The sequence below is a fragment of the Streptomyces sp. NPDC001194 genome, assembly GCF_042896985.1.
In the GTDB taxonomy this organism is placed as follows: Bacteria; Actinomycetota; Actinomycetes; order Streptomycetales; family Streptomycetaceae; genus Streptomyces.
The window spans coordinates 170256-227926 of sequence record NZ_JBIAXU010000010.1; the positions used below are offsets into that span (position 1 = coordinate 170256).

The following is a 57671-nucleotide window of genomic DNA, read 5'->3' on the forward strand; positions in this document are numbered from 1 at the left end:
GGTGCGCGTACGCCCCGTGGAAGAGGCCGACCAGCGGGCGGGGGTCGGGACGCCACGGCGCGTAGTACCGCTCCCGGCTGCCCTGCGGACCCTCCTCGAACAGGTCGAAGAGGTGCAGCAGCGCCGCGAACTTGTTGTGCTGCATCTCGTGCGCCATCGTCACCGCGAGGACGGTGCCGCTCGGCGGCAGCGACAGCGCCATGGAGCCGAAGGTCTCGGCGCTGCTGCCGCTGACGATGCCCCGGGCCGGGGCGCGCAGGGGCACCAGGAGCCAGGGACCGGCGGCCAGTTCCGCGTAGGGCTGCGGGTGGTCGGCGCGCAGCAGCGCGCAGGCCGCCTCCGCCCGCGCCGCCCAGCGGTGCGCCTCGTCGGCGCCGGGGTGGGCCGCGTGCCCCGCGGCCGTCGGGAAGGACGGCGGATCGAGGGAGTCGAGGGAGAGGGTGGCGCCCGTGTCCAGGGCGGCCAGCAGCCGCGCCCCCCGCCAGCGGTCGCCTCCGGGGCGGTACGGATCGCCCGCCACCGGTACCGGGGCCTGCGGGACCGGGGCGTCCGGGACGGCGATGGAGGCCCGGCCCTCGCTTCCCACGCGCAGCTCGACGTGGTTCCCGGGTCGGGCGCCGGGGAAGTGGGCCCGGCCGAGCGAGGGCAGCGGCACCCAGGGGCCCGGCCCCGCCAGCGGCCATCGCGCGCGGGCGGGGACCCGGGCGCGGACCGCCGCCGCGGCGGCGAGCGCCGTGAGCAGGTGCACGGGGGCATCGGCGCCCTCGGGCCGCCGCGTCAGGTGGGCGAGCAGGTCGACGAGTGCGGGACCCGCGGCCGGGTGCGTCAGGACGGCCGTCGCGGCGGCGGGGTCCGCCCGGTGGACGGTCTCCAGCAACTCCCAGGCGCCCTGCACCTTCCGGGCGGCCGCGCCGCCGGCCTCCCGGGCGGCGGCGCGGATCGCGTACAGGCAGGCGAGACGCCGGCTGTGCTCGGCGCGGGCGAGCAGGCGCATCGCCTCCGCTCCGCCGCCGCCGGCGGCGATCGCGTCGAACAGTTCGCCGGGCAGACGGTGCGGCGACGGGGTCATACGGCCTCCGCCGGCAGCGGACGGCGGGCGGAGGCCAGGCCCCGCACGTCCCCGGCCAGCCGTTCGCGCACCCGCCCGATCAGGGCCGTCAGGTCGGCGCAGTACACGCTCGGGTTGGCGAAGCCGGTGTCGTGGCGGTAGCGGTTCGCGTAGTGGCCGCCGCCGCACACGGTGTGCAGCGGGCAGGCGCGGCAGGAGGCGCACAGCCCGTCGGCGCCCCACTGGCGGGCCGCGACCCCGGGATGGCGCAGCAGTTCGTCCAGGGTGTGGCGCCACACGTCGAGTCCGGTGCGCGCCGCTCCCCGGTACGCGGTGCGCAGGGTGTCGTCCTGGGCGAGGGAGCCGTCCGTCTCCACCACCGCGTAGCGCACCGGGGCGAGCCCGAGGGCCTCCGTCTGCGGGGCGGCGCCGAGCAGGAGCGCCATGAGGTCGTCCAGGAGGCGGACGCCGGTCTCGCGCACCGGGGCGTCGTACCAGCGCTCGAAGACGGACCACAGCCAGTCGGCGTACGGGGTGCGGCGTCCGGCGGGATCCACGCCGGGCGGCGGGGTGTGCCAGTTGCCGAGCGGCAGCAGGAAGTCGACGGCGGGCGGGCGGTGGACGAGCAGTTCCTCGTACGTCCGCACGGGGTCGTTGCGCAGGTCGATCGTGCACAGCAGCGCGGCGAACAGCGGCCGGTGGCGGTCGCTGCCGAGCAGGTCCAGCGCGGCCTGGACCCGGGCGTGGCTGCCGCGGCCGTCGGCGCTGCGGCGGTGCCGGTCGTGGGCGGCGCGCCCGCCGTCGGTGCTCACCCCGATCCGCAGGCCCAACTCGGCGCAGAGGTCGAGCCGTTCCTCGGTCAGCCGCACGCCGTTGGTCTGCAGGGCCAGGTGGAGCCGCACGCCCGCGCCGAGGGTGGCGCGCAGCACCCCGGCGGTGCGGGCGAGCGCCTCGTCTCCGGCGAGGAGGGGTTCACCGCCGTGCAGGACGACGCCGGCCTCCGTCAGTCCGTGCGCGGCCAGGTGCTCGGCGATCCGCTCGGCCGTACGCGTGACGGTGGCCGGCGCCATGGCGCGCGGCTGCTGACGCCAACTCTGGTCGTGCGAGCGGTACATGTAGCAGTAGTCGCAGGCGAGGTCGCAGCGGCTGTGGACCTTGAGGACGAAGGAGTGGAACGGGTGCGGAACCCAGCCGGCCGCCTCGCGGGCCAGCACGTCGGCGGCGCCCGGCCAGGGCGGCCGGCCCGGGCGCAGTGACGGTCGACTCATCCGCTCCCCCCCGAAAGCGTGCGCCGATCGGTCGCGCATCGGTACGTGCGCACTCCGTTCGTCCAGTATTCGGTTGGGGTGCGCCGACCGTCAACATCACGAACGAGCCAACGGGTGGCACGGGGGGCGGAGTTGGCGCAGTTCCGGCGCGTTCGGCGGTTGCCCCGGGGCGGAGGGGCGGCGCTACCCTGGAAAGGACACCGGTTCGCCGGTCCGCAGCGACCTCCGGGAGTGGACATCGTGACCGATGACGCCGAGGGCGCCGTCCCGGCGGCCCCCGCGGGACCCGATGCGGAGTCCGTCGTCCTGGACATCGCCGGGCTCTCGCCCGAGGAAGTCGCCGCCCTCCCCGACTCGGTGCTGGGCGCTCTTCTGCGCCGGGTGCGCGACACGGCGGGCGATCCCTTCGTCACCGGGTTCTCGGAGAGCCTGTGACCGCTCGCGGCCGGGTGCGGCCGAGCGCGGGCCGGGGCGTGCGGGTCCTCCGGACGCCACGGGCGTCCGGAGGGGAACGAGGCGCGACGGCCCCTATACTTGCACCCCTGCATGCCCGTTATGTCCATCGTCATTCGCTGTCACCTCGCCGAGTGGAGAGGTCATGCCAGACGCCAACCCCCAGCGCCACACGGGTTCGTTCGCCGTCTTCTACACCACGTCCGAGAACCTCGGGCTGAGCACCACCCTGCGCAACGCGGCGGACATCCTCGCCGAGGGCAATCGCAGCGTGCTGCTCGTGGACGGCCGTCCCGGCGCCCCGGGGGACGGGGCCGCGGTGCCCGCACCGGAGGCCGGGCAGGTCGCCGCGGTGGGGCGGGCGGCCCCGCGCGAACTCACCGCCCTCTTCGACGATCCCGTCGCGACGCGCTACGACCACGTCCTGATCGAGGCGCCCGTCCCGGCGGCTCCCGGCGACGAGGCGCCGGGCAGGCTCGTGGAGTTCGCCGACGCGCTCGTGATGTGCTTCGCCCTCACGGCCTGGTCCATCGACGGCGCCGCCGCCCTCGCCGAGGAGCTCGTGGGCCGCCGCGCGGACCGGCCCGTACGGCTGCTCACCCTCGGGCTCAAGAGCGACATCGGGGTGCACGACCGGCTGCGCGAGGGGCGCGAGCGGGTGCGCCGCAAGTTCTCGGCGCTCGCCCAGGCCCGCGGCGCGGGCGAGTACCCCTTCCTGGAGATCCCGTACAACCCCCTGTACCTGGACAGCCGAAGCCTCGCCGTCGAGACGGAGGACGCGGGCAGTGTCGTGGGCCTGCGCCCGTCCTACGCGCAGCTCGCCGACTGGCTCCGCGCCCGCCGCGAGGCCCGGCTCACCGACGCCACCGTCGTCCACTCCGGGCGCCACGTCGCCTGGGCGGCCTGGCTGCGGGACCGGCTGGGCGAACGCGGCGTCCGCAGCGAACTGCGCAGGGTCGACACCTACACGGGAGAGCGTCCCGAGACCGGTACGGCGCTGCTCTTCCTCTCCCCGGGCGACGCCGACGACGCCCTCCTCGCCCAGATCGGCGCGCTCTCCCACACCGACGTGCGCATCGTCCTGGTCGACGAGCCCTTCCCGAACGCCGAGGCCGCGCACCACGAGCGCATCGACCTGCGCGACACCACCGAGGACGAGGCGCTGCGGATCCTCTACTCCGCCCTCGGCCTGGGCCCCGGGCAGCCCGGCGAGGGCGCCGCCGGCGCCCGCTTCCCCCGGCTTCCCGAGATCACCAACGTCACCGCGCGCCGGGGCGGCTTCACCGACCGCGACGACCTGCTCTCCACCGTGGACGAGCAGTTGCGGGAGGCCGGCCGCGACGGCGCGGCCCTGGTGCTGCACGGCCCCAGCGGCTGGGGCAAGAGCGAGACCGCCCGCGAGCTGTGCCATCGCCACGGCCCCGGGTACGACGTGGTGTGGTGGGTGCGCTCCTGGGACCAGCAGCGCCTGCGCAGGAGCCTGGTGCGGCTCGCGGGACGCCTCGGCACGGCCGAGGACCGGCTCGCGGCCGTGGCCGCCGAAGGGGACATCTCCCCGCTCCTCAACCGCCTCTCGCGCCCCGACACCGAGACCAGCTGGCTGATCGTCTACGACGGGGCGACGGACCCCGCCGAACTGAACGGGCTGCTCCCGATCCCGCACGAGCGGGGCCATGTCCTGATCACCAGTCGCGTCTCCCCGGCGCGGGAGGACCCCGGGGCCCCCGGGGACACGCGCCCGCCGTTCCTGGCGTCCTGCGCCATGCCGGCCATGACCCGGGCGGAGAGCGGCGACCTGCTGGGCGAACGGCTGCCGGATCTCACCGCGGAACAGGCCCAACAGGTCGCCGGCATCGTCGACTTCATCCCGCTCCCCCTGCAGCTGGCCGCCAGCTGTCTCGCCGAGCGCGCCGCCTCCCACCGGCGCGAGGACCACATGACGCCGGAAGCGGCCGCCCGCGCGGCCGTCGCGGACCTCCTCGCCGAGTACCGGGCCGGCAAGACCGGACTCATCGGCGAGAGCGCGACCGGAGCGGTGTCCTCCCTCGCCGTCATGGTGCGCGTCGCCCGGCAGTTCGCCCGGTTCACTCCGGGCGCCGCCGCCTGGCGCACCGAGCGTCCCGCCGCCGACGCACTGGACTGGCTCCTCCAGGCCGCCTCCCTGCTCACCGGGCGCGGCATGGGCCTGGAGCTGCTGCGTTCGCGCCGCATCCTGTCCGAGCTGGCCCGCGACGACTCCGCCGGACCGGTGGCCCCCGAGGGCGACGAAGGCGTCCGTCACCCCGACCAGGTCCAGCTGCCCGACGAGCACATGGTGAGCGTGGCCCTCTGGGCGCTCGCCCAGGTCGGCCTGCTCAACGTCGAGTTCGACCGCAGGGACCAGCCCCTCACCCAGCACCACGCGCTGCGCGACCTGATCCGCGACGGCATGCTGCCGCAGGCCCGGGAGCGCATCGAGTCCGTCCTGCGCGGCGTGCTGGCCGAGTACGTGCGGCAGGACGAGGACCTGCCCCCCGACTGGGCGCGCGAGGTGTACTCGCTCAGGCTGTGGGAGGACGACCGGCCCCGCGTACGCCGCTCGCTGCTGCGGCACCTGCAGGCGCTCGGCGCACGCGCCGAGAGCACCGACCTCGCCCGCCTCCTCGACATCGCCGGCAAGGCCCGCGAGGCGTGGCGGGTCGAGGGCGACGAGCCCCCGCCCGAGTACCTGCGCCTGCTCAACCTCACCGCCCGCGCCCACCGTCTCGCCGGCGCGTACGACGAGTCCCGCGTGCTCTCCCGGGAGGCCCTGCGCGGCCACCGCAGGCTCCTCGGCCTCGTCCACCCCCGCACCCTGCTCTCGGCCGACTCGCACGCCGCGACCCTGCGGGCCCTCGGCCGGTTCCAGGACGCCCTGACGGAGCTCAGGCCCTCCGTGGAGGGGCTCACCCTGCTGCTCGGGCGGCAGCACCCCGCCACCATCCAGGTCGAGCACAACCTGGCCCTCAACGAGGCGCTCACGGGGCGCGTCGCCGCCGCGCTCGGCCGGGTCCAGGAGCGCTTCCGCTACCAGCAGGCCGTCAAGGGCAAGGGCGACCCGGCCGCCTGGTCCGAGGCCGACCTGCTCGCCTACCTGTACCGGGCGATGGGGCGTGACGGCGAGGCCCGGGACCTGTTGCGGCAGCGGCTGCGCCGACACGGCGACGTCTGGGACGGGGCGCGGCTGAGGACGGAGGTCGGCCTCGCCGTCAGCGAGCGCCGCCTCGCCGACGGATTCCCCGCCGTCAAGGACCCGCGGTACGGGTACGAGATGGCCCACGAGCGCGACCTGCGCGCCCTCAAGCTGTACGTCAGCCGGTTCGGCGCCGACCGGATCGACACCCTGCGCTGCCAGTTCAGCTACGCGGCGGACCTGCACGCGCTCGGCAAGGCGGACGAGGCGGAACTGCAGGCGCGGCTGTGCGGTGCCTCGCTGGCGGAACGGTTCGGCGTGACGCACCCGTACACGGCGCTCAGCGACGTCCGCCACGGTGTCTACCTGCGGGCGACGGGAGATCTGACGTCCGCGGAGGCGGCCGGCCGTCACGCCCTCACCCGTCTCGCCTTCAAGCTCGGCCAGGCGCACCCGTGGGTCGCCGCCGCCGAGAACTCCCTCGCCGCCACCCTCGCCGCGGCGGGCCATGCGCAGGAGGCCGCCGAACTCGCCGGCAGCGCCCTGACCCGACTCCGGGACCTGGGCGTCGCCCACCGCCCGGACGGCCGGCGCGTGAAGGCGCACCACGCCCGTCTGACCACGCCGGGCGACCCGCGACCGGTCCCGCAGTCGGGCTTCGACATCGATCTGGAGCTGCCGGGGCTGTAGGACTTCGACGGGAGCTGTAGCAATCTGTAGGTACCGGTAGGACCCCGAGGCCCCCAGTCATCCACCGAAAGGCGACGTGCTCGTGGCAGCCCCCGCACCGCATGGCACCCAGACGCTGACGGAGCACCACTGGGCTCCCGAACGGCACGGCCGGATAACCTCGTTGTGCGACGAGGCGGTCGCCTCGACCCCGGGGATCAGGTCGCTGTCCCACTTCGGCAACGGCATCCTCGACTTCGTCGTGTGCCGCGCCGACCGGCGCCCGCTCGGCGCCGTGATCGGCGACCTAGGCGACGAACGGGACGAGGAGTCGCTGCCCGGAAGCCGCCTGCTGCTCTCCACCCAGGACATCGGCGTGCTCCTGCAGCCGCTCGGCACCGGAGAGCTGATGCGCACCGTCGTCGCCAACGGCGAGGGGTGCCTGTGGGGCGGGCGCGTCAAGCCCGGCGAGTACCTGGCCGCGGTCACCGACACGGCCGACGGCGCCGACGCCATGGACGCGTCCATGAACGCCCTGGTCACCCGGATCCGTACGGAGGTGCACCGGCTCTCCGACGAACTGCCCGGCGGGGACCCGGCGGCCAAGCCGGGTCTCTCCGCCGTCGACGGCGGACGCACTCCGCTGCGCGTCGACTTCGGTACGGCCGCCACGCCCGACCCCGCCTACGAGGAGCGGCTGCGCGCCCTGTGGCTCGGCCATGTGAACACCACCGACCTGCAGTACGCCGCCTACTACCGCGACTGGACCCTGGTGTGCGCGGGCGACGTCTTCGAATCGGACGACCTCGGACCGAAGTTCCTGAGCGTCAGCGTCCGCACCCGGCGCACCGCCTACCGCGAGCTGTCCAGGAGCCTGCGCGGCCACCTGATACGCCTCTCCGACGCACTCGGCCTCGTCACCCCGGTGCGGGCGGGCCGTCCGGCCGTGGAGCGGCTGGTCCTGGACGTGCAGGAGGGCGCGATCTACCTCGTCTGGACCTCGGCCCGCGAGTTCCTCGTCGGCGTCACCCTCGACCAGACCCAGGTCGCCAACGCCGACGCGCAGCTGCAGCGGCTCGCGGGCGCGGTGCGGGGGGTCACGGCGCCGCCGCGCTGAGCGTGCCCCACACCTCCTCCGCGAGCACCTCGACCGTACGGGCCGCCGTCAGCGGGTGAGGGGGGCCGGGGTTGCCCAGCAGGTGCACCGGAAGGATCTCGACCGCGCTCTCGTACTCCCGGCAGATCCTGCGCAGTTCGCCCCACTGGCGCTCGGTCGGCGCACCGGATGCGGCGGCCCGGTGCCAGGCGGCCACCGCGCCGCGGAAGTTCTCGGTCAGCGTGCGGACCAGCGTGGCGCAGCCGAGCACGCCGAGCTCCGCCGACGTCGCCGTGGTACGGCGTTTCACGGCCGTGCCGGCGACGCGCCGGGTGACCGTGTCGAGCACCGCGAGCGCCTCCTGGAACCGGCGCCGTACCGGTCCCGGCAGATCGGGGGCGGCCGGCTCCGGCGCGGACCGGCCGTCGACGAGCACCGGCGCCGCCGCTCCCGGCGACGGGGCGCCCCGCTCGTCGGCGGCGGCCGGCAGGGCGCGCGGCCGGGGCTCCGGCGTCCACGAGGCCACCGCCCGGCGCAGCTCGGCGAGTTCGGCGGTCTGCTGCTCCAGGTCCCGGCGCATCCGCTCGCCGAGCTGGACCAGACCCTCCTCGCGGCGCCCGTCCGCGAGCCGCCCGTCCAGCTTCCGCAGCGCCTTGTCCGCCCTCTCGGCGAAGCCGCCCTGCCGGTACACCAGCGGCCGGGACCCGATCGAGCGCCCGAGACGGTCCTGCATGGCCTGCGAGACGTGGCCGTTGACCACGAGCAGCACCTCGCACCGCCCCGGACGCACCGCACTGCGCAGCCCGTGCACCTGGGCGGCGATCCGTTCGGCGTCGTCGGCGACGAGGACGGAGCGGGTGAGGATCACCGCGAGGTAGGCGTTCGGCGCGGGCGAGAGCCAGTGCAGCACCTCCTCACGCCCTCCCGGCGGAGCCGACAGCCGGGCCGGGACCGGATCGCGCGAGGCGATCCGCCACTGGCCGATGTCCAGGGCCTTGCGCACGTCCGTCTCGACCTGGCGCCGGGCGACCCCCTCGTGCAGATCGCGCACCGCCTGAAGCACCCTGGCGGCCGGCACGTCCCGTACCGCGCCCGCGCCGCCGCCGAGCCGGTCCCGGTCCTCGGCGAGCTGCCAGGCCTGCCGGCAGGTCTTGAGGACCTCGCGGGGCACCCCGTCCGTCAGCTCGTGCAGCAGCCGCAGGGCCTCCGCGTCGAACGGGCCCGCCGACCCGTCGGGCGCCACGCCGCGGGGCGCGCCGCCGCCGTCCCGGCCGGCGTGGACGTACGCGGCGACCAGGTCGCCGGTGAGCCGTTCGTCGAATCCGCTCGGCCACAGCTGCACCAGCCGCTCGTGCACGCTCTGCCGCAGCTCCCCCAGCCCGCTCGGCGAGACGCAGAAGACCAGCAGGCCGCCGCGGCTCGCGTAGATGTTGACGAGCCGTTCGAAGGCGTCCATGAACGTGCGCCGGTGCTCGTCGCGCCACTCGAGCACCTTCTCCAGGGAGTCGATCAGGAGCGCGTACGGCTTGCCGACCCGGCCGTGCAGGACGGCCTGCACCGCCAGCGTGTCGAACACCCGGTCGATGCCCGCGGGGTCCTCGTGGCCGCCCTGCCCCGCCGCGGGCCCGATGGCCTCGGTGATGCCGCGCTCCCGCAGCGGCTCGGCGGGCTCGCCGCCGTTCAGCCAGTCCCACACCATCCTGTTGAACGACGGATCCTGGAGCAGTGCCAGCGCGGTGGCGAAGCGGCGGTGCTCGGTGACCTCGCCCAGCGTGCGGCGCAGGTCCGCGTGGATCACCTCGGGGTCGTAGCGCAGTGCCGACACCACCTTGTCCGGGTCGAGACTGCCGCCCCGCAGCCCCGCCGCGATCTCGCCGAGCGCGCCCAGCCGCGCGTCGCTGCCCTGGGTGTCGACGCGGTTGGCCGTCGCGTACGCGTAGTAGTTGCGGACCAGTTCCTCGAAGGCGCGCTTCCCCTGGGGGGTGTCACCGGGGCCGCGCAGCCGGTCGCGGTACATCCGCCCCATGTCCTGCACCGGCTCGTCCATGATCCACATGGCCAGGGGGTCCGGCAGCCGGCTCAGATCGGCGTACACCTTGCGCAGCGCATGGCTCTTGCCCAGACCGAACTCACCCACCAGGGCGATCACCCGGCCGCGCCGGCCCCCGGTCGGCCGGCTGCCGAGGTAGTCGTCGACCAGCCGGGTGAGCTCGACGGTGGTCGGCGTCCCGATCGTCGCGTTGCCCGAGTCCGCCGCCTCGACGGGCACGTTTCCCAGATCGGCCGCTGGACCGAGGCGCACGACCGGACTCAGGGGGAAGGGGTTGCTGTGCCAGATGTCTCCACTGTCTGGGGCCACGGCGGGCACTCCTCGTGTTTCCGGTGACGGCGATCCGAGCGGCGGGCGGACGGGGGCGTGGGAGCGGGGTCAGGGGCTCGCCGGCGGGGCGGAGCCGTCGGGCGGCGCATGGTCGGGCGGGGAGCCCTCGGGCGGGGAGTCGTGGGCGAGCGCCCCGAGCAGCTCCTCCCTGGCCTCGCGTCTGAGCCGCTCCGCGTGGTGGCTCAGCTCGCGCGCCGTGATCCGGACCGGTTCGCCCGCGCGTATCTGGTGTTCGGCCGCGGCGTGGTAGACCATCCGCAGCTCCCGTACGTCGGCGGGCTCCCAGCCGGTCAGGAGCGTCGCGTCCGGGTCGGGGTGGCCCGAACGGGCGGCCTGGCCGAACGCCACCCTGTCCTCCCCCTTCAGGTGGCCGAGCTCCAGGTGCGTGACCGCGGGATGCCTGCCCACCTCCTTGACCACCTCCTTGGCCCGGCCGGTCCCCCCGTGGCTGATCTCGACGAAGAGGACGATCCGGCTCCGCGCATGCTTCAGGCAGGTCAGGAGGAACTCGCTGCGCACGCCCGGGTCCTTCCAGGCGATGTGCGGCACGATGACGAAGAGCAGCGCGTCCTGCTGTTCCAGGAGCTCGCTGATCGCTTCGAACGCCTCGCCCGGGGGCCATTTGGAGATGCCCGTGTCGACGTGGGCGAGCTTCGTGCGCAGTTCGCCGACGACCTGCTTGACGATGCCGGCGTTGATGGCCGGAACGGTGGCGAACCGGCCGTTGTCGTCGAGGCTGATGACGTCGCCGATGTTGTCGTAGCCGGCCGTCATCGCGACGACCTGGTTCAGCGGCGGGTCCGGGTCCATCCGTTCGATGTGCTTCTGCGCCTCGTGGACGCACCGGTGGATCAGGGTGGTCTTGCCCATGCCGATCGGGCCGGTCACCACCACCAGAGAGCCGTAGTCCACCCCGCCGTCGACCACGTCCGGAAGCCTCTCCAGCCACGTCCGGAAGGCGTCCACCTGCGCCTTGGCGTGATCCACGTCCACCCACTGCTCGCAGTGGCTCGTCTCGCTCCAGGGCACCAGCGGGTAGTCGACCCGGGGCGGGGACTCGGCGTTGCGCAGGGCCTGCTTCTTCTTCGGTACGCGCACGCTGTACGGATTGTGCTGCGGAGGCACCGTCATGCGGCCGCTCCCGGGGTCGTGCGAGCCAGGCGCTCGCGTGCGGTACGCCATCTCCAGTGGATCCTGCGCCTGTTGAGGTCCGACACGGCGCTCAGCTTACGGTCCACCGACTGCCGCGCCTCCTGCGCCCTCCGGGCGCGCGCGTCGGTTCCCAGCCGCCGGTCGCCGTCGAACTCGGGCAGCGGCCGGGCCAGCGGCAGTTCGTCCGCCAGCCGATGGGCCCGTACCCGCCGCGCGCCGGGCGCGGTGACCTGGGCGAGGGCCGCGCCCAGCGCCTCGCGCGCGGCCAGCACCGCGGTGTGGTCCGCCGCCGGATTGTCCTCGTACTCCCTGAGGTACTCCCGGGCGGCCGCCCGGAAGGAGGTCCGCCCGCTCTCCAACTGCTGCTTGAGTGAACGGTGTTCGACGGAGATGCGCTCCCAGGCCTGTCCGCCGAGCGTGAGCAGGGCGCCCACCGCGAGGAGGGGGAGGGAGGTGAGGAAGGTCTTGAACCATCCGTCCTCCCCCTTCTTCTCCTCGGCCGCGGCTCCCGGCGCATCGGACGCGGCTCCCATCAGCGCCGAACAGGCCCGGGCGAAGTCGTCCTGACGGCGCACGGACCACGCCTGCGGCGTCATGCGCCCGACGGAGGCCGTGGGCATCACGGAGTCCGTGGCCGTGACGGAGACCGGGGCGGACGCCGCGGGCTCCAGGAGTCCCAGGCGTGCGGCGGCCGTGAGGAGCTCCGCCCGGTGCGCGGCGTCGAGGCAGTACACGAGCTGTACGTCGCGCTCCTTGGACCCGGCGGGCGCGGCGAACGCCGGGGCGGCCGCCGGCAGCACGAGGACCACGGCGGCCGTCCCGAGCACCGTCCGGCCGTGACGCGTTCTCCGCCTCATGCGCACCCTCCCCCTCCGGCCGCGCCCCGCGCCGGTTCCTCGACTCGTTCCCCCCGGGCTCGTCCCCCCGGGCCCCGCCCGGTCGCCGCCACCGCCCCGGCGTCCGTCAGGCGGGCGACCGCCCCTTGGTCAACGGCTCCCGCGCGGCCCTCTGCGGGGGACGTCCCTCCTCCGCGTCGGGTTCCGGCCCGCCCCGGCGCCGCCACGGCCGCGGCGGACGGGCGAGCAGCGCCTGTGAGGTGCCGTGGAGCAGGTTGACGACCAGCACCGCGGGGCCGACGATCGATACCGTGCCGGGGAAGTCGCGCTCCAGGGCGAGGGCGATCAGGACGGCCGTGATGCCGTTCTGCTGCCCCAGTCCGAGCCCGATCCGGTCCCGCCGCTCCAGTCCCCGTACGAACAGGGGCATCACGCCCAGGGCGACCACCGCTTGCGCGCCGAACGCGGCCGCGCCGAGGAGCAGTCCGGGCAGCAGCGCCACGCCCTGGGCCAGGAACAGGCCGAGTGCCAGGAACGCCGCCGGATAGGCCACGGCGACGGCCCGGTCGACGACCTTGTCGAACGCCCCCGTGCGGACGACCAGCCCGGCCAGCGCCACCGCGAGCATCAGCATGCCGGACGCGGCGACCGCGACCATCGCCATCACCAGTGCTCCCGTGAGGACCGCACCGGCGCGCCGGCCCCGCGGTGTGCCCGCGAGCGCCGTGGCCGCCGCCCCCGAACCCGCGAGCGCACGCAGCGCCCTGCGCCCGGCCCACCACAGCAGCAGCACCGCGGCGAGCAGCGCGGCGTTGAGGACCAGGCCCCTCACGTAGCCGCCGGTCCCGCCGCCCGCGACGGCCGGTGCGCCCTCGTGGCCCGCGGCCGTGTAGGCGTAGGCCGCGACGTACAGCGTCAGCAGCACCGTCATCGGATCGTCGAACGAGGCCCAGGCCGAGAGCAGCGAGCGGGCGCGCGGCGACATGCGGTCGCCCTTGGCGAGCGCCGCGACGGACAGCGGATCGATCTGGGCCACCGCGATGCCGAGCACCAGGTAGTCGGGCCGGTCGAACGCCAGCACCATCACGCCCGCGATGAGGGACGCCTTCAGGACGACGCCGAGCGTCACGGCCGCCACCACCGCGGACAGGTCCGAGCGCAGCGCCCCGAGATCGATCGAGTACGTGGATCCGTACAGGCCGACGGCGAGCAGGAGCCCCGTGCCGTAGAGGTAGCCGCCGCTGCCGAGCAGCGCCGCCGGCTCCGTGAACAGCCCGATCGTCACGCCGACCAGCAGCGCGGCGATCCCGCCGGCCACGACCGCCGGGATCGGTTCCGGCAGCCGCCATGGCCGGACACGTCCACCTCTCGTCACAGCCCCTCCCCCTCCCGGCCCGCGAACGTCGCCCTGCACCCCCATGCGTCGGCGCCGCGGAGCCAGGTAAATCGTAGGGGGCGCGGGCGGCGAATCGAAAGCCGGACTACCGTCTCCTGTACGGGAGTTGACTGTTCGACCCGAATGGACGACACGAGATGGCGCGCCTCGACCGCTTCTGCGCGGTCCTGCCGGGAAGATGCCCGTTCCGGGCCGCCGCCGAACACCCGCTACCGGGACCGGGCGCGCAGGGCGTCCACTTTTTCGTCAAGGGCGGCCAGCGCGGCTTTGAGGGCCGCGATGTCGGCCTTGTCCGCCGACTGCTCCGGTTCCGCCAGCTGGACCACCAGGGCGCCGCCCGGCTCCAGGGTGACCTCCGTGGTCTCCGTGACGTCGTCGCCGCCCTGGTGGCGGACGGCCGCGTCCAGGTCCGCCCGGCGCAGGCCGTTGCGGCGGATCACCGGGGCGAGCCAGTGTCCGTCGCGGGCCAGGGTGGTGGGGCTGCCCTCCAGGAGGCGTCCCAGCCATTCGTAGCGGGCGGCCGCCCGGACGACCACGTTGTTGACCGCCAGCAGCACGGCTGCCCCGAAGGCCGCCCCGAGGACCGAGTCGTCCGGGCCGATCACGGCGTTCTGCACCACGTTGGCCAGCAGCAGCATGACCACCAGGTCGAACGTGCTGAGTTGGGCGAGCTGGCGCTTGCCGACGATCCGGAGCAGCAGGAGGATCAGTACGTAGACCCCGATGGTGCGGAGCGCCTTCTCCGGATAGGGGATGTCGCTGTGCAGGAACGGCGTGAGGGCGTCTTGGGCGGCTTGCACCCCGTCCACGCTGGCACATCCGCCGCGGCCGGTGTCAGCGACCCGCCGTGTTCGAGTGGAGCAGGACCTCGGCCGCGGTCAGTCCGCTCTCCCCGCCCCAGGTGAAGGTCAGGCCGCGCTCCTGCGCGGCCTCGGTCAGCCCGCTGCCCAGGACCTCCGTGGCCAGGGCCAGGGCCTGGATCCCGTCCACCCCGTGGATCTCGTACGTGGTCTCGGACAGGCCCTCGAGCCGGCACGGGCAGATCCAGTCCCCGGCCGGGTCGGGATCGGGGTACGGGGCGCCCAGCTGGAGGGTGACCGGGAAGGTCTCGCCCTCCCGCGTCACTGCTTCGAGGCGGCGGGCGGCGATCACCGGGTGGTTCTTCATGCGTTCGGCCTTCGGTCGACTTCGGTGGGTCCAGTCTGACCCGGTTTCCGTCGGTTCCGTGTATGGGCGGCCGCCCGCCCCGCCGGCGGGGCGGGCGGCCGCGTGCCTCACGGCTTCGGCAGGGTGCAGCCCGCGCGGGTCAGGTCGATCGTGTTGCCCGCGCCGATGCACGGGACGATGATGTACGTCTCCTGGGCGTAGTTGATGCCCTGGCGGACGGTGACCTTGCCGGTCTCGTCCACCTCGCACGGGTTGTTCTCCGTACAGCGCTGCCCGTCCTCGTTGCCCGTGTTGTTGACCGCGACGACCTTGCCCGTCGTCGTGTCGATCACCGGCGAGCCCGAGGTGCCGCCGATCGTGTTGCAGGACGAGGTGTAGCGGACCGAGTCCTTCCAGGTCCACTCGCCCTCCTTGAGGCGGTACGCGAAGCCGTCCACGTTGCAGCTGTAGATGCGCTTCCAGTACCCCGACACGACCTTGATCGCCGTGCCCTGCACCGGACGGGCGTCGTTCAGGGTGAGCGCGGTGATGCCGTACTGGCTCTGGATCTGCGCGTACGTCTTGGTCAGCTGGTAGATCGAGATGTCCGTGTCGGTCATCGTCGCGTACGCGATCTTGCTCGCCCGGAGCGTCGCCACGCGCGAGCCCGACGCGTTGAGCAGCGAGAACGAGCGGCTGGACGACTGGTCCTTGACGACCTCGCCCGGCCCCGGGAAGCCGGATTCGATGCAGTGCCCGTTGGAGAGCACGAGCGCCGGGTCGTTCGGCTGGGAGCCGGGGGCTCGGACGACGGAGCCGGAGCAGTTGCTGAGCGCGACCGTGCCCGCGTAGTTCACGGTGACGGCCGGGGCCGCCTTGTCCCGGGGTGTCGCGGCCACGGCCGGTGCCGCCGCCGCTCCCATCAGGAGCAGCGACAGCACGGCGCCGACGAGAGGCTTGCGCATGTGGGGGTTCCCCTCTGATGACGATGCAACCGAAGATCCTCCGGTTGTCATGTGCATTGTTGGGACGTGCGCATCAACAGGCAAGGATGTGGCCAGAGTTGGCGGGTTTCAGGCTTCGGAGTGCGCGCGTCAGCGCAGGAGGCGGTCCCGGAGGCGGTCCGCCGTCGCCGGCGTGATCCCGACGCGCGCGGCGAGGTACTCGCCCGGGGAGCCGTAGCGCGTGGTCAGGTCGGCGAGGACGAGGGACAGGATCTGCGCCGGGGCGCGGCCGTACGAGGGCCAGCGCATGGTGCGGCCCGGGTTGGCGGCGTGCCAGTCGGCCGTGAGGCGGGCGGTGGCCAGCTCGGTGAGCGCGAAATCGGCCAGGATCTCCTCCTCGGACACGTCGAGGAGGGTCAGGACGAACGCGGCGATCAGGCCGGTGCGGTCCTTGCCCGAGGTGCAGTGGAAGACGGCCGGACCGGGACCGTCGGCGATGAGCTCGATGGCCCGGCGGATCTCGTCGACGCCGTCCTCGGTCACCTCGGCGAACCGGTCGGCCAGGTACCGCCAGGGGTCGATGCCGGGGTCGATGGCGGCCTGGTCGTACGGGCGGTGCTCGATGCTGAGGTTGGCGTACGTGAACCGCCCGGGCTCGGGGATCCTGCCCTTGGCCTCGATCTCCCAGGGGTAGCGCAGGTCGATGACCGTACGTATGCCGAGGCCGAGGAAGCGGTCCCAGTCGGCCCGGGCTCCGGCCCCCGCCAGCTTCCCGAGCGAGTCGGACCGGTACAGCGCGCCCCAGGCGACGGTACGGCCGTCGGCGGAGCGGTAGCCGCCCAGGTCGCGGAAGTTGTGCAGGTGGTCGAAGCCGATGTGGCGCTGGTGCGAGGGCGTGTTCTGGTCGGGCAACTGGGGCTCCTCGTAGGACGGTCGGGTGCCCCAGGATGCCCGACGCGCCTCAGCGCTTGCGTGCGAGCGTGAGGCCGTCCGCGATCGGGAGCATCACCGACTCCATGCGCTCGTCGGCGCGCACGTGCGCGTTGAACTCCCGGATGGCCAGGGCGTTCCCCCGGGCCCCGGCGTCCACCGCCTCTCCCCCGTACAGGACGTTGTCGGCGGCGATCAGCCCGCCGGGCCGCAGGCGCGGCACGAGCTCGTCCCAGTACGAGCGGTAGCCGGGCTTGTCCGCGTCCAGGAACACCAGGTCGATCACCGGCTCGTGCGGGAGCGCGCGCAGCGTCTCCAGCGCCGGGGCGATCACGAGCTCGATCCGGTCGCCGACCCCGGCCGCCTTCCAGGCCTCCTGGGCGATCGACGTCCATTCCTCGCAGACGTCGCAGGTCAGGACCCGCCCACCCGGGACCAGGCCCTCCGCCAGGGCCAGCGTGGAGTAGCCGGTGAAGGTGCCGACCTCGACGATCCGGCGGGCGCCGAGCATCTTGCCCAGCAGGGTGAGGAAGACGCCCTGCTCGTGCGGGACCTGCATCTGCGCCTCGCGGCCGAGCGCGCGGGTCCGCTCGACGAGCTCCTCCTGCACACCGCTCCGCGGCTCGGCCTGGGCGACCAGGTACGCATACACCTCGTCGGTGAGGTGCACCGTCTTCACTTCGTCGATGTCCCTGTCCATGTCGTACGTCCCTTCGCGGGTCCCGTGATCACGCCTTCGGGACTGCCCAACGAGGGCGCCCCGGAGCGGCAACGGCCCGCCGCGCCCCGGGCCGTCAGGCCACCGGGTGGAGCGCCGCGTACTCCAGGGGGGCCGACGGGTCGACCGTGAGGGTGAGCGGGGCGGGCGGGGCGTCCGCGCGGACCAGGAGGTCGCCGACCGCCGCGATCATCGCGCCGTTGTCCGTGCACAACGTCATCGGCGGCACCCTCAGTTCGATCCCCGCCGAGGCGCAGCGCCGCTCCGCCAGGGCCCGGACGCGCGAGTTGGCCGCGACCCCGCCGACCACCACCAGCGTCTTCACGCCGTGGGCCGTGCAGGCCGCGACCGCCTTGCGGGTCAGCACGTCGGCCACGGCCTCCTGGAGCGAGGCCGCCCCGTCGGCGACCGGCAGTCGCTCCCCGCGCTGCCGGTGGCCCTCGGCCCAGCGGGCGGCGGCCGTCTTCAGCCCCGAGAAGGAGAAGGAGTAGGCGTACGGGTCCTCCCCGCGCGGCCCGCCGGTCAGCGGACGCGGGAACGGGACCGCCTTCGGGTCGCCGCCGCGGGCCGCCCTGTCGATGGCCGGCCCTCCCGGGTACGGCAGGCCGAACACCCGGGCCACCTTGTCGAAGCACTCCCCCGCCGCGTCGTCCAGGGTGTCCCCGAGGTGCAGGATCGGCTCGCGCACGAGGTCCCGCACGAGCAGCAGCGAGGTGTGGCCCCCGGAGACGATCAGCACCACGCACGGCCGGGGCAGCGGCCCGTGCTCCAGGGTGTCGGCGGCGACGTGCCCGGCCAGGTGGTGGACCCCGTACAGCGGTACGCCCAGCGCGTACGCGAGGGTCTTGGCCCCGGCCAGTCCGACCTGGAGCGCGCCGGAGAGGCCGGGGCCGGTGGTGACGGCCACCGCGTCGAGCTGGTCGGCCCGCAGTCCGGCCCGGTCGAGGGCCTGGCGGACCACCGGGTTGAAGGAGTGCAGGTGGGCGCGGGCCGCGATCTCGGGGACGACCCCGCCGAAGCGGGCGTGCTCGTCCATGCTCGACGCGACGACGTGCGCGAGGAGCCGGCCTCCCTGCACGATGCCCGCGCCCGTCTCGTCGCAGGAGGACTCGATGCCGAGCACCACCGGAGAAGCAGCCATCAGACCCGCACACCCGACCCTTATTGCGAATAGTTCGCAATAAGGGTACTAGCCGCGGGGGACCACCGTGGCCAGCACGGACGGCAGGGGGTACCAGTCCGCCGAGGCGATGGACGCGTGGTGCGCGGCCATCAGGGCGACCCGCTCACGGGCCTGGGCCTCGGTGGGGTGCACCCCGTCGATGGCGGGCGCCACGGCCTGGGCGTCGGTGGCGATCAGCAGGTAGTGGTTGCGGTCGTACCAGGCGGTGTCGATCGAGCCGCCCGCGTACGCGCTCGCGTCCCCGTCGAAGACCACGAACCACGGGCGGAGCGTCGCGTCCGCGTACCGGGCGCGCGGGTCGCCGGCCTCGGCCCGGTGCACGGCGGGGAAGGCGGCCGCCTGGCCGAGCCGGCCCGCGGCGGCGAGGGAGCGCAGGTACTGGCCGTACTCCCGGTCGGTCCACAGCGTGTCGTTCGCGTTGCCCTCCTCCAGCGTGCCGGGAATGAGCTCCACGAGGAACTTCCCGGCCATCGCGGCGCGGCTCGGCCAGGCGCCGGCCCGGGCCGCGGTGTCCAGGTCGGGGTGGCCGGCGGCGAGCTGGCCGGGGCGGTAGACGGCGTCGCCGAGCTTCGAGTTCAGCAGCGCGTCGAGTTCGGCCGGGCCGCGCCCGAGGTTGGCGGCGAAGCCGTCCTTGAGCTCCATTTTGAGGACGACCGGGCGGTGGCCGGGGTGCGCTTCGTGCCAGCTGCGGATGTCCGAGAGACAGCCCGCGAGGTTCTGGTTGCGGGACTTGGTGCGCAGCTGGGCGGGGCCGGCGGCGTTCTCGCAGTTGTTGTCGTTGCCGAAGGGGTTGTCGTGCGAGACCCGCCAGGAGCTGCCGAAGAAGTTGGTCCACACGTCGAGTTCCAGCATCGCCGCGCCCGAATCGAGGGCGTCCGCGAAGTACGGGAACTTGGCCTTCTCGTACGCGTTGTGCACGCCGACGCCGGTCGATCCCGCGTACGGGAGGTCGGCGGCGGCCCCGGCCGCCTCGGCCCCCGCCGCCCCTGCCGGGGCCGTACCGAGTACGAAGGCCAGTGCCGCCAGGCCCGCCGTCACCGCGCCCGCCATCCGGTTCCGTGATCTCATGCTTTCGGCTCCTGTCTGCCCATTCGGTGCGCCACGGTTCAACTCGCCCGGAGAGTAGGCGGGTTGGGTGAAGTGCGGAAGGACGCCGGATGACGGGGACGGTCGGGCGCCCCGGCTGTGAGGACGGACACGTTCCGGTCCGGAACCGCCGCCGTCGCGCCGTCCGTCGAACAGGGAGCCGGTCGGGACGCCGATCGGCACGTCCGGGCGGGAGTGCCACATGTTCACCAGGGTTCGCGGGCGGGCCGTACGGGTCTGCCTGCTCGTCGGCGTCGGCTGCGCCGTGCTGATGGGGTGCGCCGGGCTCCTGTGGAAGCTGCACGACATGGCGGCGTACGTGGCGGACGGGGATCCGGCGGAGGGGAGTTACGCGCAGGACCCCGGGCAGGCCGACCGCGCGGCGGCGGCCGTGCTGGAGGGCCCGGCGCGGGAGGTCCCGCCCCGGGAGCCGCCGGGCGCGCAGGGCGCGGGCGGCCCGGGCGGCCCGGGCGGACCCACTGCCGGCGCGCAGTGGCGGTCCGGCGGGTGGCGGCCCTCCGACCCGCTGGTCGCGCGGCCCGCCGCGGCGGAGCCCGCGATCGGGGCGCTGTTCTCCCCCGGCGAGGACGCGGACCAGGACCACCACTGCTCGGGGAGCGTGGTCCATTCCCCCGGCGGCGACCTCGTCGCCACCGCCGCCCACTGCGTGTACCGCGGTGTCCTCGGCTTCCGTACGAACCTGGTCTTCGCCCCCGGCTACCGGGACGGCACGGCCCCGTACGGGGTCTGGGTGCCCACGCGGATCGACGTGGACCCCCGCTGGATCGAGGACCAGGACCCCGACTACGACGTGGCCTTCCTGCGGATGCGCCGGCCGGGGCACCCCGGCGAGCGGCTGGAGGACGCCACCGGGGCCCAGACGATCCGGTTCGGGCCCCGGCTGCCGGCGCCCGCCCGGGTCGTGGGCTATCCGAACGCCACCGAGTATCCGGTGGAGTGCTTCAACACCGCCCGTGCCGAGGGGCCCGCGCAACTGCGGCTGGATTGCGCGGACGTACCCGACGGCACGAGCGGTGGTCCGGTGCTGACCGACGCGCACACCCTGATCGGGGTGGTCGGCGGCCGCGACGGGGGCGGCGACGAGACGACCTCGTACAGCAGCCTGTTCGGCGACGGGGTGCGGGCCGTGTACGAGCGCGCCGCGGCGGCCCGCCAGGGGGTGTCCGCAAAGTAGCGCCGTCCGCCCGGAGGGCGGTCCCGCGGCGTCCGGTGCGTGCTCTCGGCGTGCCGGGCGTCGCGGGGCAGGCGGGACTTTGCCGACACGCCCCAGGGGGTGTCGTGCCGATCGGGCCGGACCGCGTGCCCGGCGTGATCGGCAAGGCACCCCCAGGTCGGCTCCGCTCCTATGTCCCGGCGCCGGCCGGGGCGTCGTGGTGCGGCGGATAGGCGGCGGTCTCCGGGGCCGTCGGCAGGCGCCACTTGGACAGCACCCGTATCACCGTGCCCGGGCTCAGCAGTACGTTCGGCGTGAGCGCCAGCGACAGCACGCCGAAGAAGGGCCGGGAGATCTCCGGGTCGGCGTTGGCGCCCACGATCACCCGGGACATGTAGGCCTGAAGGACCTTGGTCGCCCGGTCGGGCGGCGGCCCCTCGGTCTCCGGGTAGCGCATGTCCTCGCTGGTGGCGATCTGCCAGGCCACGTCGGAGGCGGCCGCCGTGCGCCGCTGGATCCGCCGGGAGGCCGCGGCGATCTCCCGGGGCGCGAGCCCCCGGACGGCCCCGGCCAGTGCGTCCGCCGCGAGGGCGGCCACCGTCATCCCCTGCCCGTACACGGGGTTGACCCGGCAGACGGCGTCGCCGAGGACGACGAATCCGGCCGGCCAGCGGTCGAGGCGCTCGAAGTGCCGCCATTCGTTCACGGTGTTGCGGTAACCCGTCGGCGTCGAGAGCGGTTTGGCGTCCCGGAGCGCGTCGTACAGCACCGGGCTGCGCAGGGTCCGGGTGAAGTCGAGGAACTCCTCGTCCCCGGTCGGCGGGGCGTGTTCGCCGTTGCCGGTCAGCGTCACGAGCCAGCGGCCGTCGTCGAGGGGCACCAGCACGCCGCCGCGGGGATTCTCGGGGCGGCCCTGGACGTAGATCCCCTGCCAGCGGCGGGCCGGATCCGGCGGGATCTCGTAGTAGCGGCTGGAGTAGCCGAGGTGGGAGTCGTAGCGGGTGGTCGCCGGGGCCGGGTGGCCGAGGGCGGCGAGCCAGGCCGGGGCCCGGGAGGTCCGCCCGGTCGCGTCGACCACGAAACGGGCGGGCAGCGGGTCGCCCTCGCGCAGCCGTACGCCGGTGACGGAGCGGCCGTCGGGTCCGGCGACGAGTCCGGTCGCCGTCGATCCGGAGCGGACCCGGATCCGCTCGTCCCGCAGCACCTCCCGGCGGACCGTCCAGTCGATCAGCTCCCGGCTGCCGATCAGGATCCGGGACCCCGGAACCGGGTGGAACCAGTCGGCCGGGCTCAGCCACAGGAAGTCCCGCGGCGTCTCCATCAGCGCCGCCCCGGCCGCCAGCAGCTCGCGGGTGACCCCGGGCAGCAGCCCTTCCATCAGCTCCAGGCCCCGCGACCACAGCACGTGCACGTGCCGGGACTGCGGCACACCGGGCCGGAAGGCAGGTCCGGTGTCCGGCAGTTCGTCCCGTTCCACCACGGTCACGCGCGCGAACCGCTGGGCGAGTGCCCGCGCCGCCAGCAGCCCCGCCAGGCCTGCGCCGAGGACCACCGCGTGATCGTGGGCTTCCCGGACTTCTGGGTGGTTGTCCGTGTCGTCGTCCATGGCGCCGAGTCTCCCGCGCCGGCTCCGTGGCGGATCAGGTCCCGCCCGGGGCGCCCCGAGGCACCCCGGGGGCGGACGGGGGGCTCACACCGGGGCGCCCGGGCCACCCGGATCGGGTGGCCCCCTCAGCGGGCGGGGATCTCGTACGGGACGGAGGTCAGCTTCTCCGAGAGAGCCCAGAGCCGTTCGCCGGACGCGTCGTCCAGGGTCCACTTCGCCCGCCAGGAGCCGGCCGGCGCCCCGCGCCAGCCGAGCCGCGGTCCGTAGAAGGCGTCGGGCCCCACCCCCGGCGCGGTGGCCGCGTACAGCGTGGGCAGCGCACCGGAGGCGGCGGACTGGGCGAGGACGGCGGCGCCGAGGCCCATCAGCCGCGACATGGGCCGGTGGCCCTCCTGGCGTGCGGCCCCGGCGTGCAGGTTGGTCGAGGCGTAGCCGGGGTGCGCGGCAGCGGCGACGATCCCGCAGCCGCGGGCTTCGAGGCGCCGGGCCAGCTCGTGCGTGAAGAGGAGGTTGGCGGTCTTGGAGCGGCCGTACGCGATCCAGCGCCGGTAGCCGAGCTCGCCGTTCGGATCGTCGAGGTCGACGTCGCCGAGCGCGTGGAAGCCGCTGGAGACGGTGACGATCCGGGCCCCGGGGGCCGCGGCCAGCAGCTGGGGCAGGAGCAGTCCGGTCAGCGCGAAGTGGCCGAGGTGGTTGACACCGAACTGGGTCTCGAAGCCGTCGGCGGTCCGCCCGTACGGCAGCGCCATCACGCCGGCGTTGTTCACGAGCAGGTCGAGGGAGGTGCGGCGCTGCCCGTGGACGTGCGCGAACTCCCGTACGGAGGCCAGGTCGGCCAGGTCCAGCGGGATGAACTCCACCTCGGCGCCCGGGACTTCGGAGCGCAGCCGGACCACCGCGGCCCGGCCGCGCGCCGAGCTGCGGCAGGCCAGCACCACGTCGGCGCCGCGCCGGGCGAGCTCGCGGGCGGCCACGTAGCCGATACCGCTGTTGGCACCCGTGACGACGGCGGTGCGGCCGCTCTGGTCGGGGATGTTCTCGGCGTTCCAGCCGGTCATGTGAGCTCCCTCGCGACGTGGGGTCAAGACGGTCAAGACGGTCGGGCCGTGGGGCCACGGCCTCGGTCACCGTGGGGTTACCGAGGGTAGACCTCCCCCTTCCCGGGGGTGGAGCCGGGGGCCGGTACCCCGGCCAGTAGGCTGCGGGTCCACCCGCCCGCTCCCCTTCCCGTTCCCGAGGTACCGCGCAGTGAGCTCCGCACCGCCGCTCCCCAGACCCGTGTCGGTCGTCGGCCTCGGCGCCGACGGCTGGGCCGGGCTCACCGCCGCCGCGCGGACCGCGCTGACCGGCGCCGAGGTGCTGATCGGCGGGCCGCGCCAGCTGGACCTGCTGCCGGACGGAGAGTGCCCGGGCGAGCGGGTGGCCTGGCCGAGCCCGCTGCGGCCCGCCGTGCCGAAGCTGATGGCCGAGTACGCGGGCCGCCGGATCGCGGTGCTGGCCAGCGGCGACCCCATGTTCTACGGGATCGGCCGGGCGCTGGCCGAGGAGCTCGGGCCGGACGCCCTGCGGGTCCACCCGCACCCCTCCTCGGTCTCGTACGCCTGCGCCCGCCTGGGCTGGCCGGTGGAGGACACCGAGGTGGTCACGGTGGTCGGCCGCCCGGTGGCCCGGCTCGCGGCCGCCCTGTACGAGGGCCGGCGGGTGCTGGTGCTCAGCGCCGGAGCGGCGACCCCGCACGAGATCGCCGCTCTGCTGCGGGAGCGGGGCTTCGGCCCGAGCCGGATGCGGGTGCTGGAACAGCTCGGCTCCGAGCGCGAGGACGCGTACGAGGGACGGGCCGAGAGCTGGGACCGCGCGCCCGGCGACCCCCTCAACGTGGTGGCCGTCGACTGCCGCCGGGACGGGCACGGCGCCGTCCCCCGGCTCGGCGCCACCCCCGGCCTGCCCGACACCGCGTACGAGCACGACGGCCAGCTCACCAAGCGCCACGTCCGGGCCGCCACCCTGTGCGCCCTCGCCCCGGCCCCCGGAGAGCTGCTGTGGGACATCGGCGGCGGCTCCGGCTCCATCGGCATCGAGTGGATGCGGACGCACCCCTCCTGCCGGGCGGTGGCCGTGGAGCGCGTCCCGGAGCGGGCCGCCCGCATCACCCGCAACGCCGCCGCGCTCGGCGTCCCGGGGCTGCGCGTGGTCACCGGCGCCGCGCCCGGGGCGCTGGCCGGGCTGCCGGTCCCCGACGCGGTGTTCATCGGCGGCGGGCTGACCGCGCCGGGCCTGCTGGACGCGGCCTGGGCGGCGCTGGCCCCCGGCGGCCGGCTGGTGGTCAACACCGTGACGCTGGAGTCGGAGGCGGTCCTCACCGAGCGCTACCGGCGCCACGGCGGCGACCTGGTCAAGCTGGCCGTCGCGCACGCGGTGCCGGTCGGCGGTTTCACGGGCTGGCGGCAGGCGATGCCGGTCACCCAGTGGTCGGTGACGAAGCCCTGGCCGCGGACGGAGCGGCCCGCGGCGGCCCACGAGGAGACCGCGAAGACCGAACGGCCCGAACAGCCCGAAGAGACCGAAGAGACCGCGAAGGACCAGGAGACGACATGACCGTGTACTTCATCGGTGCGGGCCCCGGCGCCGCCGACCTGATCACGGTGCGCGGTGCCCGGCGGCTCGCCGCCGCCCCGGTCTGCCTGTTCGCGGGCAGCCTGGTCCCGCGCGAACTGCTGGCCGAGTGCCCGCCGGACGCCCGCCTGGTCGACACCTCGCAGCTGAACCTCGACCAGATCATCGCCGAGTGCGTACGGGCCCACGCGGCGGGCGAGGACGTGGCGCGGCTCCACTCCGGCGACCCGTCGGTCTTCAGCGCGGTCGCGGAGCAGATGCGGCGGCTCGACGCGGCCGGCATCCCGTACGAGGTGGTGCCCGGCGTCCCGGCGTTCGCCGCGGCGGCGGCCGCGCTGAAGCGGGAGCTGACGGTGCCCACGGTCGGCCAGACCGTGATCCTGACCCGGATCGCCCAGCAGGCCACGCCGATGCCGCCCGGGGAGGACCTGGCCACGCTCGGCCGCAGCGGCGCGCTGCTCGTGCTGCACCTGGCCACGCGCTACGTGGACCGCGTCGTCTCCGAGCTGCTGCCGCACTACGGGGCCGAGTGCCCGGTGGCGGTGGTGGCGATGGCCAGCCGCCCCGACGAGCTGATCCTGCGCGGCACGCTGGCCGACATCGCCGCCCAGGTGAAGGAGGCGGGCCTGGTCCGCACCGCGGTGATCATCGTGGGCCGTACGCTCGGCGCCGAGCAGTTCCGCGACAGCCACCTGTACTCCCCCGAGCGCGACCGGCATGCCTGCTGAGCCGGCCCCCCTCCCGGCCCACCACGTCCTGATCCTGGGCGGCACCACGGAGGCCCGCCGCCTCGCGGAAGCGCTGGCCGCCGTCCCCTCCTGCCATGTGACCACCTCGCTGGCGGGCCGGGTCGCCTCGCCTGTGCTCCCGCCGGGCGATACGCGGATCGGCGGCTTCGGCGGCATCGCGGGGCTGGCTGCCTGGATCGTCGCCCACGACGTCACCCGCATCGTGGACGCCACCCACCCGTTCGCGGAGCGGATGAGCTTCCACGCCGCCGAGGCGCAGGCGCTCACGGGGGTGCCTCTGCTGGCGCTGCGGCGCCCCGGCTGGACTCCGCAGGCTGGCGATGACTGGACCTTCGTGGACTCGCTCGACGAGGCGGCCGTACGGCTGCCCCGCCTGGGCTCCCGCGCGTTCCTGACCACCGGCCGCATGGGCCTGCACACCTTCGCGCACCTCACCGACACCTGGTTCCTGGTGCGTTCGGTGGACCCGCCGCAGGCGCCGGTCCCGCCGCGGCTCGAAGTCCTGCTCGACCGGGGTCCGTTCACCTTGGAGGGCGAGCGTGATCTGATCGCGCGACACCGGATCGACGTCCTGGTCACCAAGGACAGCGGCGGCTCCGCGACCGCCCCCAAGCTGACCGCGGCCCGCCGGGCCGGGATCCCGGTCCTGGTGGTCCGCAGGCCCCGGGTCCCGGAGGGCGTCGCGGAGGCGGGGGACACGGACACGGCCCTGGAGTGGCTCGGGGCGGCCCGGGCCTGACCCCGCCCGGCCGTTGTCGGTGGCCGCTCCTACCCTCGTCGGTATGAGCACCACCACCTTGCTGATCCACGACGGCTCCGCCGCGCCCGACGCCCCGGTCACCCGCATCGGCGGCCTTCCGCTGGCGCCCTCCGGCACGCGCTGGCCCACCTGTACGACCTGCTCCGGGCCGCTCTGCTTCATCGCGCAGATCGTCCTCGACGGCGGGCGCGGGATCCTCGCCGTCTTCATGTGCGCCAACGACCCCGGCAGTTGCGGGGAGTGGAGCGCGACGTCCGGCGGCAACAGGGCGTACCTCTTCCCGTCGGCCGGGCTCGTGCCGATGCCGCTGCCCGCGCTCCCCGCCGCCGAGGACGAGGACGAGGACGAAGAAGACGACGAGGGCGAGGACGAGGAGGACGAGGAGGAGGACGTTCGGCAGCTGGGGGCGGTCCGTACCGTCGAGCTCGTCACGGTGGCCGAGCCGGAGTACCGGCTCGCGCGCAAGGCCTGGTCCGAGCGGAGCGGGCGCCCGGCGCACGAGGTGCTCGGCCGGCTCGGCGGCACCGCCGACTGGCTTCAGTACGACGAGACCCCCGACTGCACGGGCTGCGGCCGCCCCATGGAGTTCGTCGCCCGGCTGGACGAGGGTCCGGATCCCCTCACCGCCCCCAACTTCGGCTCCGGCAGCGCCTATGCGCACGTCTGCGAGCCCTGCGGCCGGGCGGCGTTCCTCTGGCAGTGCTGAGCCCGCCGCCGCGGGCGGCCGGCCGCCGCCCGCGGGCGCTTCGTCGCGCCCCCGGGCGGCGGCCTGTGCGTACCGCCGGTCAGGCCTCGGGGTAGCGGCGCGGGGTCCACGTCACGCGGGTGCCGTCCGGGCGCTCCGTGACCTGGGTCTGCGAGGAGCCGATCAGCAGGATCGTGCGCATGTCCACCTCGGACGGCTCCAGTTCACCGAGCGCGAGGACGCGGACCGACTGCTCCGGACCGCCCACGTCCCGCGCGACGACCACCGGGGTCCGCTCCGGACGCAGCTCCAGCAGCAGCTCCTTGGCCCGGGCCACCTGCCAGGTCCGGCTGCGCGAACCCGGGTTGTACAGGGCGAGCACCAGATCGGCCGCGGCGGCGGCGCGCAGCCGCTCCGCGATGACCTCCCACGGCTTGAGCCGGTCCGAGAGGGAGATGGTGGCGTAGTCGTGGCCGAGCGGGGCCCCGGCAGCGGCGGCCGCCGCGTTGGCGGCGGTCACCCCCGGCAGGACCCGTACGGGCACGTCCTTGTACTCGGGCTGCCCGGCGACCTCCAGGACGGCGGTGGCCATGGCGAAGACGCCCGGGTCGCCGCCGGAGACCACGGCCACCCGCTTGCCGCGGCGGGCCAGGTCGAGCGCGAACTCGGCGCGCTCCGACTCCACCTTGTTGTCGGAGCCGTGCCGGATCTGCCCCGGCTTCGCGGGGACCCGGTCCAGGTAGGTGGTGTACCCGACGAGCACCTCGGCGTCGGCCAGCGCCCGCCGCGTCTCGGGGGTGAGCCAGAGCGGCCCGGCCGGTCCGGTGCCGACGACCACGACCTCGCCGGGGCCGGACGGCACGCTGCCCGGGTTGCCGATGCGGCTGGGCACGACCGCGACCGCGAAGTACGGAACGCTGTCGGGGTCGGTGTCGGCGAGGACTCCGGTCCGCTCCCCCGCCATCGTGGCGCGCTCCACGTACCGGGCCTCCGCGAGGCGGCCGCTGGCCTCCATCGCCCGGCGTACGGCGGGGAAGGTGCGGCCGAGCTTCATCACGACCGCGGAGTCGGTGGCGGCGAGGCGGGCGGTGAGCTCCTCCTCGGGCAGGGTGCCGGGCAGGATCGTCAGCACCTCCTCGCCCTCGACGAGCGGGGTGCCGAGGCGGGCCGCGGCGGCGCTCACCGAGGTCACACCGGGGATCACCTCGGCCTCGTACCGGTCGGCGAGCCGCTTGTGCATGTGCATGTACGAGCCGTAGAAGAGCGGGTCGCCCTCGGCGAGGACGGCCACGGTCCGGCCGGCGTCGAGGTGCGCGGCGAGCCGGGCGGCGGAGGCCTCGTAGAACTCCTCCATCGCACCCTGGTAGCCGCCGGGGTGGTCGGTGGTCTCGGTGGTGACCGGGTAGACCAGCGGCTCCTCGACGTGGTCGGCGCGCAGGTGCTTCGCGGCGATCGAGCGGGCGATCGAGCGGCCGTGGCGGGCGCTGTGGTACGCGACGACATCGGCCTCGGCGATGATCTCGACGGCCCGCAGGGTCATCAGGGAGGGGTCGCCGGGGCCGAGCCCGACGCCGTACAGCTTTCCGGTACCGGCTGCGGTGCTCATTCTTCCTCGCTCGCGATCGCGTTGACGGCGGCGGCCGCGATGGCGCTGCCGCCGCGCCGGCCGCGCACGATCAGGTGGTCGAGCCCGGAGGCGTGGGCGGCGAGCGCGTCCTTGGACTCGGCGGCGCCGATGAAGCCGACCGGGACGCCGATGACGGCCGCGGGGCGCGGGGCGCCCTCCTCGATCATCTCCAGCAGCCGGAACAGCGCGGTCGGCGCGTTGCCGACGGCGATCACGGAACCCTCCAGCAGTCCGCGGTCGCGCCAGACTTCGAGGGCGGCGGCGCTGCGCGTGGTGCCCATCTTGGCGGCGAGGGCCGGGACGGCGGGGTCGGAGAGGGTGCAGATCACCTCGTTGTCCGCGGGCAGCCGCTTGCGGGTGACGCCGCTGGCGACCATCTGCACGTCGCAGAGGATCGGCGCGCCGGCGTGCAGCGCGGCCCGCGCGCGGAGCACGACGTCCGGGGTGTAGCCGAGGTCCTGGGGCAGGTCGGTCATTCCGCAGGCGTGGATCATGCGCACCGCGACCTGGGCGACGGAGGCGGGCAGCCCGGAGAGGTCCGCCTCGGCGCGGATCGTGGCAAAGGACTGGCGGTAGATCGCCGCGCCGTCCTTCTCGTACTCGAACACTGTGTACTCGCTCATTTCTTCGCTGCGTCGTGGGAGGTGGTGCGGCGTACGGCCGCGAGGGCCGCGGGAAGTTCGGAGGCCGGGACACCGCGGAGCGGGGCGTGGCCGGTGGCGGACAGGTCGTACCCGTCGGCGGTGGCGACCACGTCCGCCCAGGCGGTGCCGCGGGGGTGCCCGCACCGGCGTTCGCAGCCGGACCAGTGCACGGGCAGCAGCCGGGTGCCCTGCGGGGGCGGCTGCCGCGGCTGTGCCTGCGCCACGACGGCGCGCGCGTCGGCGCGCACGTCCGCGCGGGATTTCGCACAACCCGGCCGTCCCGTACAGGCGGTGACGGACCGCCAGGGATCGTCGGGGCCGGTCACGAGCCCGGCCCCGGCGAGCCCGGCGAGGGCGTCCTCGGCGGCGCGGGCGGGCAGGCCGGGAACGACGATCCCGCGCCAAGGAGTCAGCCGGACGCGGCCCGTGAGGCCGGCCAGGCGGCGCCACTGCGCGGTGGTCAGGCGGCCCAGCGGCGCGAACACGCTGAGCGCCGCGGTGCCCTCGGGACCCTCCACCACGCCCGGTTCGGGTGCCGCCGCGCGCGGGACGGCGGAGCCCCGTACAACGGTGGCCGGGATCCCGGCGGCGGCCAGAAGGACCCCCAACCCGGCGGAACGCAGCGCCTGTTCGGCGGGCAGCTCGGACACCCGCCAGGCCCGGGTACCGGCCCGGCGGACGGCGTCCAGGAAGTACGAGGCGGCGACGAGCGCGGCCCGCGGCCCGTCGGCGGCGGCCACGAGCAGGGCGTCCGCGGGATCTGCGGTCCACAGCAGGGCCCGCTCCCCGCCCCGGACCGCTGCCAGGTTCACGTCGGCGTCGAGCGAGGTGACGTCCCCGCGTCCGTCGTCGAGGGCGAACAGGAAGCGTCCGGACAGCCCGGCCGCCGCCCCGCTCGCGCACAGCAGCCGGTCCAGCTCCGCGACCCACGGCGCCACATCGGGCAGACCGCTCCGGTCCAGGCCGGTCAGCGGCGAGGCGACGATGTTGCGGACCCGCTCGTGGGTGGGTGCGGGCAGCAGCCCGGCGCGTACGAGCACGCCCTGCAGCTCGCCCCCGCAGCTCGCGCCGAGCCCGCGCAGCTGCGCGTTGCCCCGCGAGGTGAGGTCGATGCGGCCGTCGCCGAGCCGGTCCGCCGCGTCGGCCAGCAGCAGGGCCGCGTCCGCGTCGAGCATTCCGCCGGGTATCCGGATCCGGGCCAGGTACCCGTCGTCCGCCGCGTGCAGCCGCAGCGCACCGGGGCAGGCGTCACCGCGGTCACGTATGACCGGTTCGTCCCGCGGTGCGGCGGAAGGGGGCTGGGGCGGCATGGCGGCGAGCATACCCACGATTGACCTGCCCCGGCCTGTGTCCGTCACCACCCGCCCCGTGCGCCCCGCCCTCCGCCCGACCTGCCCCGATCCGCTCCCCGGGCGCGGCCACCCCCACTCCCGGCCCGCGAGAAGGCCACCTAAGATGACCACCGGCGGAGCCACGTGGCCCGCTGGGAGGAAGCCCGGTGCGAATCCGGCGCGGTCCCGCCACTGTGAACCCCGCGGAGCGATCCGCCGGGTGAGTCAGGAACTCCCGCTGTCCTCACTGCCCGGGGCGCGGAAACCCCGAGGAAGGCATGCCGCCGCATGATCCTGCTGCTGTCGACGTCCGACACCGATCTGCTCAGCGCCCGCGCCGCGGACGGCCCCGTGCCGTACCGGTTCGCGAACCCCTCCCGCCTTCCCCTCGACGACCTCCCCGCCCTGCTCGACGGCGTCGACCTGGTCGTCGTACGCCTCCTGGGCGGCCTGCGCGCCTGGCAGGACGGGCTCGACCTGCTCCTGGCGCCGGACCAGACCCGCCCGGTGGTCGTCCTCACCGGCGAACAGGCCCCGGACGCCCAGCTGATGGAGGCCTCGACGGTCCCGATCGGCATCGCGGCCGAGGCGCACGGCTACCTCGCCCACGGCGGCCCCGCCAACCTGGACCAGCTGGCGCGCTTCCTCTCCGACACCGTGCTGCTCACCGGACACGGCTTCGAGCCGCCGGCCGCGGCGCCCACCTGGGGCCCGCTGGAGCGCACCCCGGTGCGCCCGTACGGCCCGCGCATCGCGGTGCTGTACTACCGCGCCCACCAGATGAGCGGCAACACCGCCTTCGTGCACGCGCTGTGCGACGCGATCGTGGAGGCCGGCGGGACGCCCGTCCCGCTGTACGTGTCCTCCCTGCGCGCGCCCGAGCCGGAGCTCATCGCGCGGCTGGAGTCGGCGGACGCGATCGTCACCACGGTGCTCGCGGCCGGCGGCACCAAGCCCGCGACGGCCTCGGCCGGCGGCGACGACGAGTCCTGGGACGCGGGCGCGCTCGCCGGGCTCGGCGTGCCGATCCTGCAGGCCCTGTGCCTGACCGGCTCGCGCAGCGCCTGGGAGGAGAACGACGAGGGCCTCTCCCCGCTCGACGCCGCGACGCAGGTCGCCGTGCCCGAGTTCGACGGCCGCCTGATCACCGTCCCGTTCTCCTTCAAGGAGCTCGACGAGGACGGCCTGCCCGCGTACGTGGCCGACCCCGAGCGCGCCGCCCGCGTGGCCGGCATCGCCGTCCGGCACGCCCGGCTGCGGCACATCGAGCGCCGCGACAAGAAGGTCGCGCTCGTCCTCTCGGCGTACCCCACCAAGCACTCCCGCATCGGCAACGCGGTCGGCCTGGACACCCCGGCCAGCGCCGTGGAGCTGCTGCGCACCCTCATCGCGGGCGGATACGACTTCGGCCCCGTCGAGGACGTCCCGGGCCTGGTCTCGGGCGACGGCGACGAGCTGATCCGCGCCCTGATCGAGGCCGGCGGCCACGACCAGGACTGGCTGACCGAGGAGCAGCTGGCCCGCAACCCGGTCCGCATCCCGGCCGCCGACTACAAGCGGTGGTTCGCCGAGCTCCCCGCCGAGCTGCGCGACAGCGTGGAGGAGCACTGGGGCGAGGCCCCGGGCAACATGTTCGTGGACCGCTCGGCCAACCCGGAGGGCGACATCGTCCTCGCGGCGCTGCGCCGCGGGAACCTGCTCGTCCTGATCCAGCCGCCGCGCGGCTTCGGCGAGAACCCGATCGCGATCTACCACGACCCGGACCTGCCGCCCTCGCACCACTACCTGGCCGCGTACCGCTGGATCCAGGCGCGGGCGGAGGACGGCGGTTTCGGCGCCGACGCGATGATCCACCTGGGCAAGCACGGCAACCTGGAGTGGCTGCCGGGCAAGAACGCCGGCCTGTCGGCGGCCTGCGCGCCCGATGCCGCGCTCGGCGACCTGCCGCTGATCTACCCGTTCCTGGTCAACGACCCGGGCGAGGGCACGCAGGCCAAGCGGCGCGTGCACGCCACCCTGGTCGACCACCTGGTGCCGCCGATGGCGCGCGCGGAGTCGTACGGCGACATCGCCCGCCTGGAGCAGCACCTCGACGAGTACGCGCAGATCTCGGCGATGGACCCGGCCAAGCTGCCGGCGATCCGCGCGCAGATCTGGACGCTGATCCAGGCCGCCAAGCTCCACCACGACCTGGGTCTGGAGGAGCGCCCGGACGACGAGGGCTTCGACGACTTCCTGCTGCACGTCGACGGCTGGCTGTGCGAGGTCAAGGACGCCCAGATCCGCGACGGCCTGCACGTCCTGGGCGGCGCCCCGACCGGTGAGGCCCGGGTCAACCTGGTCCTCGCGATCCTGCGCGCCCGCCAGATCTGGGGCGGTACGACGGCCCTGCCCGGTCTGCGCGAGGCGCTCGGCCTGGACGAGTCCGCGGCCACCCGTACGACCGCCGACGAGGCGGAGGAGGCGGCCCGCGCGCTGGTCCAGGCGATGGAGGACGCGGACTGGGCTCCGGGGGCGGTGGCTTCGGTCGCGGCCGGCCACTCGGCCGACGTGGTGGCCGTACTGGACTTCGCCGCCCGCGAGGTGGTCCCGCGGCTGGCCGGCACGACGGACGAGATCGCGAACGTGGTGGCGGCCCTGGACGGGCGCTTCGTCCCGGCGGGCCCGTCCGGTTCCCCGCTGCGCGGCCTGGTGAACGTCCTGCCCACGGGCCGGAACTTCTACTCGGTCGACCCGAAGGCCGTCCCCTCCCGCCTCGCGTGGGAGACGGGCCAGGCGCTGGCCGACTCCCTCCTCACCCGCTACCGCACGGACAACGGCGAGTGGCCGGCCTCGGTCGGCCTGTCCCTGTGGGGCACGAGCGCGATGCGCACCTCGGGCGACGACGTGGCGGAAGCGCTCGCCCTGCTGGGCGTCCGCCCGGTCTGGGACGAGGCCTCGCGCCGCGTCACGGGGCTGGAGGCGATCCCGCTCGACGAGCTGGGCCGTCCCCGCATCGATGTGACCCTGCGCATCTCGGGCTTCTTCCGGGACGCGTTCCCGCACGTCATCGGCCTGCTGGACGACGCGGTACGGCTGGCGGCGTCCCTGGACGAGCCCGCCGACCGGAACTTCGTCCGTGCCCACGCGCAGGCGGACCTGGCCGAGCACGGCGACGAGCGCCGGGCCACGACCCGTATCTTCGGCTCGCGCCCGGGCACGTACGGCGCCGGAATCCTCCAGCTGATCGACTCCCGCGACTGGCGTACGGACGCCGACCTCGCGGAGGTCTACACGGTCTGGGGCGGCTACGCGTACGGCCGCGGCCTGGAGGGCCGCCCGGCCCGCGCCGAGATGGAGACGGCGTACAAGCGGATCACGGTGGCCGCGAAGAACACGGACACCCGCGAGCACGACATCGCCGACTCGGACGACTACTTCCAGTACCACGGCGGCATGGTGGCCACGGTCCGCGCCCTGCGGGGCACGGCCCCGGAGGCGTACATCGGCGACTCGACCCGCCCGGAGACGGTCAAGACCCGCACCCTGGTGGAGGAGACGTCCCGCGTCTTCCGCGCCCGTGTGGTGAACCCGAAGTGGATCGAGGCGATGCGCCGCCACGGCTACAAGGGCGCCTTCGAACTCGCGGCGACGGTGGACTACCTCTTCGGTTACGACGCCACGACGGGCGTGGTGGCGGACTGGATGTACGACAAGCTGACGGAGACGTACGTCCTGGACCCGACCAACCGCGCCTTCCTGGAGGAGGCCAACCCCTGGGCCCTGCACGGCATCGCGGAACGCCTCCTGGAAGCCGAGTCCCGCGGCATGTGGGAGAAGCCGGACCCCCAGATCCTCGAATCCCTCCGCCAGGTCTACCTGGACACGGAAGGCAACCTGGAGGCCGAGGCGGAGTAGCCGCCCCCGGCACACGGAACGGCGCCCGGCACACCGCCTCGGTGGGCCGGGCGCCGTGCGTCGCGCTCAGCTCTGGCAGTACATGCCGAGGTGGACCCGTCCGTCCCGCTCGGCGCCCTTCCGGACGCAGCCGGACGGCCTGCCGCGCTTCACGGTCACACCGTCTCCCCCCGACCGGAGCTCCGGGGCGCGGGGCCTATCCCCCGCGCGCCCCCGCCGCCGCGGAACGGCTCTCACGTCACCTGATGCGGTGAAGTGTTCCTTATCCCGGGGCCGGCAGGGGTAGGCGGGTGCTGATCTCGTGCGGGGGGCCGCAGGCAAGGGGGCCCTCCGCGCCCCCGGACGAAAGGTCCAGCCCGCCGTGACACAGCCGTTTCAACTGCCGGATTTCTATGTGCCGTATCCGGCGCGCCTGAATCCCCATCTGGAGGCCGCCCGAGCGCACACCAAGCGGTGGGCCCGCGGCTTCGGGATGCTGGAGGGGTCGGGCGTCTGGGACGAGCGGGACCTCGACGCCCACGACTACGCGCTGCTGTGCTCGTACACCCACCCCGACTGCGGCGGCGACGCGCTCGACCTGGTCACCGACTGGTACGTGTGGGTCTTCTTCTTCGATGACCACTTCCTGGAGGTCTACAAGCGCACCCAGGACCGCGAGGGCGCCAAGAAGTACCTCGACGGGCTGGCCGCCTTCATGCCGATGGATCTCGCCGACGGGTTCCCCGAGCCGGCGAACCCGGTCGAGGCGGGCCTCAAGGACCTGTGGTCGCGGACCGTGCCGGCGATGTCGATGGACTGGAGGGAACGGTTCTCCGAGTCGACGCGCAACCTCCTCAACGAGTCGATGTGGGAGCTCCACAACATCAACATCGGCCGGGTGGCCAACCCGCTCGAATACATCGAGATGCGCCGCAAGGTCGGCGGCGCCCCGTGGTCCGCCGGACTGGTCGAGTACGTGTCCGCCGAGGTGCCGGCCCGCGTCGCGCACGCGCGCCCGCTCGAGGTGCTCCGCGACGCCTTCTCCGACGCGGTGCACATCCGCAACGACCTCTTCTCCTACCAGCGCGAGGTGGAGCAGGAGGGCGAACTCTCCAACGCCGTCCTGGTCCTGGAGACCTTCCTGGGCTGCACCACCCAGGAGGCCGCCGACCTGTCGAACGACCTGCTGACCTCCCGGCTCCAGCAGTTCGAGTACACGGCCCTCGCCGAGGTCCCCGCGCTCGCCGCGCAGCACGGGCTCGACCCCGTCGAGATGGCGTCCGTACTCGCGTACGCGAAGGGCCTGCAGGACTGGCAGTCCGGCGGCCACGAATGGCACATGGTCTCCAGCCGCTACATGAACAAGGAGGCCAAGGGGGCGGCCGCGGCCCCGCTCCGCCTGCCGTTCCTGCCCACCGGACCGGGCACCGCCGCCCTCGACCTGCGCTCGCTGTTCACCCCCCGCTCCGTGGAGCTGCGCCGGCGCAGCTTCACGCACGTGCCGTTCCGGAAGGTGGGCCCTTCGCTGCTGCCCGACTTCCACATGCCGTTCCCGCTGACGCTCAGCCCGCACCTGGACCTGGCCCGCCGCGAACTGGTGCTCTGGGCCCGGGAGATGGGCATGCTGGAGCCGCAGCCCGGCGATCCGGGCTCCGACATCTGGGACGAGGACAAGCTGGCCGGCATGGACTTCGCCCTGTGCGCGGCGGGCATCGACCCCGACGCCACCGCCGGGGCGCTGTGCCTGAGCGCGCAGTGGCTGACCTGGGGCACGTACGCGGACGACTACTACCCCAAGGTGTTCGGCGGGGCGAAATCCCCGGGAGCCGCACGGGTGGCGACCGACCGGCTGATCTCCATGATCCCGGTCGATCCGGCCAAGGCCCCGGAGCCGGTCACCGCGATGGAGCGGAGCCTGAAGGACCTGTGGGCCCGGACCGTCGCCGGGATGAGCCCCGCGATGCGCGCGGAGTTCCGCGGGCACCTCGTCGGGATGCTGGACAGCTGGGTCTGGGAGATCGGCAACACCGTCGCGAACCGGATTCCGGACCCGGTCGACTACGCCGAGATGCGCCGTTTCACCTTCGGCACGTACATGACGATGTTCCTGGCCAAACTCGGCCATGAGGACGACGGCGTGCCGCCGGAGGTCTACCGGGACGGGGTGATGCGCTCGCTGGAGAGCGCGGCGGCGGACGTCGGGTGCATCACCAACGACCTGTTCTCGTACCAGAAGGAGATCGAGGTCGAGGGCGAGGTGCACAACCACGTCCTCGTCACCCAGAACTTCTTCGACATCGGCTATTCGCAGGCGTTCGCGATCGTCGCCGACCTGATGGTGCAGCGCACCGAGGAGTTCGAGCACATCCGCGACCACCAGCTGCCGGTGCTGTACGAGGACCACGGGCTCGACGCGCGGGCACGGGCCTCGCTCGACGCGTACGTGAAGGAGTTGGAGGACTGGATGGCGGCCGTCCTCAACTGGCACCAGAGCGTGCGCCGTTACCGCGACGAGGACCTGTATCCGAGGACCGCCGGAGGCGTCCGGGGGGCGCGGCTCGGCCAGAGCTCCTCGTTCGGCATGGCGGCGGCCCGGATCTCCCTGCCCGCCTGATCCCGCGGAGCCGGCGGCGGGGGCGGTCCGCTCGCCCGCCCCCGCTCGTCCGCGGCCGTCCCCGCCCGCCGCCGCCCCCGCGCGGCCCCCTACGCCTCAGAACTCGTCCGCCGTGTGCGGCAGCAGCGGGGTGTGCAGGGCCGCGTCGAGGGCCGCCGCCGCTCCCTTGGTCCGCTCCGCCACGAGTCCCGCGGCGACCAGTTCGGCGATCCGCGTCCCGCCCAGGTAGCAGGCCGCGAGGTCGCGCACCTCCAGCTCCAGGTCGGCGGGGGCCACGGCGGGCTCGTACGTCGCCCCGCCCGGCCCCGCCTTCAGCCGGAACCGCCCCGCGTTCGCCGGCAGCCGTACGTCGGCCAGTTCCAGCACCACCTCCACCGGCGCGGCCCAGGACCGCCGGGTCAGCGCCGCCCGTACGTCGACCAGGCGCAGCCAGAGCGCCGGGAACTGGGCGGTGACCCGGACCTGGTCCCGGTCGGCGGCGAACCGCAGCAGCGGGTCGTCCTGCGGCCGGCCCCACGCGCAGACCCTGCCGGTCAGGTCGAGGCCGGCCACGCAGTCCCACAGGGCGGCGGCCACCGCCGGGGTGTCCGCCTCCAGTTCGTCCACGCGGACCAGACCGGGACTGCGGGCGGGGCCGCCGTCGCCCTCGTGCTTCGTGCGGTAAAGCACGTACCCCGCGATCGGCTCGCCGGGATCGCCGAGGACGATGATCCGGGGCGGGCCCAGCTCCTCGTCCTCCTCGTCCTGTTCGCAGAGCCAGGACTCGCTCCAGCGCTGCGCGTCGCGGGTCGGGCGGCCGGCCCGCCCGGCGCGGGCGGCCTCGTGGTACGGCCCGATCACCGCGAGCGCGTCCTGCGGGTCGACCAGCCGCAGCGGGCGCGGGTCCGGCTCGATGCGCAGGGCCAGCGGGCGCGTGGAGTCGATCTCGATGGTGGCGCCCTGGGTGGCCGAACCGTAGCCGAAGCGGCCGTAGATGGCGGATTCGGAGGCCCACAGGGCGGCGATCGGGCTGCCCGCGGCGCCCGTGCGCCGCAGCTGCTCGTCCATCAGCGCGGTGAGCACGCCACGGCGGCGGTGGGTGGGGGCGACGCTGACGAAGGTGAGCCCGGGGCAGGGCAGGTCCGCCCCGGGCACCGAGAGCCGGAACCCGTGCGCGGCCATGAACCCGACCAGTGCGTCCCCGTCGTAGGCGCCGAGGCGCGCGCAGTGGCGCAGGAGGGCGTGGTGGCGTTCGCGGCCCGCCTCGTCGGGGCGGTCGTGGAAGACCAGGTACGCGAGCTCCAGAGCGCGGTCGATGTCGGCTTCGGGTACCTCACGGATGTCCACCATGATCCGGAGACTAATCGGTCATCGCGGACCGGTCACCCCATAAGGGCCGGGGTGGCCGGTAGGCACCGCAAGGGGTGTCCGGGCGCGGTGGGGCGGGCGGGACTCTGACGACACTCCCTAGGGGGTGTCCGCAAAGTGGCGCCGTCCGCCCGGAGGGCGGTCCCGCGGCGTCCGGTGCGTGCTCTCGGTGTGCCGGGCGGAAGCCCTTGTACTGGACGTACTCGGGATTTCGCCCGGTGCGCCGAGAGCGCGTGCCGGGCGTCGCGGGGCAGGCGGGACTTTGTGGACACGCCCTAGCGCGGGCCCGACCAGCCCGTGGGGACGTGGCCGAGGCGCACGCGCTGCGGGTGGTCTCCGACCGGGACGGACACCCGCTTGGCGCCGGTCGCGAAGTCGATGGCGGTGACCTGGTCCGCGCCGCTCTCGGAGATCACGCAGGCCGTTCCGTCCCCGTCGACGGTGGCCCAGTACGGCTTGTTCGCGGGCACCAGCGGCCCCTCGGCGAGGGAGGCGCGGTCCACGACGGTGGCGTAGTCGTCCATGGTGCCCGCGACGCAGAGCTTCGTCCCGTCCGGGCTCATGGACATGCCGTGGTGGCGCGAGTCGTTGACCCAGGTGGTGCGGTCCGGGTTGGTGGCGGGGTTGCGGGGCAGCTCCTTGATCCGGGTGATCCGGTCGGAGGCCACGTCGTACTCGACGACCCCGTTGAAGAAGGACACCTGGAAGTAGAGCTTCGACTCGTCGGGGCTGAAGGACATCGGCCGGACGGCGTCGGAGAGGTCCGAACGGCCGAAGGCGTCGAGCCGGGCGCGCATGTCGATCACACGGACCGTGCGGAAGGTCTGCGCGTCGACGACGGTGATCTTCCGGTCGCCCTTCGTCCAGTCCAGCCAGGGCGCGTCGAGCGCGGAGGTCACGTCCCCGATGGAGCTGTTCCACAGGTGGCGGCCGTCGCGGCTGAAGGTGTTCTCGTGGGGTTTGTCGCCGGTCGGGAAGGAGCCGAGCTGCCGCCCGGTGGCGATGTCGAGGACGTGCACGGTGTTGGCGGTGGAGGCGGAGACCGCGACCCGGGTGCCGTCCGGGGAGACGGCCATGTGGTCGGAGCGGAAGCCGGCGACGGGGAAGCGCCAGTTGATCCGGCCCGTGCGCACGTCGATCGAGACGACGTCGGCGAAGCTGGGGCGGGAGGCGACCACGGCGGAGCCGTCGGGGGTGGTGTACATGTCGTCGACGAACTGGTCGTGGCCCTCGCCCGCGCCGCCCCGGATGCCGAGGAAGAAGGCGAGCTTGATCGGGTTGAGGTAGATCTCCCGGAGCCGCTCCTCCTTGTCGGGGATCATGTCGAGCCGGCCGATCTTGGCGAGGTCGCCGGTGGAGGCGAGCACATCGGCGGTGCCCTCCCAGTTGTTCCCGACGAAGAGCACCTCGCGGACACCGGGGCCGTCGGCAGCCGCGGGCCCGGCCACGAGCGCGGCAGCGGCCAGCACGGAGCCGGCGAGGAGCGTACGGGCGAGGGTGCGGGGGGTGCGTGCGGTCCGGGACATCCGCTCAACTCCGTTAAAGGAAGGCGCTGTTACCGGCCGGTAAAATAGGCGGGACGGCGAAAGGGCGCAACCCCCGCGGGGTCGCGCCCTGAGTTCTCCCCCGGCGCCCTTACGGCGCCGCCCTTCAGGCGACCGAGCCGATCCGGCCGATCACCGTCGTCGAAGTGTCCGGGTGGATCGGTATGTGCGCCCCCGTGAGCGCCGCGCCCGAGCCGCCGCGGCGGTTGGCGACGATCTCGGCGGCGATGGACAGCGCGGTCTCCTCCGGGGAGCGGGCGCCGAGGTCCAGGCCGATCGGGGAACGCAGCCGGGCGAGCTCCAGCTCGGTCACGCCGACGTCCCGGAGCCGCTTGTTGCGGTCCTCGTGGGTGCGGCGGGAACCCATGGCGCCGACGTAGGCGACGGGCAGCTTCAGGGCCAGTTCGAGGAGCGGGACGTCGAACTTGGCATCGTGGGTGAGCACGCACAGGACGGTCCGGCCGTCCACCGCGCCCGCCGAGGACTGGGCCTCCAGGTAGCGGTGCGGCCATTCGACGATGATCTCGTCCGCTTCGGGGAAACGGTTCTTCGTCGCGAACACGGGCCGGGCGTCACACAGGGTGACGTGGTAGCCGAGGAACTTGCCGATCCGCACCAGGGCGGACGCGAAGTCGATCGCGCCGAAGACGATCATCCGCGGCGGCGGGACGCTGGACTCGACGAGCACCTTCAGCGGCTCTCCGCAGAGCCGGCCGTCGGCGCCGATCTCCAGCACGCCGGTCCGGCCGGCGTCGAGCATGGCGCGGGCCTCCTCGGCGATGGCGCGGTCCAGCTCGGGGTGTCCCCCGAATCCGCCCTCGAAGCCGCCCTCGCCCCGGACGAGCACGGCACGTCCCAGGAGCTCGGCCGGCCCTTCGGCGATCCGGGCGACCGCCGCCGCCTCCCCGCGGGAGGCCGCGGCCAGGGCGGACGCGAACACCTCCCGGGCGGGGGATCCCACGGGCACCGGGGTGATGAGGATGTCGATGATCCCGCCGCAGGTCAGACCCACGGCGAAGGCATCGTCGTCGCTGTACCCGAAGCGCTCCCGGACGGTCTCGCCGTCTTCGAGCGCCTGCTGGCACAGCTCGTACACCGCGCCCTCCACGCATCCGCCGGAGACCGATCCGATGGCCGTGCCCTCGCTGTCGACGGCGAGCGCGGCTCCGGGCTGGCGGGGCGCACTCCCGCCGACCGCCACCACGGTGGCGACGGCGAAGTCACGTCCCTGCTCGACCCACCGGTTCAGTTCTTCGGCGATGTCCAGCATGGGGGCCTCCTCGGAGGGGTTCGGTTACCAGTATCGGATGCGTGGAGGGTCAGGGCCGGATCACCGGCGCCGCCTTACTTCACCCCGAGCCATGCCTCGATGGGGTGCTCCGCGAAGAAGATCACGAAGATCACGGTCAGCGCCCACATGAAGGCACCGATCTCACGGGCCTTGCCCTGGGCGATCTTGATCGCCACGTACGAGATCACGCCGGCGGCGACACCCGCGGTGATCGAGTACGTGAAGGGCATGAGCGCCACGGTCAGGAAGACCGGGATGGCGGTCGCGCTGTCGGCCCAGTCCACGTGGCGGGCGTTCTGCATCATCATCGCGCCGATGACGACCAGGGCCGCGGAGGCGACCTCACCCGGGACGATCTGCGTGATGGGGGTGAAGAAGAGGCAGGCCGCGAAGAAGAGGCCGGTGACGACCGAGGCGAGGCCCGTACGGGCACCCTCGCCGACGCCGGTGGCGGACTCGACGAACACGGTCTGGCCGGAACCGCCGGTCAGGCCGCCGATGGCACCGCCGGCGCCGTCGATGAACAGGGCCTTCGACAGGCCCGGCATGCGGCCCTTGTCGTCGGCCAGCTTGGCCTCGGTGCCGACGCCGATGATGGTGGCCATCGCGTCGAAGAAGCCGGCGAGCACCAGGGTGAAGACGATCATGCCGATCGTCATGGCGCCGACGTCGCCCCAGCCGCCGAAGGAGACCTGGCCGAAGAGCGAGAAGTCCGGCATCGAGATGGCGGACCCGTCCAGGGTCGGCGCACCGTTCTTCCAGGCCTTCGGGTCGACGTCGGCGACGGCGTTGACGATCGCGGCGATCACGGTGCCGCCGATGATGCCGATCAGGATCGCGCCGGGGACCTTGCGGGCCTGCAGCATGAAGATGGCGAGCAGGGTGATGCAGAAGATCAGCACGGGCCAGCCGGCGAGCTGGCCGACCGGGCCGAGCTGGACCGGAGGGGCGAACTCCCCGCCGTTGCCGACGAACCCGGCCTTCACGAGGCCGATCAGGGCGACGAACATGCCGATGCCCATGGTGATGGCGTGCTTGAGCGCGAGGGGGATCGCGTTCATGATCATCTCTCGGAGGCCGGTGACGACCAGGAGACAGATCACGACGCCGTACATCACGCACATGCCCATGGCCTGCGGCCAGGTCATCTGGGGTGCGACCTGCGAGGAGAGCACGCCGGAGACCGACAGTCCGGCGGCCAGGGCCAGCGGGACCTTGCCGACGAAGCCCATGAGGAGCGTGGTCAGGGCCGCGGCGAAGGCCGTGGCGGTGATGAGAGCCTTCTGGCTCATGGTGTCTCCGGCGACGTCCTTGCCGGAGAGGATCAGCGGGTTGAGCAGGAGGATGTACGCCATGGCCATGAAGGTCGTGACTCCGCCACGAATCTCATTGCCGACGTTGGAACCTCTGTGCGTGATGTGAAAGTACCGGTCGAGCCAAGAACGCCCGGCGGGGGTGCGAGAGCCGTCGCCGGCCTCTTCCGCGCTGGTCTTGGGCTCCACAGACGACTGGGTCATGGTGCCTAACTCCCAAGGTTCAAAGGGGCACCCGCATGAAGATTGGAGACGCGGGATTTGGGAAACTCCGTTTGGCTGCACGACCCGGGGTGACGGCCCGAGGCGACGCGAAATGCACTGCGTGTACTGCGGGTACTGCGGGGGTTCTGCGGTACTGGTGTGGTGCTGGTGACGGCTCCGGGGTGCCGGGGCCACCGGGTGTTTCGGTGGGGGTACTGCCGGTGGAACGACCGCGAGCGGTGCGGTTTTTCGTACTCCGGACTTCTGGCTCCGGGCGGTGGACAGGAAGTGTGACGTTCCCGGTGTCACACCGCCCGGAGAGTCTGTGGGGATCCGGGGGCCTCGCGGCCCCCGGACCACGCCGTCCTAGAGGGTGCCGGTGAGGGCTTCCGGACGGATCGGCGTCTTGTTGATCTCCAGACCGGTCGCCGCCCGGATCGCCGCGATCACGGCCGGGGTGGACGACAGGGTGGGGGCCTCGCCCATGCCGCGAAGGCCGTACGGCGCGTTCGGGTCGGCGAGCTCCAGGACGTCGACCGGGATGGTCGGGGTGTCGAGGATGGTCGGGATCAGGTAGTCCGTGAAGGAGGGGTTGCGCACCTTCGCGGTCTTCGGGTCCACGATGATCTCCTCCATGATCGCGACGCCCAGGCCCTGGGTGGTGCCACCCTGGATCTGGCCGACCACGGAGAGCATGTTCAGGGCCTTGCCGACGTCCTGCGCGGTCGCCAGCTCGACGACCTTCACCAGGCCGAGCTCGGTGTCCACCTCGACCACCGCACGGTGGGCGGCGAAGGTGTACTGGACGTGGCCGTCGCCCTGGCCGGTCTTCAGGTCGAAGGCGACGGTCGGCCGGTGCCGGAACTCCAGCTCCAGGTCGATCGCGTCCTCTCCCTCGAGGATGTCGGCGATGTCCGCGAGGACCTCTCCGCCGTCGGTGACGATCTTGCCGCCTTCGAGGAGCAGCTCGGCGGTCGCCCACGCGGGGTGGTAGGACCCGTTCTTGCGGCGGCCGATCTCCAGGACGGCCTCACGTACGGCCTCGCAGGTGTTCTTCACGGCGCCACCGGTCATGTACGTCTGCCGCGAGGCGGACGTGGAACCGGCGGAGCCGACCTGCGTGTCGGCCGGGTGGATGGTCACCTGCGTGACGCCCAGCTCGGTACGGGCGATCTGCGCGTGGACGGTGACACCGCCCTGGCCGACCTCCGCCATGGCCGTGTGGACCATCGCGACGGCCTCGCCGTTGATGACCTCCAGGCGCACGCGGGCGGTGGAGTAGTCGTCGAAGCCCTCGGAGAAGCCGACGTTCTTGATGCCGACCGCGTAGCCGACGCCGCGCACGACGCCCTCGCCGTGGGTGGTGTTGGAGAGGCCGCCCGGCAGTGCGCGGACGTCCGCGCCCTCGCCGGCGGTCTCCCACTGGCGCTCGGGCGGCAGCGGGCGGGCCTTGACCCGGCGCAGCAGCTCCGCGACGGGCGCCGGGGAGTCCACGACCTGGCCGGTGGGCATGATCGTGCCCATCTCCATGGCGTTCAGCTGGCGGAACTCGACCGGGTCCATGCCCAGCTTCGCCGCGAGCTTGTCCATCTGGGCCTCGTACGCGAAGCAGGCCTGGACGGCGCCGAAGCCGCGCATCGCGCCGCAGGGCGGGTTGTTCGTGTAGAGCGCGATCGCCTCGATGTCGACGTCCTCGAGGACGTACGGGCCGACCGACAGCGAGGAGGCGTTGCCCACGACCGCCGGGGAAGCGGACGCGTACGCGCCGCCGTCCAGGACGATCTTGCACTTCATGTGCGTGAGCTTGCCGTCCTTGGTGGCGCCGTGCTCGTAGTACAGCTTCGCCGGGTGGCGGTGCACGTGGCCGAAGAAGGACTCGAACCGGTTGTAGACGATCTTGACCGGCTTGTTCGTGGCCAGCGCCAGGAGGCAGGCGTGGATCTGCATCGAGATGTCCTCGCGGCCGCCGAAGGCACCGCCGACGCCCGAGAGCGTCATGCGGACCTTCTCCTCGGGGAGACCGAGGACGGGGGCGATCTGCTTGAGGTCCGAGTGCAGCCACTGGGTGGCGACGTAGAGGTCGACACCGCCGTCCTCGGAGGGCACGGCGAGGCCGGACTCCGGGCCGAGGAAGGCCTGGTCCTGCATGCCGAAGGTGTACTCGCCCTCGACGATGACGTCGGCGCGCTTGCGGGCCTCCTCCACGTTGCCGCGGATGATCGGCTGGCGGTGCACGATGTTCGGGTGCGGGACGTGACCGGAGTGGTGGTCGTCGCGGCCCGGGTGGATCAGCGGGGCGTCCGCGGCGAGGGCGGAGGCCTCGTCCGTGACGACCGGCAGCTCGCGGTAGTCGATCTTGATCTTGGCGGCCGCGCGGCGGGCGGTCTCCGGGTGATCGGCGGCCACGAGGGCGACCGGCTCACCGTGGTGGCGCACCCGGCCGTTGGCGAGGACCGGGGTGTCCTGGATCTCCAGGCCGTAGTTCTTCATCTCGGCCGGCAGGTCGTCGTACGTGAGCACCGAGTAGACGCCCGGCATCGCGAGGGCCTCGGAGATGTCGATCGAGGCGATCTCGGCGTGGGCGACCGTGCTGCGCAGGGTCTGGCCCCAGAGCATGTCCTCGTGCCACATGTCCGAGGAGTACGCGAACTCGCCGGTGACCTTGAGGGTGCCGTCGGGGCGGAGCGTGGACTCGCCGATGCCGCCCTTGTTGTGCTTCTGGGTGACGTTGGTCGGCGTGCCGGCCGGTACCGTGCGGGTGTTCTGAGCCATGGTCAGACCGCCTCTCCCTGACGTGCGGCCGCCAGGCGGACCGCGTCGAGGATCTTCTCGTAGCCCGTGCAGCGGCAGAGGTTGCCGGACAGGGCCTCACGGATGTCCTGGTCGGACGGGGAGCTGTTCTGTTCGAGCAGCGCGTCGGCCTGCACCAGCAGACCGGGGGTGCAGAAGCCGCACTGCACGGCGCCGGCGTCGATGAACGCCTGCTGGATGTTGGAGAGCTCCACGCCCTCGCCGGTCTGGGAGTCGGCTGGCTTGGCCTGCCACTGCTTGGCCGCGTCGAGGGTGACGCCGCCCTGGGAGCCGCAGCCGCCACCGGTGCCGCAGGCACCGCCGTGGCCGTGCTCCTCGCGCTGCTTGGCGAACTCCGCCAGGCCCTCGACGGTCACGACGTCGCGGCCCTCGACCTGTCCGGCTGCCACCAGACAGGAACAGACCGGCACGCCGTCGAGACGGACGGTGCAGGAACCGCACTCGCCCTGCTCACAGGCGTTCTTCGAGCCCGGCAGGCCCAGGCGCTCGCGGAGCACGTAGAGGAGGGACTCGCCCTCCCAGACGTCGTCCGCTTCCTGCTGACGGCCGTTGACGGTGAAATTGACGCGCATGATTACGCAGCCCCTTCGAGCGAGCGGCCGTGGCCGGTTCCGCGGTACTGCTCCCAGGTCCAGACGAGCTGGCGGCGAGCCATGATGCCGACCGCGTGACGGCGGTACTTCGCCGTGCCGCGGACGTCGTCGATCGGGTTGGCCGCGCCGGTGGCGAGGTCACCGAACTGCTTGGCGATCGACGGGGTGATGACCTTGCGTGACTCCCAGAAACCGCCCTCTTCGAGCGCGGCGTTCAGGAACTCCTCGGCGGCCTTCGCACGGATCGGGGTCGGCGCGGCCGATCCGATGCCGGTACGGACCGTGCGGGTCTCGGGGTGCAGCGCCAGACCGAACGCGCAGACGGCGATGACCATCGCGTTGCGGGAGCCGACCTTGGAGTACTGCTGGGGACCGTCCGCCTTCTTCACGTGGACGGTCTTGATGAGCTCGTCGGCGGCGAGCGCGTTGCGCTTCACACCGGTGTAGAACTCGTCGATCGGGATCAGGCGGGAGCCGCGTACGGACTCCACCTCGACCTCGGCACCCGCCGCGAGCAGCGCGGGGTGGGAGTCGCCGGCCGGCGAGGCACAACCGAGGTTGCCGCCGACGCCGCCGCGGTTGCGGATCTGGGGGGACGCGACCGTGTGCGAGGCGAGCGCGAGCCCCGGGAGCTCCGTCCGGAGGTTCTCCATGATCTGCGTGTACGGAACGGAGGCGCCCAGCCGGACCACGTCCTCGCCGACCTCCCACTCCCGCAGCAGACCGATGCGGTTCAGGTCCAGGAGGTACTCCGGCCGACGGTGGTCGAAGTTGATCTCGACCATGATGTCGGTGCCACCCGCAATCGGCACAGCTGTGGGGTACTCGGCCTTAGCGGCGAGCGCCTCCTCCCAGCTGGCGGGGCGAAGGAAGTCCATGTGCGGCTCTCTTCTTCTTCATCGTGTCGTTCACTTCAAGCCAGGAGGCCCTCGGGCCCTCGACTGGTCGTTCACGTGCTGTTAACGCGGTGTGGAGTCAGTACACAAGCCGTGCGTCCTTCGGGTGCAGTCACCGAAACCATGAAGGAGTTGGCTGGCGGCCTCCCTCGTCTTGTAGATTCGTATGAAAGGCAGGATGCAACGACCTGCCCGATTTCCAACGGCAACATTCGAGACAGATCGGCGGCGACACCATGCGGCTGCGCGCACTGCTGGAAACCGAGGCGCTGGGGCTGCGGCTGCTGGGCGGCGAGGACGAACTCGACCGGACGGTCCGCGGCGTCATGACGACCGACCTACGGGATCCCAGCCGATACCTCACCGGGGGCGAACTCGTCCTCACCGGCCTGGCCTGGCGAAGAAATTCGGCCGACTCCGAGCCGTTCGTACGAATCCTCGCGAGCGCGGGCGTCGCGGGCCTCGCGGCCGGCGAGGCGGAGCTCGGGGACATCCCCGACGATCTCGTTTCAGCCTGTCGGCGCAACCGGCTGCCGCTGTTCGCCGTGAACGAAGACGTTGCATTCGCCACGATCACGGAGTACGTGGTGCGGCAGGTCTCCGGAGAGCGCGCCGGCGATCTCGCGGCCGTGGTCGACCGGCACCGCCGCCTGATGACGTCCGGCCCGGCGGGCGGTGGACCCGATGTGGTGCTCGATCTGCTCACCACCGACCTCGATCTGCGCGCCTGGGTGCTGTCCCCCACGGGCCGGCAGATCGCCGGAGCGGGCGAACCCCTGGCCCCGGGCGTCTGCGCGGCCCTGGCCGGAGAACACCTGGCGGCGGTCCGCACCGGGCGCAGGGGCCCGCACCGGATCTCCATCCAGGGTATTACCTACTCCCTCTTCCCGATCAGGGGAGCGGGCCGCGGCCCGGGCGCTCCCGGGGCCCGTGACGTGCGCGAGAGCGTGCTGTCGGACTGGCTGCTCGCCGTCGAGGCGGACGCCGGGGACTGGCCCGCCGAGCGGCTCGACCTGCTCCAGGGCGTGACCCAGCTGATCGCCGTCGAGCGGGACCGGCGCGATGCCGCCCGCACGGTGCGCCGCCGCCTCGCCCAGGAGGTGCTGGAGCTGGTCCAGACGGGTGCCCCGCCCGCCGAGATCGCCGCCCGCCTGCGGGTCGCGGCGCCGGTGCTGCTGCCCGGGCTGGGCAGCGCCCCGCACTGGCAGGTCGTCGTGGCGCGGGTCGACTGGGACGGCGGGGACATCCCCGGCGGCCCGGTGGCCCAGTCGCTGCTGGAGGAGATCCTGGTCGACCAGTCCGTCTCGGGGCCCGAGCCCTCGGACCGGATCGCCGTGGCGCACGCGGGCGACGAGGCCATCGCGCTCGTACCGCTGCCCGCGCTCTCCGCGGAGCCCGGCGAGGAGAAGGGCCCGGACCGCGCCCTGCACGCCGACGAGCTGCTCTCCGTCGTACGGGAGCCCCTGCAGGCGGGCCTGGCCGACGACGGCCGGCTCACCCTGGGCGTCAGCGCCGCCGTGCACTCCGCCGAGGGGCTGCGCGGGGCGCTGGAGGAGGCCCGGCACGCCCGCCGGGTCGCCGCGGCCCGCCCGGGCCGGGTCTGCGCCGCGGGCCACCACGAGCTGGCCTCGCACGTCCTGCTGCTGCCGTTCGTCCCGGACGACGTGCGCCGCGCCTTCACGGCCCGCCTGCTGGACCCGCTGCGGGACTACGACCGCCGCCACCGCGCGGAGCTCATCCCGACGCTGGAGGCGTTCCTGGACTGCGACGGCTCGTGGACGCGGTGCGCGACGCGGCTGCACCTCCACGTCAACACCCTGCGGTACCGGGTCGGGCGAATCGAGCAGTTGACGGGGCGTGACCTCTCGCGGCTGGAGGACAAGCTCGACTTCTTCCTGGCACTGCGGATGAGCTGAGCGGATCCGGCCACGGAGCCGCCCCGCGCGGCCGGGAGTCGGCGCGAGGCGGCGGGAGGGCGCCTGACACGTCGTCCGGACTTTGTGAAAGAGTTCACCCGACCCCTTGGCCGAAGGCTCCGATCCGTGCTCTCATTTCGCCCCAGGGCTCAACGACGTGCTGCTTGGTTGCTTTGGGGAGGGCAATGTGGCGGATACCGCCATGTCCGGTGCCGGATCTACCGGGGGAGACGACCCCCTCCAGCGGGCGATATGGCGGCTGCGCTCGCGCGGCTGTTGGACCGACGCGGCAGCCCTGCTGACGCCCCACCTGCACGACGCCGGCGCGGCCGTGCAGCGCACCGCGCTGCTGGTCGAGCGGTGCCTGTTCACCGGGCAGGGGTGGGCCGAGGCCGAGGACGCGCTGCGGGTCGCGGAGGCGGTGGCCCACGACGACGACGAGCGGGGCGCGGCGGCGTGCGAGCGGGGGCAGTTGGCGTACGCGGCGACCGTGCTCGGGGTCCGCGACCGCTCGGACGAGGCCCGTTCCGCACTGGGCCGGGCGGCGGCGCTGCTGTCCCCCGGGTCCCGGACGCGCCCGCTGCTGGACTTCCGACGCGGGCTGGTCGCGGAGCACCTGGCGGACGCCCCGCAGTCGGCCCGTCCGGCGTACCGCCGGGCCCATGCCGGGGCGCTGGCGCACGGGGACACCCTGCTGCTGTCCTTCACCTGGCGCCACCTGGCGGCGCTGTCCCTGCGGGACGGGGAGGTGGCGGAGGCCCGCAAGGGCTTCGCGGAGTCCCTGCGCATCCGGGAGGACCTGGGATTCCTGATCGGCACGGCCCCCGCGCTGGCGGCACTGGCCGAAGCCGAACCGGAACCGGAGGCGGCCCGCCTGCGCGCGGAGGCCCGGCGGCTGTTCCACCTGCTGGGCGGCATCCCGACCTGGCTGGCCGACCAGCTGCACCCGGACAAGCCCAGCCCCGCGGGCGTCTGAGGGGCGGGGCTCAGCCCACGCCGAAGTGCGGGCGGAGCACCTGTTCCACGAGCGGGAGGTCGCCCGCGACCAGGGCCTCCAGCAGGGCCGTGTGCTCCGCCGCGTCCCGCACGAGCTCCGCCCGCCGCGCCCTCGGGGCGCCCGGGAGGGGCCACTGGGACCGGCGGTGCAGGTCCTGCGCCACGGAGACCAGCTGCTCGTTCCCGCCGAGGGAGAGCAGCTCCCGGTGGAAGGCCCGGTCCGCGTCCGCGTACCCCGCCGGGTCACCCGCCGCCGCGGCCGCCGCGGCCGCGGCCGCCGCCGGCCGCAGCGCCGCCCAGGCCTCCGCCGGAACCGTACGGGCCAGGCCGAGCACCACCGGCACCTCCAGCAGCGCCCGTACCTCCGCCAGCTCCGCCAGGGTCCGCGGCGTACGCGACAGCACGCGGAAGCCCCGGTTCGGGAGGCACTCCACGGCCCCCTCCAGCGCCAGCTGCTGCATCGCCTCGCGCACGGGCGTCGCGGAGACGCCGAAGCGCTCCCCCAGGGCGGGCCCGGAGTAGATCTCCCCCGGCACCAGCTCCCCGTCGGCGAGCGCCGCGCGCAGCGCGTCGAGCACCTGCCCGCGCACCGAATGGCGCAGCACCTTCCGCACCGCCGGCTTCTGCACCGCCGGCTTCTGCACCGCCGCCGTCTGCGCCGGGATCAGCGCCGCCACCCTGCCGTGGGCCGCCTCGTGCACTCGGTCCTCCTCGGGGTCTCGACCTGACGCAAGCATCCCGAGAATAGGCGAATCGGTCCGGCAGGCGCTGGTACGACCGCCCTAGATCAGCTAAGGTAAGGCTTACCTTTGTCGCTCTCGACCGTGTGAATCGGTGGTTCCGCCATGCCCGACAGCCCCGTCGTCGCCCCGCCCCCGGCCGGCTCCCCGGTGGCGGACGCGTACGAACGCCTGTCGAAGGCCTACCCCCGCCTCCAGGCCGTCGAGCGCGCGGCGCACGAGCCCGCCCCTCGCGGTGCGGGGTGGATCGGCGCGGACGCGCTCGCGGCCGGCGGGGCCGAGGTGGACGGCTACCTCGCCTGGGACGACGCCCAGGTCCTGCGGGACTACGGCCGCCAGGCCCGCCCCGACGTGGTGGCCACCTTCGGGCTGCACCGGTACGCGTGGCCCGCGTGCCTGCTCATCACGGCCCCCTGGTTCCTCGACCGCCGGGTGCCCCGCCTGTCGGCGCGGGACGTGGCGTTCCACCGGACCCAGGGACGCATGAGCGTGCGCGTCGAGTCCTTCTCCTGCCTGCCGGACGATCCCGCGGCCGCGCTCCCCGGGGCCCGTGTCGTGCCCGACGAGGAGGCGCTGCGCGCCGAGGTGCGGGCTGCGGTGGCCCACCACCTCGAACCGCTGCTGGAGGGCTTCGGCACGCGCATGCGGCGCGGCCGCCGCGCCCTGTGGGGCATGGTGACCGACGAGATCGTCTCGGGCGTCTGGCACCTCGGGAAGCTCCTGGACGAGGAGCCCCGGGCCATGGCCGAGCTGGAGGCGCTGCTGCCCGGCCGGACGGCCCCGTACACCGCCGGCGCGGCGTTCCGCACGCTCTCCGGCCCGCGCGGGGAACAGCTCCCCACCCGGGACCGGGCCAGCTGCTGCCTCTTCTACACGATCCGGCCCCAGGAGACCTGCACCACCTGTCCCCGCACCTGCGACGCGGACCGCATCGTCCGCCTCACGGCTGCCGCCTGACCTCTGAACCCACTCGTACGACTGACCGTAATCGAACACAACTCTGTCACACGAGCGGTAGTTCGAGACACAACACCCTATCCGGCGGGCCCAGCCCCCCGATGGCGTCCACTTGCCCCGAAACCCCCATGCCGGGCCGATCTCCTGCGTCACCATGGCTCCCGGAAGGCCGCACACGCGAGGCAGAGGCAAGGGACATCCGCATGAGACTGACCGACATATCGCTGGACTGGCTGCTGCCCGGCAGCCTGCTGATCCTGGGCGTACTTGCGGCAGTTGCGGTACTGGCCCGGGGCAAGCGGGACGGCGACAAGGCCGCGGCCGAAGACACCTGGGAGCGCAGCGAAGAGCGGCGGCGGCGCAAGGAAGCCGTCTACGGAACCGCCTCCTACGTCCTGCTGTTCTGCTGTGCGGCGGTCGCCGCGGCGCTCTCCTTCCACGGGCTGGTCGGCTTCGGCCGCCAGAACCTGAACCTCTCCGGAGGCTGGGAGTACCTCGTCCCCTTCGGGCTCGACGGCGCCGCCATGTTCTGCTCGGTGCTCGCCGTCCGCGAGGCGAGCCACGGTGACGCGGCCCTCGGCTCCCGCATGCTGGTCTGGCTGTTCGCGGGCGCGGCCGCCTGGTTCAACTGGGTGCACGCGCCGCGCGGCATGGGCCACGACGGCGCCCCGCAGTTCTTCTCCGGGATGTCCCTCTCGGCGGCCGTCCTCTTCGACCGGGCCCTCAAGCAGACCCGCCGGGCGGCGCTGCGCGAACAGGGCCTGATCCCGAGGCCGTTGCCGCAGATCCGGATGGTCCGCTGGCTGCGGGCCCCCCGGGAGACCTTCGGCGCCTGGTCCCTCATGCTGCTGGAGGGGGTCCGCACCCTCGACGAGGCGGTCGAGGAGGTGCGCGAGGACAAGCGCGAGCGGGAGCAGGACCGCCACCGCCGGCGCGACCAGAACCGGCTGGACCGGGCCCGCATCAAGGCCCTGGGCCGGCAGAACCGGGCGTTCGGACGTTCCCGCGCCCGTCAGGTCGACGTACCGGGGCTGACCCCCGGATCGGGCTCCGCGCCGGTCGGCGCGGAGCCGGCCATAGCGGAAACGGGACAGCTGCCCGCTCCGCGCCGCCGGCCCTCCCTGCAGGCCGTGCAGGGACCCGAGACCGCTGAGGTGAACGGCACCCGGACGGTGGACCTCACCGCCGAGGACGACACCCAGACGATCCCCCGCCTCGACTCCCTCGAACGCAAACTCAAGGACCTGGAGCAGCAGTTCGGCTGACCGCTGCGCACAGGACCGACCCCCGCGGGGCCCGCCGTCAGGCGGGCCCCGCGTCGTACCCCGCCTCGTACCGCGCGTCGTAGGACCCCTCGTAGGCCCCGTCGTAGGCCCGGCCGCCGAGGGAGCCGTCCAGCTCGAACCAGACCACCTTGCCTCCGGTCTGCGCGGGCACGTCCACGCCCCAGGCGTCGGCGAGGGCCTCCACCAGCACAAGCCCCCGGCCGTGCGTACCGTCGTCGGCGGTCGGTACGTACGGCCGGGGCCGGCGCGAGACGTGGTCACGGACCTCCACCCTCAGCCGGTCCGCGGCGAGCCGCGCGGACACCTCGGCCCCCTGGTCGGTGTGGACGAGGGCGTTGGTGACGAGCTCGGTGATCAGCAGCTCCGCCACCTCGGCGGCGTCGGCCGGGCACCGGTGGCGCATCAACTCCCGCAACGCCCGGCGCACTTCGCCCACGGCCTTGAGATCCGCCCGGCGTATGCTCCGGCTGATCTCCAGCGCTTCCATTGCCCTCCCGCCCTCGACGGACGGTTCACGCGGTTCGGGCCGCCCTCTCCTCCACTGCTTCCCGGTCTTCGCCCCCACCCGCACGGCGATGCCCCTCCCCCGATGAGTTCCCGTGGATCTCGAACTGGTCTACGGGGATGCATGCCCGCCGGGGCAATCCGCACTCCTGCGGACTTACGGGCGCGGCACGTTGCGCAGGTTGGATCGAGCCATCTGGATCATCCTTCCCACGCCACCGTCCAGCACGATCTTGCTGGCGGAAAGTGCGAAACCCGTCACCATCTCGGCGCTGATCCTGGGTGGAATGGACAAGGCGTTGGGATCGGTCACCACGTCCACCAAGGCGGGTCCCTCGTGCCGGAACGCATCCTTCAAAGCCCCTGCGAGCTGCTTGGGCTTCTCGACCCGGACCCCGAACGCACCCGCCGCACGGGCGATCGCGGCGAAATCCGGGTTGCGGTTGGTCGTTCCGTACGACGGAAGGCCGGAAACCAGCATCTCCAACTCGACCATGCCGAGCGATGAGTTGTTGAAGAGGACCACTTTGACGGGCAGGTCGTACTGCACGAGGGTGAGGAAATCTCCCATCAGCATCGAGAATCCACCGTCGCCCGACATCGACACCACTTGACGGGTGCGGTCGGTGAACTGTGCTCCGATGGCCTGCGGGAGGGCGTTGGCCATGGAGCCGTGGCTGAAGGAGCCGATGATGCGCCGCTTTCCGTTCGGGGAAAGATAGCGTGCCGCCCACACATTGCACATGCCCGTGTCGACGGTGAACACGGCGTCCTCGTCGGCCAGTTCGTCGAGGACGGCGGCGACGTACTCGGGATGGATCGGGGTGTGCTTCTCCACCTTGCGGGTGTACGCCTTCACCACGCCTTCCAGGGCGTCCGCGTGCTTCTTCAGCATCCGGTCCAGGAACCGGCGGTCCGTCTTGACCTTGACCCGGGAGTTCAGGGCGCGCAGGGTCTCCCGCGCGTCCCCCCAGACGGCCAGGTCCAGCTGCGAGCGGCGGCCGAGGTGCTCGGGGCGGATGTCCACCTGGACGATCTTCACGTCGTCGGGCAGGAAGGCGTTGTACGGGAAGTCCGTGCCGAGCAGGATCAGCAGGTCGCACTCGTGCGTGGCCTCGTAGGCGGCGCCGTAGCCGAGCAGCCCGCTCATGCCGACGTCGTACGGGTTGTCGTACTGGATCCATTCCTTGCCGCGCAGGGCGTGCCCGACGGGGGCCTTGACCCGGCCCGCGAACTCCATGACCTCGGCGTGCGCCCCGGCGGCGCCGCTGCCGCAGAACAGGGTCACCTTGTCGGCCTCGTCGATCAGCCGGACCAGCTTCTCGATCTCCCCGTCACCGGGGCGCACGGTCGGCCGCGCGGTCACGAGCGCGTGCTCGATGCTCTTCTCCGGAGCCGGGAGGGAGGCGACGTCACCGGGCAGTGCGACCACGCCGACGCCGCTGCGGCCGATGGCGTGCTGGATCGCGCTCTGGAGTACGCGGGGCATCTGCTGCGGGTTGGAGATCAGCTCGCAGTAGTGGCTGCACTCGGTGAACAGCCGGTCGGGGTGGGTCTCCTGGAAGTAGCCGAGGCCGATCTCGCCGGAGGGGATGTGGGAGGCGAGCGCGAGGACCGGGGCCATGGAGCGGTGGGCGTCGTAGAGGCCGTTGATCAGGTGCAGGTTGCCGGGACCGCAGGAGCCCGCGCAGGCGGCGAGCCGGCCGGTGATCTGTGCCTCGGCACCGGCGGCGAAGGCGGCGGTCTCCTCGTGCCGCACCTGGATCCACTCGATGCCGCCGGTCCGGCGGATGGCGTCGACGACGGGGTTCAGGCTGTCGCCGACGACTCCGTACATCCGGCGCACGCCGGCGCGTACGAGGATGTCGACGAACTGCTCTGCCACGTTCTGCTTGCCCATGGAGTGGCGCCCTTTCGTTGCCTGCCGGGTACGCCCGTCCATCCATCCACACTCCGCGCCGTCACGCCTCCCAGACGGCGGCGGCCGTCCGGTCGTCGGCGTACCCCTTGAGGCGGAGCTGGGTGTCCGCGAGGAAGACCGCGAGGCCGGGGGGTTCCCGGTCGGCCCAGCGGGCCGCGAGTTCGGCCGGGAGGAGGCCCTCCTCGCGCATGGGGTCGGCGAGCCCGCCGGAGCACAGGAGCAGGGTGTCGCGGGGCCGCGCCATGGCGGCACGGAACCGGAACTGGTCGGCACCGCTCTCGGCCGGCTCCGCCCGCTGCGGCTCCAGGTCCTCCCAGGTCCCGCCGCGGAGCCGGAACAGGCCGCCGGCGCCGGAGCCGAAGCAGACCCGGGTCTTGCACTCGGGATCGATGGGGAGCAGCAGGACGCGCAGGCCGGCGGTGTACGCCTCCTCCGGGAGCCCGAGTTCGGCGGCGCGGGCGCGCAGCCGTCCGTAGCCGCGGTCGGTGAGCCGCTGGAGCCCCGAGCACAGGGCGTCGCGCCGGCCGGCGCGGATGTCGTCGGCGAGGCGCTCGCGGCTGCGGCCGACGGCGGAGGCGATCCACCGGCACAGCTCGGCGGCGGCCTCGGCGGCGCCGGGGGCGGCGCGGTCCCCTCCGGCGAGGGCGACGAGGACGAGGGCGTCGTCGCCGGTGCCGAAGCGGGCGGTCAGCAGGAAGTCCCGCCGTGCCTCCCCGCGGAACCGGGCGGAGTCCCCGCGCACGGAGGTGGCGCGCAGGGTGCACGCCCCGTGCCGGGCCCCTTCGAGCACGGTGTCGGGCACGAGATCCTCGAGCGCCCCCGGATCCGCGAGCGGCAGCGCCCCGGGCTCGGCGGCGTAGGTGGGAGCCCGGTCCCCGAGGAAGCCCACGGCCGGCCGCTCCCCGCCCCCGGCGCCGTCCCAGGGCTCACCGGCGACGGGGGTCCCGGACACGGCCAGGGGAGCCGCACCGGGCCGGTGCCCGGCACCGGAGACCTCCCACGGAGCCGGAGGACCGGCATCGCGGTCGTCCTCGGCAGCGGCACCGGCACGCGGGTCCGGTACGTGACCGGGGACGGCCGGGGGCTCGTGGCCCGCCTGGGGCCCCGGGCCGGAGCCGGGGCCGGGTGGGAGCGCGGATGCGGGTGCGGATGCGGGCGCGGATACGGGCGGGGCGGCACCGGGCGCACCGGTGCCCGCCGCGGGCGCGCGAACCCCGTCCGTGCCGGGCAGGGATGGTGTGCCGGTGTCCCCCTCAGGGGTCCGTTCGGGGAACGCACCGGCGGCAGGGGGCCCGGGCGGGGCGCCGAACCGCCCGAGCGGCGGTTCGGGCCGTTCCTCGGGAAGCACCGGCGGCACCGTCACACTGCCCAGGCCGTATCCCGTCGTGCCGGGCTCCCGGGGGTCCCGGGGCGGCGGAAGCACCGGCTCCGGGCCGGCCTCCCGGCGCGGCCGGGGCAGCACGGAGTGCGGCGGCGCCCCGGGCGGCTCCGGGGGCACCCCCGGGAGCCCGGCTCCCGCCCCGGCCTCCGGCGGCACGCCCTGCGGCCCCGGCGGGGCCTGGCCCTGGGGCGGGACCTGGTGCGTGAGGGACGATGCCGAGTGGAAGCGGGTGTCCAGGGTGTCGGCCGGGTCCGGGGTGGCGGCCGGGTCCGGGTCCGGGGTTTCGTACAGCTTCTGCCACCAGTCGTCCGCGCCCTGCTGACTCATGGGCTCATTCTTGGCCCCCCGCAGCGGCGGAAAACGCCGAATACGCGAAATGGGGTCCACCGGCACGCCGCCCGGTGGACCCCGTTTCCGTATCTCTCGTACGGCCTAGCGGATGTCGTACGCCCGCACGACCGTCTGGGTGACGGCCGCACCGTTCGCGTCGGTGAGCTCCACCTTCAGGGAAACCTGCCGGCCGGCCCCGGCCCCGGCGTGGTCCACGACCGCGGTCCAGCGCCCGTCCCGCTCGGCGACGGCCGCCTGCGTCCAGTGCTCACCGTCGTACGAGTACGCCAGCCCCACCGACTTCAGCGCCCCCGGGAGGTATCCCGCGTGCCCCGTCACGCCCAGCCCGATCCGCTGCCCGTTCGCCGCCGGAAGCGTCTTCATGCCGTCCGCCGGGATCGAGAGGGAGGGGAACAGGATCGGGATGGACTGGGAGTACCGGGCCGGGTCCTCGTGCGAGCGGAAGGTCCACGTGGTGGTCACCGCCTGCGAGCGCTGCCACGTGC

43 protein-coding genes, 1 pseudogene and 1 riboswitch (2 of these 45 cut by a window edge) are annotated in these 57671 nt (G+C 73.7%); of the genes and pseudogenes, 14 read left to right on the forward strand and 30 right to left on the reverse strand.

Going from position 1 to position 57671, the window contains the following annotated elements; genetic code table 11:
• Together ACFY1T_RS21480 and ACFY1T_RS21485 are read right to left on the reverse strand one after the other, a co-directional pair.
• A protein-coding gene (locus ACFY1T_RS21480) for an aKG-HExxH-type peptide beta-hydroxylase (RefSeq protein ID WP_390789536.1) crosses the window boundary here: on the reverse strand, window positions 1-1069 show its 5' portion. The gene continues 317 nt to the left of window position 1, outside the view; the window shows 1069 of its 1386 coding nt (coding positions 1-1069); it begins with the start codon at window positions 1067-1069; its stop codon lies off the left edge, out of view.
• The gene (locus ACFY1T_RS21485) at window positions 1066-2316 is read right to left on the reverse strand and encodes an FxsB family cyclophane-forming radical SAM/SPASM peptide maturase (protein ID WP_390789537.1); all 1251 of its coding nucleotides are present in this window, start codon (window positions 2314-2316) and stop codon (window positions 1066-1068) included. The genes ACFY1T_RS21480 and ACFY1T_RS21485 overlap by 4 nt, the downstream gene beginning before the upstream one ends.
• A 240-nt stretch (window positions 2317-2556) precedes the next feature.
• Here ACFY1T_RS21485 and fxsA point away from each other — a divergent pair, with 240 nt between their 5' ends.
• The 3 genes from fxsA to ACFY1T_RS21500 all read left to right on the forward strand — a co-directional run bounded on the left by fxsA (window position 2557) and on the right by ACFY1T_RS21500 (window position 7706).
• Entirely contained in the window at window positions 2557-2751 is a 195-nt protein-coding gene (fxsA, locus tag ACFY1T_RS21490; protein ID WP_390789538.1) for an FxSxx-COOH cyclophane-containing RiPP peptide, read from the forward strand.
• A gap of 163 nt (window positions 2752-2914) precedes the next feature.
• Window positions 2915-6610 carry an FxSxx-COOH system tetratricopeptide repeat protein gene (gene fxsT, locus ACFY1T_RS21495; RefSeq protein WP_390789539.1) on the forward strand — a complete coding sequence of 1232 codons (3696 nt, stop codon included), beginning with the start codon at window positions 2915-2917 and terminating at the stop codon, window positions 6608-6610.
• Between the two features lie 82 nt (window positions 6611-6692).
• The gene (locus ACFY1T_RS21500; protein WP_390789540.1) at window positions 6693-7706 is read left to right on the forward strand and encodes a hypothetical protein; all 1014 of its coding nucleotides are present in this window, start codon (window positions 6693-6695) and stop codon (window positions 7704-7706) included.
• On the opposite strand, the gene ACFY1T_RS21505 is transcribed toward ACFY1T_RS21500, so the two are convergent.
• From ACFY1T_RS21505 to ACFY1T_RS21555, 11 genes are all read right to left on the reverse strand, one after another.
• Window positions 7687-10044: a hypothetical protein gene (locus ACFY1T_RS21505; RefSeq protein WP_390789541.1), complete on the reverse strand. Its 2358-nt coding sequence runs from the start codon at window positions 10042-10044 to the stop codon at window positions 7687-7689. The genes ACFY1T_RS21500 and ACFY1T_RS21505 overlap by 20 nt on opposite strands.
• Window positions 10045-10113: 69 nt before the next feature.
• Complete coding sequence (locus ACFY1T_RS21510; protein ID WP_390789542.1) at window positions 10114-11196, reverse strand: hypothetical protein; 1083 nt, start codon at window positions 11194-11196, stop codon at window positions 10114-10116.
• Window positions 11193-12074 carry a hypothetical protein gene (locus ACFY1T_RS21515; protein WP_390789543.1) on the reverse strand — a complete coding sequence of 294 codons (882 nt, stop codon included), beginning with the start codon at window positions 12072-12074 and terminating at the stop codon, window positions 11193-11195. The genes ACFY1T_RS21510 and ACFY1T_RS21515 overlap by 4 nt, the downstream gene beginning before the upstream one ends.
• Before the next feature lie 106 nt (window positions 12075-12180).
• Window positions 12181-13428 (reverse strand): hypothetical protein, encoded by a 1248-nt coding sequence (locus tag ACFY1T_RS21520; RefSeq protein ID WP_390789544.1) that lies wholly within the window; start codon window positions 13426-13428, stop codon window positions 12181-12183.
• Between the two features lie 230 nt (window positions 13429-13658).
• Window positions 13659-14249 (reverse strand): DUF421 domain-containing protein, encoded by a 591-nt coding sequence (locus tag ACFY1T_RS21525; protein ID WP_390789545.1) that lies wholly within the window; start codon window positions 14247-14249, stop codon window positions 13659-13661.
• Between the two features lie 34 nt (window positions 14250-14283).
• The gene (locus ACFY1T_RS21530; protein ID WP_390789546.1) at window positions 14284-14616 is read right to left on the reverse strand and encodes a DUF6968 family protein; all 333 of its coding nucleotides are present in this window, start codon (window positions 14614-14616) and stop codon (window positions 14284-14286) included.
• A gap of 107 nt (window positions 14617-14723) precedes the next feature.
• Window positions 14724-15560 (reverse strand): serine protease, encoded by an 837-nt coding sequence (locus tag ACFY1T_RS21535; RefSeq protein WP_390789547.1) that lies wholly within the window; start codon window positions 15558-15560, stop codon window positions 14724-14726.
• Window positions 15561-15689: 129 nt separating this feature from the next.
• A complete protein-coding gene (locus ACFY1T_RS21540; protein ID WP_390789548.1) occupies window positions 15690-16451 on the reverse strand; it encodes a tyrosine-protein phosphatase in 762 nt (253 codons plus the stop codon).
• A gap of 49 nt (window positions 16452-16500) precedes the next feature.
• Window positions 16501-17169: an O-methyltransferase gene (locus ACFY1T_RS21545; RefSeq protein WP_390789549.1), complete on the reverse strand. Its 669-nt coding sequence runs from the start codon at window positions 17167-17169 to the stop codon at window positions 16501-16503.
• A 94-nt stretch (window positions 17170-17263) separates the two neighbouring features.
• Window positions 17264-18328, reverse strand: coding sequence for a tRNA (adenosine(37)-N6)-threonylcarbamoyltransferase complex transferase subunit TsaD (gene tsaD / locus ACFY1T_RS21550; RefSeq protein WP_390789550.1), 1065 nt, complete (start codon window positions 18326-18328; stop codon window positions 17264-17266).
• A gap of 48 nt (window positions 18329-18376) precedes the next feature.
• Window positions 18377-19438, reverse strand: a complete 1062-nt coding sequence (locus ACFY1T_RS21555; RefSeq protein WP_390789551.1) for a phosphatidylinositol-specific phospholipase C domain-containing protein — start codon at window positions 19436-19438, stop codon at window positions 18377-18379.
• 220 nt (window positions 19439-19658) lie between these two features.
• On the opposite strand from ACFY1T_RS21555, the gene ACFY1T_RS21560 reads away from it, so the two are divergent.
• Window positions 19659-20651, forward strand: coding sequence for a trypsin-like serine peptidase (locus ACFY1T_RS21560; protein WP_390789552.1), 993 nt, complete (start codon window positions 19659-19661; stop codon window positions 20649-20651).
• Window positions 20652-20820: 169 nt separating this feature from the next.
• Here ACFY1T_RS21560 and ACFY1T_RS21565 read toward each other — a convergent pair whose 3' ends face one another.
• Window positions 20821-22236: an NAD(P)/FAD-dependent oxidoreductase gene (locus tag ACFY1T_RS21565; protein WP_390789553.1), complete on the reverse strand. Its 1416-nt coding sequence runs from the start codon at window positions 22234-22236 to the stop codon at window positions 20821-20823.
• A 125-nt stretch (window positions 22237-22361) separates the two neighbouring features.
• Window positions 22362-23294 carry an oxidoreductase gene (locus ACFY1T_RS21570; RefSeq protein ID WP_390789554.1) on the reverse strand — a complete coding sequence of 311 codons (933 nt, stop codon included), beginning with the start codon at window positions 23292-23294 and terminating at the stop codon, window positions 22362-22364.
• A 190-nt stretch (window positions 23295-23484) separates the two neighbouring features.
• Here ACFY1T_RS21570 and cbiE point away from each other — a divergent pair, with 190 nt between their 5' ends.
• Genes cbiE through ACFY1T_RS21590 form a run of 4 tightly spaced genes read left to right on the forward strand, consistent with a single transcriptional unit; the run spans window position 23485 to window position 27064 of the window.
• Window positions 23485-24831, forward strand: a complete 1347-nt coding sequence (gene cbiE / locus ACFY1T_RS21575; protein WP_390789555.1) for a precorrin-6y C5,15-methyltransferase (decarboxylating) subunit CbiE — start codon at window positions 23485-23487, stop codon at window positions 24829-24831.
• Entirely contained in the window at window positions 24828-25577 is a 750-nt protein-coding gene (gene cobM, locus ACFY1T_RS21580) for a precorrin-4 C(11)-methyltransferase (protein WP_390789556.1), read from the forward strand. Before cbiE ends, cobM begins: the two co-directional genes overlap by 4 nt.
• A complete protein-coding gene (locus ACFY1T_RS21585; protein ID WP_390789557.1) occupies window positions 25567-26337 on the forward strand; it encodes a cobalt-precorrin-6A reductase in 771 nt (256 codons plus the stop codon). The genes cobM and ACFY1T_RS21585 overlap by 11 nt, the downstream gene beginning before the upstream one ends.
• Window positions 26338-26380: 43 nt before the next feature.
• The gene (locus ACFY1T_RS21590) at window positions 26381-27064 is read left to right on the forward strand and encodes a hypothetical protein (RefSeq protein ID WP_390789558.1); all 684 of its coding nucleotides are present in this window, start codon (window positions 26381-26383) and stop codon (window positions 27062-27064) included.
• Between the two features lie 79 nt (window positions 27065-27143).
• Here the strand turns inward: ACFY1T_RS21590 and ACFY1T_RS21595 are convergent, their stop codons facing one another.
• From ACFY1T_RS21595 to cobG, 3 genes are read right to left on the reverse strand one after another with little or no spacing between them, the layout of a single operon-like run.
• The gene (locus tag ACFY1T_RS21595) at window positions 27144-28649 is read right to left on the reverse strand and encodes a precorrin-2 C(20)-methyltransferase (RefSeq protein ID WP_390789559.1); all 1506 of its coding nucleotides are present in this window, start codon (window positions 28647-28649) and stop codon (window positions 27144-27146) included.
• Complete coding sequence (locus ACFY1T_RS21600) at window positions 28646-29293, reverse strand: precorrin-8X methylmutase (protein WP_229335895.1); 648 nt, start codon at window positions 29291-29293, stop codon at window positions 28646-28648. Before ACFY1T_RS21600 ends, ACFY1T_RS21595 begins: the two co-directional genes overlap by 4 nt.
• A complete protein-coding gene (cobG, locus tag ACFY1T_RS21605) occupies window positions 29290-30624 on the reverse strand; it encodes a precorrin-3B synthase (RefSeq protein ID WP_390789560.1) in 1335 nt (444 codons plus the stop codon). The genes ACFY1T_RS21600 and cobG overlap by 4 nt, the downstream gene beginning before the upstream one ends.
• Window positions 30625-30762: 138 nt before the next feature.
• A riboswitch (cobalamin riboswitch) is annotated at window positions 30763-30901 on the forward strand.
• A 32-nt stretch (window positions 30902-30933) separates the two neighbouring features.
• On the opposite strand from cobG, the gene cobN reads away from it, so the two are divergent.
• Together cobN and ACFY1T_RS21615 are read left to right on the forward strand one after the other, a co-directional pair.
• Window positions 30934-34542 (forward strand): cobaltochelatase subunit CobN, encoded by a 3609-nt coding sequence (gene cobN, locus ACFY1T_RS21610; protein ID WP_390789561.1) that lies wholly within the window; start codon window positions 30934-30936, stop codon window positions 34540-34542.
• 361 nt (window positions 34543-34903) lie between these two features.
• Entirely contained in the window at window positions 34904-37135 is a 2232-nt protein-coding gene (locus ACFY1T_RS21615) for a germacradienol/geosmin synthase (protein WP_390789562.1), read from the forward strand.
• A gap of 96 nt (window positions 37136-37231) precedes the next feature.
• Here ACFY1T_RS21615 and ACFY1T_RS21620 read toward each other — a convergent pair whose 3' ends face one another.
• From ACFY1T_RS21620 to ACFY1T_RS21650, 7 genes are all read right to left on the reverse strand, one after another.
• A complete protein-coding gene (locus ACFY1T_RS21620; protein WP_390789563.1) occupies window positions 37232-38464 on the reverse strand; it encodes a GNAT family N-acetyltransferase in 1233 nt (410 codons plus the stop codon).
• Between the two features lie 293 nt (window positions 38465-38757).
• Window positions 38758-40008, reverse strand: coding sequence for a YncE family protein (locus tag ACFY1T_RS21625; RefSeq protein ID WP_390789564.1), 1251 nt, complete (start codon window positions 40006-40008; stop codon window positions 38758-38760).
• 124 nt (window positions 40009-40132) lie between these two features.
• Window positions 40133-41296, reverse strand: a complete 1164-nt coding sequence (locus ACFY1T_RS21630; RefSeq protein ID WP_390789565.1) for an XdhC family protein — start codon at window positions 41294-41296, stop codon at window positions 40133-40135.
• A gap of 74 nt (window positions 41297-41370) precedes the next feature.
• Entirely contained in the window at window positions 41371-42834 is a 1464-nt protein-coding gene (locus ACFY1T_RS21635; RefSeq protein WP_030858081.1) for an NCS2 family permease, read from the reverse strand.
• 366 nt (window positions 42835-43200) lie between these two features.
• On the reverse strand, window positions 43201-45606 hold the full coding sequence (gene pucD / locus ACFY1T_RS21640; protein WP_390789566.1) for a xanthine dehydrogenase subunit D: 2406 nt from the start codon (window positions 45604-45606) through the stop codon (window positions 43201-43203).
• Window positions 45607-45608: 2 nt separating this feature from the next.
• Window positions 45609-46217: a (2Fe-2S)-binding protein gene (locus ACFY1T_RS21645; protein ID WP_390789567.1), complete on the reverse strand. Its 609-nt coding sequence runs from the start codon at window positions 46215-46217 to the stop codon at window positions 45609-45611.
• 2 nt (window positions 46218-46219) lie between these two features.
• Window positions 46220-47116 carry a xanthine dehydrogenase family protein subunit M gene (locus ACFY1T_RS21650; RefSeq protein ID WP_030858075.1) on the reverse strand — a complete coding sequence of 299 codons (897 nt, stop codon included), beginning with the start codon at window positions 47114-47116 and terminating at the stop codon, window positions 46220-46222.
• A gap of 254 nt (window positions 47117-47370) precedes the next feature.
• On the opposite strand from ACFY1T_RS21650, the gene ACFY1T_RS21655 reads away from it, so the two are divergent.
• Together ACFY1T_RS21655 and ACFY1T_RS21660 are read left to right on the forward strand one after the other, a co-directional pair.
• Window positions 47371-49050 carry a PucR family transcriptional regulator ligand-binding domain-containing protein gene (locus tag ACFY1T_RS21655; RefSeq protein ID WP_030858073.1) on the forward strand — a complete coding sequence of 560 codons (1680 nt, stop codon included), beginning with the start codon at window positions 47371-47373 and terminating at the stop codon, window positions 49048-49050.
• 187 nt (window positions 49051-49237) lie between these two features.
• On the forward strand, window positions 49238-50026 hold the full coding sequence (locus ACFY1T_RS21660; RefSeq protein ID WP_030858071.1) for a hypothetical protein: 789 nt from the start codon (window positions 49238-49240) through the stop codon (window positions 50024-50026).
• A gap of 10 nt (window positions 50027-50036) precedes the next feature.
• Here the strand turns inward: ACFY1T_RS21660 and ACFY1T_RS21665 are convergent, their stop codons facing one another.
• Complete coding sequence (locus ACFY1T_RS21665; protein WP_390789568.1) at window positions 50037-50783, reverse strand: GntR family transcriptional regulator; 747 nt, start codon at window positions 50781-50783, stop codon at window positions 50037-50039.
• Window positions 50784-50891: 108 nt separating this feature from the next.
• Between ACFY1T_RS21665 and ACFY1T_RS21670 the strand changes: the two genes are divergently transcribed.
• Together ACFY1T_RS21670 and ACFY1T_RS21675 are read left to right on the forward strand one after the other, a co-directional pair.
• Window positions 50892-51743 carry a (2Fe-2S)-binding protein gene (locus ACFY1T_RS21670; protein ID WP_390789569.1) on the forward strand — a complete coding sequence of 284 codons (852 nt, stop codon included), beginning with the start codon at window positions 50892-50894 and terminating at the stop codon, window positions 51741-51743.
• A gap of 203 nt (window positions 51744-51946) precedes the next feature.
• Window positions 51947-53008: a DUF2637 domain-containing protein gene (locus tag ACFY1T_RS21675; protein WP_390789570.1), complete on the forward strand. Its 1062-nt coding sequence runs from the start codon at window positions 51947-51949 to the stop codon at window positions 53006-53008.
• A gap of 124 nt (window positions 53009-53132) precedes the next feature.
• Here ACFY1T_RS21675 and ACFY1T_RS21680 read toward each other — a convergent pair.
• The 4 genes and pseudogenes from ACFY1T_RS21680 to ACFY1T_RS21695 all read right to left on the reverse strand — a co-directional run.
• A pseudogene (locus tag ACFY1T_RS21680) lies at window positions 53133-53489 on the reverse strand (ATP-binding protein); the annotation flags it as partial.
• A 201-nt stretch (window positions 53490-53690) separates the two neighbouring features.
• The gene (locus ACFY1T_RS21685; protein WP_390789571.1) at window positions 53691-55433 is read right to left on the reverse strand and encodes a pyruvate dehydrogenase; all 1743 of its coding nucleotides are present in this window, start codon (window positions 55431-55433) and stop codon (window positions 53691-53693) included.
• A 61-nt stretch (window positions 55434-55494) separates the two neighbouring features.
• On the reverse strand, window positions 55495-57162 hold the full coding sequence (locus tag ACFY1T_RS21690) for a protein phosphatase 2C domain-containing protein (protein WP_390789572.1): 1668 nt from the start codon (window positions 57160-57162) through the stop codon (window positions 55495-55497).
• A 105-nt stretch (window positions 57163-57267) separates the two neighbouring features.
• Window positions 57268-57671 carry the 3' portion of a S8 family serine peptidase gene (locus ACFY1T_RS21695; RefSeq protein WP_390789573.1) on the reverse strand. Its footprint extends 3367 nt past the window's final position, so only the last 404 of its 3771 coding nucleotides appear in the window; the start codon falls outside the window, past its right edge; it ends in the stop codon at window positions 57268-57270.

Coding starts and splice junctions, on each gene's coding strand:
- ACFY1T_RS21485 (WP_390789537.1), bottom strand. CDS start 2,316: ATGAGTCGACCGTCACTGCGCCCGGGCCGGCCGCCCTGGCCGGGCGCC.
- fxsT (WP_390789539.1), top strand. CDS start 2,915: ATGCCAGACGCCAACCCCCAGCGCCACACGGGTTCGTTCGCCGTCTTC.
- ACFY1T_RS21510 (WP_390789542.1), bottom strand. CDS start 11,196: ATGACGGTGCCTCCGCAGCACAATCCGTACAGCGTGCGCGTACCGAAG.
- ACFY1T_RS21515 (WP_390789543.1), bottom strand. CDS start 12,074: ATGAGGCGGAGAACGCGTCACGGCCGGACGGTGCTCGGGACGGCCGCC.
- ACFY1T_RS21530 (WP_390789546.1), bottom strand. CDS start 14,616: ATGAAGAACCACCCGGTGATCGCCGCCCGCCGCCTCGAAGCAGTGACG.
- ACFY1T_RS21535 (WP_390789547.1), bottom strand. CDS start 15,560: ATGCGCAAGCCTCTCGTCGGCGCCGTGCTGTCGCTGCTCCTGATGGGA.
- ACFY1T_RS21545 (WP_390789549.1), bottom strand. CDS start 17,169: ATGGACAGGGACATCGACGAAGTGAAGACGGTGCACCTCACCGACGAG.
- tsaD (WP_390789550.1), bottom strand. CDS start 18,328: ATGGCTGCTTCTCCGGTGGTGCTCGGCATCGAGTCCTCCTGCGACGAG.
- ACFY1T_RS21555 (WP_390789551.1), bottom strand. CDS start 19,438: ATGAGATCACGGAACCGGATGGCGGGCGCGGTGACGGCGGGCCTGGCG.
- ACFY1T_RS21560 (WP_390789552.1), top strand. CDS start 19,659: ATGTTCACCAGGGTTCGCGGGCGGGCCGTACGGGTCTGCCTGCTCGTC.
- ACFY1T_RS21565 (WP_390789553.1), bottom strand. CDS start 22,236: ATGGACGACGACACGGACAACCACCCAGAAGTCCGGGAAGCCCACGAT.
- ACFY1T_RS21570 (WP_390789554.1), bottom strand. CDS start 23,294: ATGACCGGCTGGAACGCCGAGAACATCCCCGACCAGAGCGGCCGCACC.
- cobM (WP_390789556.1), top strand. CDS start 24,828: ATGACCGTGTACTTCATCGGTGCGGGCCCCGGCGCCGCCGACCTGATC.
- ACFY1T_RS21585 (WP_390789557.1), top strand. CDS start 25,567: ATGCCTGCTGAGCCGGCCCCCCTCCCGGCCCACCACGTCCTGATCCTG.
- ACFY1T_RS21590 (WP_390789558.1), top strand. CDS start 26,381: ATGAGCACCACCACCTTGCTGATCCACGACGGCTCCGCCGCGCCCGAC.
- ACFY1T_RS21595 (WP_390789559.1), bottom strand. CDS start 28,649: ATGAGCACCGCAGCCGGTACCGGAAAGCTGTACGGCGTCGGGCTCGGC.
- ACFY1T_RS21600 (WP_229335895.1), bottom strand. CDS start 29,293: ATGAGCGAGTACACAGTGTTCGAGTACGAGAAGGACGGCGCGGCGATC.
- cobG (WP_390789560.1), bottom strand. CDS start 30,624: ATGCCGCCCCAGCCCCCTTCCGCCGCACCGCGGGACGAACCGGTCATA.
- cobN (WP_390789561.1), top strand. CDS start 30,934: ATGATCCTGCTGCTGTCGACGTCCGACACCGATCTGCTCAGCGCCCGC.
- ACFY1T_RS21620 (WP_390789563.1), bottom strand. CDS start 38,464: ATGGTGGACATCCGTGAGGTACCCGAAGCCGACATCGACCGCGCTCTG.
- ACFY1T_RS21625 (WP_390789564.1), bottom strand. CDS start 40,008: ATGTCCCGGACCGCACGCACCCCCCGCACCCTCGCCCGTACGCTCCTC.
- ACFY1T_RS21630 (WP_390789565.1), bottom strand. CDS start 41,296: ATGCTGGACATCGCCGAAGAACTGAACCGGTGGGTCGAGCAGGGACGT.
- ACFY1T_RS21635 (WP_030858081.1), bottom strand. CDS start 42,834: ATGACCCAGTCGTCTGTGGAGCCCAAGACCAGCGCGGAAGAGGCCGGC.
- pucD (WP_390789566.1), bottom strand. CDS start 45,606: ATGGCTCAGAACACCCGCACGGTACCGGCCGGCACGCCGACCAACGTC.
- ACFY1T_RS21645 (WP_390789567.1), bottom strand. CDS start 46,217: ATGCGCGTCAATTTCACCGTCAACGGCCGTCAGCAGGAAGCGGACGAC.
- ACFY1T_RS21650 (WP_030858075.1), bottom strand. CDS start 47,116: ATGGACTTCCTTCGCCCCGCCAGCTGGGAGGAGGCGCTCGCCGCTAAG.
- ACFY1T_RS21655 (WP_030858073.1), top strand. CDS start 47,371: ATGCGGCTGCGCGCACTGCTGGAAACCGAGGCGCTGGGGCTGCGGCTG.
- ACFY1T_RS21665 (WP_390789568.1), bottom strand. CDS start 50,783: ATGCTTGCGTCAGGTCGAGACCCCGAGGAGGACCGAGTGCACGAGGCG.
- ACFY1T_RS21670 (WP_390789569.1), top strand. CDS start 50,892: ATGCCCGACAGCCCCGTCGTCGCCCCGCCCCCGGCCGGCTCCCCGGTG.
- ACFY1T_RS21675 (WP_390789570.1), top strand. CDS start 51,947: ATGAGACTGACCGACATATCGCTGGACTGGCTGCTGCCCGGCAGCCTG.
- ACFY1T_RS21685 (WP_390789571.1), bottom strand. CDS start 55,433: ATGGGCAAGCAGAACGTGGCAGAGCAGTTCGTCGACATCCTCGTACGC.
- ACFY1T_RS21690 (WP_390789572.1), bottom strand. CDS start 57,162: ATGAGTCAGCAGGGCGCGGACGACTGGTGGCAGAAGCTGTACGAAACC.